We start from the raw sequence: 57,671 nt of genomic DNA on the forward strand, positions 1-57,671 counted from the left end.
CCGCGTCCTTCTCCTGCTGCTGCATCAACTCGGCTCCCGTGCGTACGATGTCCGAACTGTTGTGGGAGCCACGTGCCTTGCCCATGATGATCCTTCCCGGCACCAGTCACTCTGATGCCAACCGGTCATACCGGGCATACACAAACCACGCGACAGGCCCTCCCCTGGCGACGTGGCGCGATTCGTCACTTCTGGTGATGTGCTTGCGGAGGCCGGGACGCGACAACGGAGTTCCCGGTAGGACAGAAGATCGACCAAGATCCGACTGTCCGTGAGGAACTCCGTTGGATACTCAGTGTGCCATCGTCCGCATGCCGTCTGCCATCGCCAAGGTCAGCCGGCCCCCGTCGAACAGGCTGGTGGCGCCCTTGGACCGCCGCTTTGGCGAACGCATCCGCCTCGGCGTGTTGACCGAGGAGATCAGCCCTGAACTGATCGACGAGGTAGTGGAGTTGACCGGATGCGGCGAGCGTCGCCGCCGGTTGATGCCGGCTCGGGCAGTGGTCTACTTCGTCCTGGCGTTGTGCCTGTTCAGCAGCGCCGACAGTGCCGGACCGCCGGGATACCGATCGGTCCTACGCACCTTGACGGAGAAGCTGCGGCATCTGCCGGGCCTGTGCGTGCAGCGGCTGCCCACCAGTTCGGCCCTGACACGGGCCCGACAGCGACTGGGCGACAAACCGCTGCAGGCCTTGTTCGAGCGGCGGTGCGGCACGCTGGCCACACCCCTCACTCCAGGTACGTTCGCCTTCGGGCTGAGGCTGGTCGCCTGGGACGGCACCGCGCTGGATGTCCCCGACACCCCGGCAAACGCAGCCGAGTTCGGTTTCACGGGCAAGGATAGTGTCAACCAGAGCGGACACCCGCAGGTCCGCCTGATGGCATTGACGGAGTGCGGCACCCATGCCCTGGTCGATGCGGCCTTCGACGCTGTGGCGAAGTTCAGCGAGCACAAGCTCGCCCGTCGGCTGCTGGCCTCCCTGCGACCGGACATGCTGCTGCTGGCCGACCGCAACTTCGCCGGACACCAGCTGTGGGGCCTGGCCCGCGCCACCGGCGCCCACCTGGCCTGGCGGATCAAGAAGAACCTGGTCTTCGTGCCGCTGCGGGTGCTGTCCGACGGGTCCTACCTCTCCATCATGCGCACGCCCGCCGAGAACATTCGCCACGGTCAGGCCCGCGCGGCCGGACGCACCCTGGCCGAGCCGCCCCAGGGACACCTGGTGCGGATCATCGAGTACACCGTGACCGTCCGCCCGCAGGCCGGCCCGCCCCGCACCGAGACGTTCCGGCTGGTCACCAGCCTGCTTGACCACCGCCTCGCCCCGGCCCACCAGCTGGCAACGGCATATCACCAGCGGTGGGAGATCGAAAACGGATTCGCGGAACTGAAGAACCGCCTGCGCGGCGCCGGATTCATCCTGCGTTCCAAGGCGCCCGAACTGGTCTGCCAGGAGATCTACGCCCTTCTCACCGTCTACCAGGCACTGTGCGCACTGCAGACACGCACGGCAGAACACGGCGGGACCGATCCCGACCGGATTTCCTTCACCGTCACCGTGCAGGTCGCCCGGCTGGCCGTCGCTGCCCAGGCCGCGGCAGACGCCATCACACTGGCCGCCGCCCACCGCGAGATCACCACAGAGCTCTTGGCCGCCCTCCTCCCGCCCCGCCGCAACCGGCAGTGCCAACGCATCAAGAAGCCGTCCAAGAACACCTTCGAGGTCAGAAAGCGAGACCAGCCCCGCACTCCCAGTAACGTCCGCTACACACTCAAAGTCACCAAGCACCCCACCTGACCTGCACCGACGCACTAACTCACCGGCATTGCTGGTCAGGGGCACTTTCTGCCTACGCTATCACCAGTCGGACAGCCCGCCGCGTGAAAGCGCGAGGCTAAGATCTGAGCCGCAGCCCCCACCGCCACTGAGCCCGGTGTTACGGGTTGAGCGGGATGATTGCGCAAATGGTCAGTGCGCCCGTGCTGAGCTGTGGATTCTCTGGTTCCAATGGTCTGGGCTCCCTGCCGGGGGCACTCCGGATCAAGGCCCTGACCAGCAGAAATGCCGGTCGGGGTCTTTCTTGTGCATGCCAAAACAGCAACGGCTCACGTTGTCGTGTGCAGTTAGCTGTCAGCAGGGCGTTGAGCTGGGCTTTTCTCGGCCGACGGCGGTGGGTGCGGGGGTGAGTTGTCCCGGGAGTCTCTGTGTTGGGGGACGTTGTGGGACATGCGCGGGATCAACGCGGTGGTGCGTACCCGGGTGGTGTGGTCATGTGGCCTCTGAGCTGGTCTTTTCCTGCTTCGGCGTGGTGTGGGGCGACGGCCTGTGCAGCCGTTTCACTTTCTTGCGGTGGCCGAAGGTGGGGCGGTCCGTGGCTTTCCGGTCAGGCGGTGTCGGGTGCCGGGTTCCAGGTGGCCAGCAGGGTGGCGGCGGGGGCAGCCCAGTCGGTGGGGTCGGCCAGGAGGTCGATCGTGGTCATGGGGGTGGCCGGGGTGAGGAGTTGCGTCGCGATGCCGTGCGGGACCCAGAGGGCGGCGGTGGCGCGGTCCCAGTCGACGGCCGTCTGGTAGACGGCGATGACTGCCAGGTGCCAGGGGGTGAGTGGATCGCGTGCCTCGACGTCGTACACGGAGTCGCTGCGTGGCGGGATCTGGACGGCGATCAGCCGCCAGGGGCGGTGTGCCGATTCCTCGACGGCACGGTCTCGGGACTGCCGGGTCCATGATTCGGTGAGTCTGTTCAGACAGGCTTCGGCTGCGGCGCGGCCGTTGCGGCGGCGGCCGAGGGCCCGGTGGAGCTCCTCCTGGGCGTCCAGGGCCGCGTCGGTCGGCACGGCGGCGCTCCAGCGGGCGCCTTCGCGCCACGCCTCCCAGAGTCGGTGCAGTACCTGCGGGGCGTCCTGCCCGAAGACCTGCAGGCCGGTGTCGGGGGCGGGCTCGGGTTCGGGGAGTGCGGTGACGGCGGCTGCCTCGGCGAGGGCGCGAGGCTGGTAGAAGCGGGCCAGAAGGCGGCGTTGCTGTTCGCAGAGTTCGGCCTGGGCGGCCAGAGCGGGGGCGGCCCAGGTGCGCAGCCATGGGCAGGCGGCGAGTGCGGCGCCGGCAGTGCTGAGCCGGTGCTGGGTGGCCCGCCAGGCGTGCCGCAGATGGTGCCGGCAGGTTCTGGCTGTCTCGTGACGGCTCCCGGCGTCGGTGCCTTCCTCGTGGTCCGGGAAGTCTCCTGATGCCAGGATGCGTGCGGACTCGGCGACCTCAGCCTCCTGCGGCAGCTGTCTGGTGGGGTCGTTGTTGTCGGGGTGGAGGGCCGCGATGGCGTCCAGGGCGCGGAGGAAGTCCGGCCAGGGGTGGTTGCGGGGGAGGGGCCAGCGGCAGTGGTCGTGCGGGCACAGCCGGGTCAGGGTCTCCCCGTTCAGTGTGATTGTGACGGCGCGTACCTGGGTCGCTTTGCGCAGGTAGGGGCAGTCCTCGGTGGCGTGGAGGGCGGCGGTCTCGGACCGCTCAGGGACGGGGTGAGTCCGAGGGGGAGGCCGACGGTCTTGATGGGCGGCATGTGGTCACCGGGTGGGCTCCACCAGAGCGCGGCCGAGGGTGGGCGACGGGGACCCGCCGGCCCAGAACGTCCCCGTACAGTGGTGCGGTCGGCGGGACCTCGTCGGTGCGGTGGGTTCGGGAATTCCCGATCGCCTCCACCTCTTACGTGGCCCCGGCCGAAGGTTGCTTGTGCAGCTGTCCGACGTGCCCTCCGCGAGTTTCGAAGCCGAGTTAGGCGGGCGGCCACCGCCGTGTGGCGGTGTCGCCGATCTTGGTGCGGGCAGGGCGTGGTTACCCGTAGTTCTTGGCGAATTCGACGAGGCTGGTGAAGCTTTCGCGGGTGAGGGTCAGGTGGGGGCCGTTGGGGTCTTTGCTGTCGCGGATCAGGTAGTCGCCTGTGGCGCGGGCGTGGTCCGGGGCCCACTCGATGCAGTTGCCGCCTTCGCCGCCGCTGTACGTGCTCTTGACCCAACGCTGCAGTCGGGGGGTGTGCGTGCTGGTCATCTGGCGTACTCCTCCGCGATGTCTCGAAACAGGGCCAAGGATTCCTCGGGGTCGCGAGCGGATGCCCGCATGCGTTCGTACGTTGTGCGCGCGTCGGCAACCGCTGCGGCGGAGTCCGTGACGTGTCCTTGTCCCCTGCTCTCCGAGTACAGGACTGTAGCCCCGTCGGCGGGGGTCAGCAGGATGAATGGCAGGGACGATGCCGGGGCGCCCGCGCTGAAGCGCAGCACTTGTAGCGTGATGTGGGGGTTTCCTGCCTCCGAAGCAAGGTGTCGGAGTTGATCGGCCATGACGGCTCGGTTGCCCACCTCGGTTCGGAGTGCCGATTCGTGCAGGATGACCCACAGGAGCGGAGGGTCATCGTGCTCGAGGACTCCGCGACGGGCAAGCCGGGCTTCAACCCTGGCCTTGATCTGGTCGTCTGTCTCGCGGGGGTGCGTGGCCCGGAATGTGGCTTCGGCGTAGGCCGAAGTCTGCAACATGCCCATGATCAGGGCATTGGAGTAGTCCTCGATCTGGCTGGATTGCTTCTCCAGGTTGATGTACGGCACGAACCAGCCCGGGTGTCCGCGTTCGCTCACCCTGACCAGCAACCGCGTGAAGTAGCCCGACGTGTTGAAGAAGCGGTCGCAGCCCTTGGCGAAGTGCATGGACGGGAGGGCCTTGCCGGTCTTGGCCTTGGAGACGTACGGCTCCTTGTAGCCGGTGAACTCGGCCAGTTCTCGTTGCTTGGCGCCCTTGTGTTCGAGGGCGGCCTCCAGCTCGCGGCCGAACCATTCGAGGCCGTTCGCCGGCTCGGGTGAAGGTTCGTTCATGCGTGCAATTCGCCTGCTTTCCAGGGGTGTTGGAAATGGATTTCCCCTGGTGAGGGTATGCCGACGCCGCCATTCTGTGAGAGGAAAGTCACACAGAGTGGTGAGATGGGTGAACGGCAGTGTATGGAGCAGCGGCGGGTTTGGAGACGGTGGTCGGGGGTCGGGCGCGGGATGCCGAGTGGGTGCGGGACGAACTGCGGGAGGCGCTTGAAGGGGTGGGGGTTCGGTTGCCCTCCCTGGGGGTGGATGTTGTTTCGTATGCCGGGGCCGGGCCGCTCGTGCTGATCGAGTTGGGGCGCTGCAACATGGCTACGGCCCTGGTGTTGGCCTCCGTGCTTCGGTCCGGTTCCTGTGAGCGGCGGGGGGATGGCGTCGAGCGCGTCGAGCGGCAGAGTTTTGCGCTGGAGGCCGGGGCTGTTGGGGCCGCGCGGGGTTTTCTGCGGGGGGTGCTGAGGGCCTGGGGTGTGGGGGAGCGGGTGGACGACATGGTGCTGTGTCTGTCTGAGCTGGCGGCGAACGCCGTGTTGCACGCGGGCGGGGGTGGGGATGGGTTCGGTGTTGAGGTCTCGTACGGGCAGGGGTGTGTGCGGATCGCCGTCTCCGACGGGTGTCCGGTCGTGCCGGTGGATCGGTGTCCCTCGGTGGACGAGGGCAGTGGGCGTGGGCTGATGCTCGTGCGGGCGCTGGCCGATCGGCAGGGGACCTCGGTGGGCTTTCTCGGTAAGGCCGTGTGGGCTTCGTTCGATGTGGTGGTTTCTGGGGCCGACAGTGCCGACCGGACTGCTGCGGCAGGTGGAATTGCTCGGTGAGTCCGGCGTGGCCGGACGGTCACCCCGCCGCCTGCAGTGTTGTCTCCAACGGCGTTGCCGGGCGGCCCATCAGGTCGGCGAGAGTCGGGTCGACGACGTCGAACTCGCCGTGGCGGGCGGCGTGGAACATGCCCAGCAGCATCCTTGCCTGGTCGTCCGGGACGCCGTGCTTGATCAGGCCGGCGACCCACTCCTCGTCCTCGGTGAGGACTCGGCGGATCGTGCGCCCGGACGAGTGGCTGAGCAGTGCCGCGACGTCGGCGAGATCGAGTGCGGCCGGTCCGGTCAGAGGGGCGGTCGCGCCGGTGAGCTCCGGCTCGTCGAGCAGGATGCGGACCGCTGCCAGGGCCAGGTCGTCGTGGCTCGTCCAGGAGAACGGGCCGTCCGCCGGCGCTGTCAGCTCACCGGTCTGCAGGGCCGGTCCCAGCAGGCGCGGCACCGTGCCGGCGTAGAAGCCGTTGCGCAGGGCGACGAAGTCGACCGGCGACTCGGCCAGTAGCTGTTCCGTTGCCGCGTGGTCGGGCATCGGGGCGAAGAGGGAGGCCGGGGCGGCGGCCTGATGGCTTGTGTAGACGATTCGGCGTACTCCCGCCTCGGCTGCGGCGTGGATCGCGTGTGTGTGCTGGGCGATCGCCTCGGGTCCAGTGGTCCCGGCCGAGATCAGCAGTACCTGGTCGGCCCCGGTGAAGGCGGTGGTGAGGGCGTCGGGCCGGGTGTAGTCGCCGTGGCGGACCTGAATGCCGCGGTCGGCGAGGTCCTTCGCTCGTTCCGGTGTGCGCGCGCTCGCGGCGAATCGGTCGGTCGGGAGGCGGTCGAGAAGCTGCTGGACGATCCGGGATCCGAGCTGCCCGGTGGCGCCGGTGACGACGATCATCTGGACTCCTTGGTATCGATGGAAACATTTTGATGTTAGCGCTGGAATATCGCCGATATCAAGAGTCTGCTAACGTTGGAACCATGGTTGCCGCATCCGAACGTTCCCGAACCGCCGTGGTCGAGGCCGCGTCGCGGCTCCTGCGTGAGCAGGGTGTCGCCGCGGTCACCACCCGCGCGGTGGCACAGGAGGCCGGAGTCCAGCCGCCCGCGATCTACCGCTGGTTCGGGGACAAGGACGGTCTGCTCGACGGCGTCGCCGAGTACGAGATGGCGGCGTACGTGGCGACCAAGGCGCAGGCCCCGGCCGTCACGGATCCGATCGCGGGCCTCCGCGCCGGGTGGGAGGCGCACGTGGGTTTCGCGCTGGCCAATCCGGCGCTGTTCGCGCTCTTCAGCGATCCCGACCGGGCGCGTACGTCACCGGCGATGGACGCCGGGCGCGAGGTCCTCGGTGAGCGCGTCCGCCGGGTGGCGGAGCAGGGGCGGCTCGCGGTGAGCGAGCGTCGTGCGGTCGAGATGATCCAGGCCGCCGGCAGCGGTGCGGTGCTCACCCTGCTCGCGCTTGACCCGGCCGACCGCGATCCCCGCCTCGCCGACGCGATGTACGACGCGGTCGCCCGCGCGATCCTGACCGACGCGCCGACGCTGCCGGCTGATACGCCGGTGGGTGCCGCGGTCACTTTTCGCGCGCTCATACCCGAGCTCGACGCGTTGAGCGACGCCGAACGAGCGCTGATGCTCGAATGGCTTGAGCGCGCCATCGCCGCCGGCGACTGAGCGTCGGCTCTCAGGCTCTCCCGGCCGATCGCCCCGTGCCGTTCGGCCACAGGCGGGGTCTGCGCTTCGCCGCCAGGTCCTCCACCCAGCCCGTTGCCAGGATTGTCAGGCCGAGCAGGGGCCAGACCAGGGCGAACATCCAGACGTTCGACGTGATGTCCAGGGCGTGCGAGGCGCGGTCGCTCTGCATGAACGGGAGGTCGTAGCCGAAGTCGATGAGCGGCACCGTCGCCAGGAGCAGCAGGTTGTGCCAGAGGTAGATCGTCATCGCGCGGTTGTTGGAGAGGGTTACCAGCGGGTCCCACTTCGCCAGGCGGGGTGGGAGTTCGCGCCAGGACGGGGCGTAGTGGAGCAGGATGACCACGAAGCCGAAGGACCAGGTCGCCTGGGCCAGGGGGATGCCGTTCAGGTCCCAGCCGTCCGGGCCCAGGTGGCCCGAGGCCCACCAGAGGCCGAACGCCATCACCAGGGATGCGGTGGAGATCGCCACGTAGCGCGGGATCTCGTGGAGCAGGCCGTCGTGGTGGGCGAAGCCCAGGATCCAGCAGGCGCCGTACACCGCGAAGTCGGTGAGGGCGTCACCCGTTTCGCCGGGGATCGTCACCAGGCCCGTGCCGATGACCGCCGTCAGGGCGAGCGGGGCCAGCAGCGTCGGCCAGGGAGCCCGGCGGAATGCCCACAACAAAACCGGGGAGGCCAGGACGAACCAGAGGTACGCGCGGAGGTACCACAGGGGGCCCACCGCGTCGTCCGCCCAGGACGCGTCCAGCCAGTCCACCGGGGAGCCGGCTTCCAGGGGGTAGGTCGGGGCGCCGATCGGGATGAGGTAGTTCAGCAGCTTGACCAGGGCCCAGGTGCCGCCCTCGTCCGGGTCCTTCGACGGGTTCCAGCCATTCGTCAGCAGCAGCGTCAGCGCCACCGCCCCGAACGCCCACAGCGGGGGCAGCAGGCGGCGGATGCGGCCGCGGATCACGCCCGGCGCCGGGCGCTTCAGGGAGCGCGCCATCAGTGAGCCGGCCAGGGCGAACATCACGCCCATGGAGGGGAAGACCACCGTCACCCAGGCCCAGCCGAAGGCGTGGTAGACCACGACCCGGACCAGGGCGATCGAGCGCAGCAGGTCCAGGTACCGGTCACGCCCCGGCTTCGCGCGAGGGGGAGAGGCAGCGGGCGCGGGGACAGCCGGAGGCGGTGTCGCCGGCTGCCACGTCCCGGCGTACGGCCGCACCCCGTACGGGTCCACCGGCGCCCCGTAGGGCTCCGTACCCCCCGAATGTCTCCCGCTCATCCCACCGGCCTCCGATCATCGCTGTGCCGCCCCCGCTGCTGCGGCACCGTGCCGGCCGGTGCCCCCACCACACCCGTCCGCCGCAGCTTCTGCCAGCGCAGCCGGCCGCCGGTCAGGGCCGTGATCCAGGACTGGAGCAGCACGACGTACATCAGCTGGCGGTACAGGACCTGCTGCAGCGGCAGCGAGACCAGATGCCTCATCCGCTCGCGGTCCAGCCGGAACGCGAACGCCGCGCAGACCAGTTGGACGGCCAGGACGCCCAGCCAGGCCAGGATCGTCTTCCCGGTGTCGCCGAAGATGATCCCGTAGATCAGGAAGACGTCGATCAGCGGCGCCAGCAGCGGCGCCACGATCATGAACAGGGAGACGAACGGCAGCCCCACCCGGCCGAAGCGTCCCGAGGGGCCCTTGTCGATCACGGCGTGGCGGTGCTTCCAGATCGCCTGCATCGTGCCGTACGACCAGCGGTAACGCTGCGACCACAGCTGCTGGACGCTTTCCGGGGCCTCGGTCCAGGCGCGGGCGTTCTCCGCGTAGACCACGCGCCAGCCCGCCCGGTGCAGGGCCATGGTGACGTCGGTGTCCTCGGCGAGCGTGTCGTCGCTCATGCCGCCGATCGGCTCGAGCGCGGAGCGGCGGAACGCGCCGACCGCGCCCGGGATCGTCGGCATGCAGCCGAGGATGTCGTACATCCGGCGGTCCAGGTTGAAGCCCATCACGTACTCGATGTGCTGCCAGGCGCCGATGAGGCTGTCCTTGTTGCCGACCTTCGCGTTGCCCGCCACGGCGCCGACCTTCGGGTCGGCGAAGGGCTGGACGAGCTCGCGGACGGTGGACGGTTCGAAGACGGTGTCGCCGTCCATCATCACGACGATCTCGTGCCGGGCGTTCGCCAGGCCCCGGTTGAGCGCGGCCGGTTTGCCGCCGTTGAGCTGGCGGATCACCCGTACGTTCGGCAGGCCCATCGCCTGGACGATGCCGGCGGTGCCGTCGGTGGAGCCGTCGTCGATGACGAGGACCTCGATCGGGTGGTCGCTCTCCATCAGGGAACGGACGGTGTTCTCGATGCACTTGGCCTCGTTGTACGCGGGGACCAGCACCGTCACCGGTTCGGTGACCGGCGGGCCCCAGCTGAAGCCCTTGCGGCGGACGCGGCGGGAGTGGGCGCCGGCGAGGACGAGCATCATCACGAAACGGGCGATGACCAGGGAGCCGACGATCGCGAGGCCGACCGCCAGGATGCCGGTGATCCATTCCGAGGCCTGGACCACGAACACCCAGCCCCGGCCCACCCACAGGTCCGTACCGGTGACCTCGGTGAGCGCGCTGGGGGAGTCGAGGGCCTCGGTGAGGTTCCGGAATTCGTAGCCGTCCGCCTGCAGGCCGGGCAGGAAGCGTTCGAGGGCCGCGACGGTCTGGCTGCGGTCGCCGCCGGAGTCGTGCATCAGGACGATGGCGCCCTTGCCGCCCTTGGGCGTGGCGCGGCGGATGATCTCGTCGACGCCGGGGCGCTTCCAGTCCTCGCTGTCGGTGTTGTTGAGGACGGTGAGGTAGCCCTGGCGGCCGATGTACTCGGCGACCGGCCAGGTCGCGTTGTCCATGGCGTCGGCGAAGGAGGAGTACGGGGGGCGGAAGAGCGAGGTGCGGACGCCGGCCGCGCCGCTGATCGCCAGCTGGTTCTGGGACAGCTCCCAGTTGATGCGCTGATCGGTCTGCAGGGCCAGGTCGGGGTGGCCGAAGGTGTGCAGACCGATCTCGTGGCCCTCGTCGACCATGCGTTTCACGAGGCCGGGGTGGCGGGAGGCCATGGTGCCGGTGACAAAGAAGACCGCGTGGGCGTCGTACTTCTTCAGTACGTCGAGCACCTTCGGCGTCCAGGTGGGGTCCGGGCCGTCGTCGAAGGTGAGGACGAGCCGGTGGTCGGGGACGCTCATGCTGTGCAGCTCGTCGCCGCGGGCGTCGATCACCGGCCCGCCCTCGAGTATCTCCGCCGGCACCCGGTCGGTGGCGGTGGGCGGCTGGACCCGGTGGTCGGCGAGTATCTCGCTGTGTACGTAGCCCCGCAGCAGCAGCATCACGATCATGGCGGCCAGGACCAGCGAGGGCAGGACGAAACGCAGCGGCAGCATGGTGCCGCGCGGGCGGCGCCGGCGGCCTCGGGAGGCGCCGGGGCGGGGGATCGGTGAGCTCACAGGGTGTTGTTCTCTGGGGTGTCGGTGGCCCCGGGCCACAGGAAGCCGAGTCCGTCGACGACGGCGTTGCCGGCGGGGGAGGGCGGTGTCGTGGGGGTGGTGCTCGCGGGCGGGTCCGGTTCGTCCGTGGGGTCGGGGTCGTTCCCGGGTGTGGTCGGCGCCGCGCTCGGGGAGGTGGCCGGGTGCGACTGGCCGCCGCCGGAGGGGGTGGTGGGCTTCGGGGAGGTGCTCTGCCGCGGGAGCCCGGTGGGGCCGGGGTCGTCGCCCTGTGCGTTCGGCGGCGGGGTGGAGGGGGTCGCCGAGGCGGAGGGGTCGGCGGAGGGGCTCGCGGAGCCGGTGGGGGAGGCGTCGGGGGAGGGGGAGAGGTCGGCGTCCTCGGCCGGGGACTCCTGGGCCTGTTCCTGTTCCACGAGGGGGAGCAGGGGGGCGGTGGAGTTCCCCGACACCATCGTGGTCACGAGGACCACGGCGTAGACGGCGCAGGCGGCGCAGACGACGATGCCGAGGAGCCGGAAGCGGCGGCTGCGGCGGCCGGAGGAGTCCACGAAGACGGGACCGTCCTGCTGGGACGGCGCGTCGGGGGACGCGGTGTCCGGGCGGTCGGGGCGGCCGAGGAGCCGGCCGTTGATGGACACGGCCTCGAGCTGGATGGTGACGTCGTCGAGGAGGCGGGGGGAGTCCTTGGGTGCGGTGTCGGGATCCGGCCGTATGTCGACGGGCTCGGGGGCGTCGGATTCGTCCCCCGCCGCCTGCTGACCGGATGGGCTGTCGCCGAACCAGCTGTCCACTCGGACGCGCACCTCCCCATGGACCTCGGATCGGGCGCGAATACGATCCAGAGTCGGTCACGATGTGTGGCGAGGGCGAACACCCAGGGTCATCGGTCGCCGTTGTCGCCGCATCCGGTGGCCGCGAGAGGCAACACACCGGTGCGTCGGCATCGTATCCCTTTCGCCGATGCGATTTACATACAGATCTGGCGGGCGATACCGAAGCGTGTCGGGCGCGGAGTGCCGTACCCCGCAGGGGTGATCCGGTTCCGGTGCCGTGGTTCGCGGCTACTGTGAGCGCCGTGAAACGTTCCGGTTGCCTGCTTCTCGCGCTCGTCCCCGTCCTCGTGACCGCGGGGGCGTACCTCTTCGTGCCCGCGGACTCCGGCGGCGTGGGAGCGGCCCGGTCGGCCGCCTCCGCGGACCGGGGGTCGCGCGAGGAGGCGAAGAGCGCGGCCGAGGGCTCCGAGGACGACGAGGTGATCGACGGGCTGCCGGCCGGGCTCGCCGCGTCCGCCAAGAAGGAGCTGGCGCAGCAGATCGTGGCGAGTGCCGTGAACTCCACCACGGACTGGCGCGGTACGTACGGCTCGATCCGGGACACCGGCGACGGACGCGGCTATACGGCGGGCATCCTCGGCTACTGCACCGGCACCCACGACCTGCTCGAGCTCGTCGAGGGATACACCGAGGAGTACCCCGGCAACGGACTGGCCGAGTACCTCCCCGCCCTGCGCGAGGTGGACGGTACGGACTCCCACGAGGGCCTGGACCCCGGCTTCCCGGAAGCCTGGCGGACCGAGGCGAAGTCGGAGGACTTCCGCGCGGCGCAGGAGGCGGAGCGCGACCGCGTCTACTTCGACCCCGCGGTCCGGCTGGCCAAGCTCGACGGCCTCGGCGCCCTGGGGCAGCTCGCCTACTACGACGCGATGGTCCTGCACGGTCCGGGCACCGAGGCCAACGGCTTCTACGAGCTCCGCGAACGCGCCCTGGACAAGGCCGACACCCCCGCGGACGGCGGCTCCGAGGAGGAGTACCTGAACGCCTTCCTGGACGTGCACCGCGCGGCCATCGAGGCCACCAGGGGCGGCGACGACATCGGCCGCGTCGACACGACCCTGCGGCGGTTCCTGCGCGACGGCAACCTCGGGCTGAGCACCCCGCTGCGGTGGGAGGTCGACGGGGAGACGTTCACGGCGTCCTGACGTGCGAATCCGGCGGAATCCGCGGTGTCGTTGACCTGGATTTTGCCGAAACCAGACGTGCTCTCGATGGTGGGGTCCGCCCCGCCCCCCTACCGTGGCGACGGGTATCGAACGCACGTATGTCAGGGGGGCTGACGTGGGTCACGGGGATATCGACATCCGCGCCGACAAGGTGAAGCGAGTCGGTGCGGATCTGCAGGCCGAGGCCAGATACGCGCAGGGCCGGATCGCGCATTCCCTCGACGGGAGCGATGCCGTGCAATCCGGGTGGGAAAGCGCGCAGGTACTGGGGGAATGCGCGCGGGCCTGGGAGACGCATATGCAGGCGCTGGTCGGTGAAATGGCGGCGATCGGAACGAATCTGCAGTCGGCGGCGCAAGGGCATACCAACAACGACGTATTCGTGCAGGGGCTGCTGCGCGGAATCGACGGCGCCGACGGGCTCGGGGGTTCCTGAGCATGGTGACCTACGCGGGGCTCCTGAACGCGCGGCCCGAGCAGTGGACGAACGCCGCCGAGGAGTACGAGGTGCTCGCCAAGTACGCGTATCAGGCGGCGCGGGACATCCGCGACGACCACGCGGCGAAGGTGGACGAGCACTGGGCGGACGCGACCGGGCAGCTGGCGGCGGAGCGGTTACGTACCCTGGCGGATCAGCTGGATTCGGCCTACGACCTGCTGTTCTCGGTGAAGATGGTGCTGGTGGGGCTGGCCACCAATATGCGTACGGCCCAGGACACGCTGAACGGTGCCGTAACGCTGGCGCGGAATTACGGGATCGAGCTGGATCACGACGGCTATGTGATGTTCCCCGAGGTGGAGGAACACAAGGACATCGTCCACGAAGTGAGCGAATTGCGCTCGCAGGCCTTCAAGCAGGCGTACGACGCGGACCGGATGGCTCACGACGAGCTGGCGAAACTCCGGGACGCGGTCAGTATCGTCAATCCGGACGATGCGCTGGCGCTGCAGGAGGAGGCGTCCCACGTCGAGATGTCCGAGCTCGCGGCGACGATTCCGACCGGTGCCGACCCCGTGACCGTACGGGCCTGGTGGAATTCGCTGAGCGCGAAGGACCGGCATGACCTGATGCTGGCCGAGCCGGTGGCCCTGGTGAATCTCGAGGGAATCCCCGAGGACGTCAAACAGGAGATGCGCGGCGAGGACGGGAAATTCGACCGGACGAAGACCGTGGCGTTCGCCCTCGAACACTGGGACAAGGCCGACCGGATCGACACCGGCAACAACTGCACGAACTTCGTCTCCGAGGCGCTGCTGGCCGGCGGCATGGAGAAGAAGATGGGCTTCTGGACCGGCGTCAAGGGCGACGACGACTGGGGCATCGAGACCGGCACCGGCTGGAACTGGCTGGACCAGCATCTGTACGTCGGCGACAACCGGGACAACGCCGAGGCCAACCAGAACTTCATGCTCCGCCACGGCGGCGAGGAGCTGACCCGGGACCAGGTGCGGCCCGGCGACATCGTGTACTTCGAGCAGGCCGGCCCCAACGAGGGCATCGCCCGGGGCGACACCCACCACGCGGCCGTGGTGACCGCCGTCATGCCGGACGGGGAGATCAAGTACACCCAGCACTCCGACCCCCACCAGAACATCAGCCTGGACGGCCGCACCCCGCACGCGGTGGAGGCCGAGGGGCAGCAGAACCTGCGCTTCGTCCGCCCGCACCCCGACTGGTACTGAGCCCTCCGACCCCACCAGGACCCACCGTGACCCGATCCCCCGACGCCGACCCCCCGCTCTCCGGAGGCCGCCGGCTGGCCGCGCTGTCCGTGGGCCCGCTGGTCCTGCTGGCGTGGGCGCTGTTCGCCGTGTTCGTCGGCCTGTCCAACGCCCACACCCACCGCGAGTCCAGCGGCTGCGCCTGGCTGCCGATCCCGTGGACGATCTGGGCCGCGGCCTACGGCGGCCTGACCGCCGCCGTCGCCGCGGTGTCGGTCCCGCTCACCCTCCGGAGGCGGACACCGCGCTCGGCCGTCGCGTTCGCCGCGGTGGGGTGGTTCGCGGTGGTGGCGCTGGGGGTCGCGGTGGTGCTGACGCACCTGGAGGCGGGGTCGCACGAGGGGCCTGTGTGCGGGGGGTTGGTCTGGCACCCCGCCGTGACCTTCGTACCGGGCGCTCAATGAGAAACACCGGCCGCCCGAGTGGGCGGCCGGTGTTCCGGTGGGGCCAGGGGGCTCAGTGCATGACCGGCGGGGCCGTCGTCTTGGACAGCGGGTCCGTCTTCTCGAGCTTGCGGGGCATGAAGGCCGTGGCGATCAGGGTGATCACCAGGGCCGCCGCCGCCACCCAGTACGTCGTCACGAAGGCGTCCGCCAGGTCCGACAGGGCCGTGGGCTGGAACGCCTCGCCCAGCTTCTTCGCCGTTTCCGTCGCCCAGGCCGGGGGTGCGACCTTGGTGGCCTCGGCGTTCGCCAGGGCGCTCGCCGCCTTGAAGGCCTCCGAGGCGTTCTGCTGGTTCGTCAGGACCACCGACATCACCGCGACGCCGACCGAGGCGGCGACCTGCTGGATGACGTTGATCAGGGTCGAGCCGCGGGCGACCTGGTGGGCCTTCAGGGTCTTCAGCGCGGCCGTGAAGGTCGGCATCATCGCGAAGCCCATGCCCAGGCCCATGACGAAGAGGCAGAGGATCAGGCGCCAGTACGGGGTGTCCACGCCGGAGTTCAGCGCCATGCCCGTGATGCCCGCGATGATCAGCACCATGCCCAGCGGCACGATCCGGCCGACCGGCCACTTGTCGGCCAGGATGCCGGCGATCGGCATCGTGACCATCGCGCCGATGCCCTGCGGGGCGACCAGCAGACCGGCCGTGAGGACGTCCTCGCCGCGTACCTGCTGGAAGTACGTCGGGACCAGCAGCATCGCGCCGAAGAACGAGCCGGCGAAGAGGAACATCACCAGGGTGGAGACCGTCAGGTTGCGGTCCTGGAACAGCCGCAGGTCCAGCAGCGGATGCTGGGGCCGGAACGCCCAGAACACGAAGGACACGATCAGCGCCAGACCTATCAGCCCGGGTATCAGGACCTTCGCCGCCGTCACCGTGCCCTCACCGGGGATCGAGGAGACGCCGTACAGGAACAGCGCCAGACCCGGCGACATCAGGAGCATGCCGACCACGTCGAACGTCTCGCTCGGCTCCGGCGCGTCCTTCGGCAGGACGACGATCGCGTAGATGATCGCGACGATGCCCAGCGGGAGGTTGATCAGGAAGATCCAGTGCCACGAGACGGCGTCGATCAGCCAACCGCCCAGGATCGGGCCGCCGATCGGGCCGAGGAGCATCGGGATGCCCAGAACCGCCATCAGCCGGCCCATACGGTGCGGACCGGCTGCCTTCGTCATGATCGTCATACCCAGCGGGGCGAGCATGCCGCCGCCCAGACCCTGCAGCACGCGGAACGCGATCAGCGCCTCGATGCTCCAGGCGAACGCGCACAGGATCGAGCCGAGGGTGAACAGCGCCAGCGCCGCCACATACAGGCGTTTCGTACCGAACCGGTCCGCCGCCCAGCCGGTCACGGGGATCACGGCCGCCAGGGCCAGCGTGTAGCCGGTGATGGACCAGGCCACCGTCGAGTAGGCGTCGACCTCGAACTCGGTGAGGAACGTCGGAAGAGCGACGTTCACGACCGTCGTGTCCAGGATGGCCATGATCATGCCGAGTACGACGGCACCGGCGACCTTGAGTATGTCGGGCGTTATCTTGTCGTCGTCCTCGCCGGGCGGCCCGGCGGCGTTGCCCGTATCGGTGGCAGTGGTGGACATCGTTTTCCTTACGATCGGTCGGTCGGTCGCAGACGGTTTGTCACGTGGAATCGGTGCCCGGGGGCCGGCGCCGGGGCGGCGGGACCGGCAGGACGAGGCGACCTCTGGGGTCGACCGCGCACGGACGGGCAAAAATCGTACCGACGAAGTACAACATCGTGCCCGTCGGGGGCGCAATGTCGATTTGGCCGTTGTGCCGGGGCGGGGTCTCGTGTCATTGACAGGGACATTGTCTGGCTTCCATAGTGTGGGAGCGCTCCCATACCTCAACCCCCACAGTTTTCAGGAGGTTCTCGTGAGCGATTCGACGCGGCGGATTGCCGTCAGACCGTGGTTGTGGCCGGTCATGGCACTCGCCCTGGTGGTGTCGGCGCTCGTGTGGGTGCCCGCGCCGGGGGCGGCCGCCGCCGGCGGGTGTTCCATGACGTACACCCCGAATCAGTGGAACGGCGGGTTCACCGCCCAGGTCAAGCTCACCAATCTCGGCTCCGCGATCAACGGCTGGACCGCGACCTGGAGTTACGGGGGCGACCAGCACATCACCTCCGGCTGGAACGCCACGGTGACCCAGAGCGGCACGGCCGTCACCGCGCGGGACGCCGGGTACAACGCGTCGGTCCCCGCCAACGCGTCCGTCGAGTTCGGCGTGCAGGGCACGTGGAGCACGTCGAACCCGTCGCCGACCGTCGTCAGCCTCAACGGCGTCCCGTGCACCGCCGACGGAACGCCGCCGACGGACGACCCGACCGACGACCCCACGGACGATCCGACCGACGACCCGACGGACGACCCCACCCCCGTCGACTGCGGCACCGCCGTCTTCTGCTCCGGCTTCGAGGATCAGACCGGCACCACCCCCTCCGGCCAGTGGACGACCGTCTCCCCCGACTGCTCGGGCTCGGGCACGGCGACCGTCGACACGTCCGTCGCGCACAGCGGCGGCAAGTCGGTCCGCGTGGACGGCCGGGCCGGGTACTGCAACCACGTCTTCGTCGCCGCCAATCGCGACCTGTCGTCCGTCGGCCCGACGATGTACGTACGGATGTGGGTGCGGCACACGACCGCGCTCCCCGCGCAGCACACCACGTTCGTCTCGATGCCCGACTCCTCGCAGGGCGGCCGGGCCCTGCGCGTCGGCGGGCAGAACGGCGCGCTGCAGTGGAACCGGGAGACGGACGACGCGACGCTCCCCGCGCAGAGCCCGGCGGGCGTGGCGCTGAGCCGGCCGCTGCCGACGGGCGGCTGGCAGTGCCTGCGCTTCTCGGTCAGCACCTCGTCGCCGGGGATCCAGACCTGGCTGAACGACGTGGACGTGCCGGGTCTGCGGGTCGACGGCGTCCCGACGCAGGACGTCGACCAGCAGTGGCTGTCCCGGTCCACGGCGCCCCGTCCGACGGGGCTGCGGCTGGGATGGGAGAGCTACGGACAGGGTGACGACACCCTGTGGTACGACGACGTCGCGGTGGCGTCGGCGCCGATCGGCTGCTGACGCGCCCCGGGCCCCGTCCTCGGGCGGGGCCCTCCGGGGGTGAAGATGCCCTCTCCCGTCCCGAAGTATCTTGCTTTACCGTTTATCGCAGCTTCTGGGAGTCAGCGACGAACGGGGGACGGGGATGGAGCCGCAAGGGCCGGGGGCCGGGCTGGTGGTCAGCCCGGAGGTGTTACGGACCGAGGGCATGTGGCTGCGGGAGAGCCAGGCGCCGAACACCGCGACGTGCGGGAGCGGGGCGGACAAGGAGACGCGGGCGGCGGCGCACGGGCTGCGGGGGTACGGGACCGCGTCCGCGTTGGCCGGACTGCTGGAGGGGTGGGGTTCCTGGCCCGCCCGTCAGGTGAAGGCCGTACTTGCCGAGGCGGATGCGCTGCAGGGGACCGCCGACGCGCACGGGGCGAACGACAGGGCGAGCGGGGACCGGCTCGGGGCGATCGCCGTGGCGCCCGGTTCCGGACATCGGCGCAGCGCGCTCGACGGGTACTGAGGGGGCGCGGGGGATGAACCGGACCGTACAGGAAGCGATGGCCACCGACTTCACCGTGCTGGAGACGGCCGCGGCCGCGTGGCGGCGGATGGGTGAGGAGATGGGGCGGCTCGGTGCCGACTACTCGGGGCATCGGGCGCGTACCGAGCACTCCGGGTGGAGCGGGGAGTCCCACGAGGCGTGGGCGACCACCGCTGCCGGGATCCAGCGGACGTATCCGGACGCCGAGCAGTACGCGACGAACGTCTCGCGTCTGCTCCTCGCGGGGAGCCAGTCCCTGGCGGGGCGCCAGGAGGCGTTACGGGCGGTGGTGCACGACGCGGAGCGGAAGCATTTCCGGATCGGACCGAACGGGAAGGCGAAGTGCGACCTCGCCGCCATGGCGCGCGCCCTGGGGCCGCTCACGGGAACCGTGATCCTCGCGGAGATCGTGGGGGCGGAGGTGGCGTGGACGCAGATCGTCACGGAGCGAATGGCCGAACTCGCCCAGGCGGACGCGGAGCTCGCGTACGCGCTGCAGCAGATGTCGATGCCGGAGGAGGAGGCCGGCACCGACACCGGGAAGACCCCCGGCGGCAGCCCCGACACCGGCCCGGGGCCGGACCGGCAGCGCGGAGAGGGCGGTCCCACACCCGACGGCGGCGGTGGGCCGGATTCCCGGGACGGTTCGCGTTCGGAGCCCGACGGCTTGGGCGGGCAGGGTCCGGAGCCCGGTCCGGGGCCCGCGGTCGGGCAGCACGGCGGGGGGCCGACTGCCGGCTGGTGACGCGGTCACACGCCGGGCGTCGCTTCCGCACTACGCCGTCAAATGACCGTGGGTAGTCGAGTGAATTCAGTGCGCGATATTCCGGGCAGCGGGGCAAGATCCCCGCATCGCTCAACGGAATCCGGTCAGAACGGGCCAGAATGGCCCAGTCCTCGAACTCGCCGCATAGCCTTAAAAACGATCACACCGAGGGGCATCCACACAACCGCAACAAGCGTGACCTGTGTCACGGCTTTCGGGTGTTGTCGCTTCCTGCGATATGATCCCTGGCGCCCCCCAGGCGCGGGCAGGCCGAGGTGCCGTCGCGCGATGGCCCCACCGCTATGCCGATGCGGCGGATCACGGACCGAAGGATGATGATGGCACGTTGCTCAATAGCGGCGATTTCTTGGGAACGAATCCACCTTGCTCTTGATGTAGTCGTCTCGGACTATGCCGGAGACTCTAGTGCGCTTCGTTTCCGGATTGTTGACAACGAGCGTGAATTCCCGGTGAATTCTCGGCCAATCGGAGACGGCCGGCACCGCCTGGAGATCAACGTCACCAACTTCGAGAGCCGGCGTCAGGTGCCCAACGGGACCTGGCGTTTCGTGGCGTACGACGGTGACACGGAGCTCCCCCCGGCGGACTTCGACCTGCGGAACGCGGACCGGCTCGACTCGGACTCCCGGACGTTCCTCTACGACGGCAACCGCACGGTGTACGTCGTGCAGTTCGGCATCTCGGACGACGACGAGAACCCCGAGTTCCTGATGCGGGCCTATCAGCTCTTCCGGCCCGCCGGACCGAAGGTGAAGGCGCCGGCGGGCGCGAAGCCGGCCGCCTCCTCGCCCGGTGCGAGCACGCCGAAGGCCGTCGCCGCGGCGCCCGCGCCGAAGAAGAAGTCCCTCGGCAAGCGAATAGGCCTGAAGTTCATACCCCAGGCCCGCCGCCGCAAGCTCGCGAACAACCTGTACCACATCGCCCGCCGGCTCAACCCGCCGCGCGGCAACCGCATTCTCTTCGCCTCCGAAATGCGCACCGCGCTCGGCGGCAATCTGCTGCGGGTCCACGACCGTATGGTGGAGCGGGAGCTCGACAAGAAATTCTCGTTCCGTTATTCGTTCCGGATTCCCGACACCGCCAACAAATGGAGCACGCTGCGCGTGATCTATCTGCTGGCGACGTCCGACATCGTGCTGATGGACGACTATTTCGGGCTCCTCGCGAAGCTCGGTATCTCCCCGGACACCAAGCTGATCCAGCTCTGGCACGCGGGCAGTGGATTCAAGTCGGTCGGCTACAGCCGCTTCGGCCGTTACGGCTCCCCGAAGCTGACGAACGCCCACCGCAAGTACACGTACGTCATCACCGGGTCCGAGCACCTGCGGTCGGTGTACGCCGAGGCGTTCGGCATCGAGGAGGAGGCGGTCATCCCGACCGGCCTGCCCCGTATCGACACGTTCCTCGACAAGGAGCGCACCGCCAAGGTCGTCGACGACTTCTACGCCCAGAACCCGGCGTTCAAGGGCAAGAAGATCGTGCTGTTCGTGCCGACCTTCCGCGGCAAGAGCATCGGCGACGCCCACTACCCGTACGAGCGCATCGACTTCGAGAAGCTCTACGAGGCCTGCGGCGACAAGTACGTCTTCCTGTTCCGCATGCACCACTTCATCGACCAGGCCCCGCCGATCCCGGCGAAGTACTCCGACCGGCTCATCGACTTCGCGTCGTACCCGGACACCAACGACCTGCTCCACGTCACCGACGTGCTGATCACCGACTACTCGTCCGTGATCTACGAGTACACCCTGCTCGACAAGCCCATCCTGTTCTACGCGTACGACAAGGACACCTACTCGGTGATCCGCGGCTTCCACCGCGACTACGACGAGGTGGCCCCCGGCAAGATCGTCACGACGTTCGACGACCTGCTCAAGGCCCTCCAGGAGGAGGACTACGACCTGTCGAAGATCGAGACCTTCCGCCGGGAGAACTTCGACCACGTCGACGCCAACTCGGCGGACCGGGTCATCGACTGGCTGATACTCGGCGACCCCCAGGACCGGAAGACCGGCGGCAAGCGTGACTGGCTCGACCCCGCCGCGGACGACACAGCAGCGAGTGACGAGCCGCTCAGCGACCAGTCGGAGGTTTGAGTCATGAACGTAGCGTTGCTTTTCGCCGGTGGTATCGGCTCGCGGATGAACAGCCGGGCCCTGCCCAAGCAGTTCCTCGAGATCCACGGCAAGCCGATCATCATCCACACCCTCGAGCACTTCGAGTCGCACCCCGACATCGACGCCATCGCGATCGCGATACTCCCCGAGTACCGCCCGCACATGGAGAAGCTGCTCAAGCGCTACGAGATCGAGAAGGTCAAGTGGCTCGTCGACGGCGGCGCCACCGGCCAGGAGTCGCGGCACAAGGCGCTCGCCGCGGTCGCCGCGGAGTGCCCCGAGGACACCGTGGTGCTGCTGCACGACGGCGTGCGCCCGCTGATCGACGCGGCCCTGATCACCGCGAACATCGAGACCGTCCGCGAGCACGGCTCCGCCATCACGTGCACCAAGTTCAACGAGACCGTGGTCTCCAGCGAGCACGAGCACATCGACGACGTGATCCCGCGCGACCACATCTACGCCGCCCAGGCCCCGCAGAGCTTCCGGCTCGGCGAGATCCTCGGGCTGTACGACCGCGCGGTCGCCGAGGACGAGCACGACACCATCGACTCGTGCTCCCTGATGCACCGCTACGGCCGCAAGATCTACCGCGTCGTCGGCCCCCGCTCGAACATCAAGATCACGACGGCCGAGGACTTCTACCTCTGCCGGACGTTCTTCGAGATCATCGAGAACCAGCAGATCGCGGGTGTGTGAACCAGTGAGCACCGTTTCCAGCGAGGTCGTCGCCCGCGACCTCGACGAGATCCTCGGCCGCGACCTGCCGTGGCGTGACCTGGCCGGTACGACCGTGCTGGTCACCGGCGCGAGCGGCATGCTCCCGTCGTACGCCGTGTACACCCTGCTCGCCCTGAACGACAGGCATGACCTCGGCATCACCGTGCACGGCCTGGTGCGCAACGGGGACAAGGCCAGGCGGCTGCTCGCGGACATCCTCGACCGGCCGGACTTCCATCTGGTCGTCCAGGACGTGTCCGCGCCGCTCGAACTGCCCGGCGCGCTCGACTACGTCATCCACGGCGCCAGCGCCGCCCGGCCCGCGCTGCACGCCGGCCAGCCGGTCGCGACGATCAAGGCGAACCTGCTCGGCACCTTCAACCTCCTCGACCTGTGCGTCGAGAAGGAGAGCCGAGGCTTCGTGCTGATGTCGTCGGCCGAGGTGTACGGCGTGCAGCCGGAGGACACCGAGCTGATCGGCGAGCAGAGCTACGGCGGCTTCGACATCCTGAACCCCCGGGCCTGCTACGCCGAGGGCAAGCGCGCCGCGGAGACCATCTGCGCCACGTACCAGGCGCAGTACGGCATCACCTCCCGCGTCGTGCGCTTCGGCCACATCTACGGGCCGGGCATGGCGCTCGACGACGGCCGGGTGCAGGCGGACTTCGCGGCGAACGTGGTGGCCGGCAAGGACATCGTGCTCAACAGCGACGGCTCCGGCATGCGGACGTACACCTATGTCGCGGACGCGATCGCGGGCATGTTCTACGCGCTGCTGCGCGGCGACGAGACCGCGTACAACGTCGCGGACCCGGCCGGCATGGTGGCGATCCGGCGGCTGGCGGAGCTGTTCACGCAGGTCCGCCCGGAGCGCGGGCTGGAGCTGCGGTTCACCAACGAGGCGGACGCGCGGGCGTACAGCATGGCGAAGAAGCAGGGCCTGGACAGCGCGCGGCTGGCCGGGCTGGGCTGGCGGCCGGTGGTGGATCTGCCGACCGGGCTGGACCGGATGGTCACGCATCTGGAGTCGACGCTCGAGGGCTGACGGCTTCTTCCGGTGAACCCCCGGGCCGGGGGTTCACCGTCGAGCGGGTCAATGCAAGAGCCCGGCCGCGATCCGCGGCCGGGCTCTCGTACGGTGTCCGTCAGGCGGACAGCGCGGCCTTGATCTTGCGCCGCACGGACGCCGGGACGCACTTGCCGAGGATGCGGACCGGGGCCGGGTAGCGCTTGCCGGGCCGGCGGGCGGGGGCCGCGGAACGCGGCTTCGAGCGCACGACCGGCTTGACCGGGGCGTCCTCGTCGGTGAGGTTCCAGTACTTCGCGGACTTCTCGCCCTTGCGCGGGTACTCCTCGTTCGGCTTGCGCGGCACGACCTCGGGGCGCTCCCAGGCGATGTCCCGGCGGACGACGCGGGCGGGCGCGCCCACCGCGACGACGTTGTTCGGGATGTCCGAGGTGACGATGCTGCGGAAGCCGATCACCGAGCCGTTGCCGATGGTGACGCCGCCCATCACGACCGCGTGCTTGGCGATCCAGACGTGCTCGCCGACGACGATCGACTGCGAGGGGTTCGCGCGCTTCTCGGTGCGCACGTCGTAGATCGGGTGGGTGTCGTCGCCGCGCACCTCGATGTTCTTGGCGAACATCACGTCGTCGCCGATCGTCACCGACACGCCTTCGACGGCGGAGAGGAATGTGCGTCCCGCGCATCCCACGTTTTCGCCGATCCGGATCTGCGAGTCGTGTCCGCAGCGCAGTTCGAAGCGCAGACCGGCGCGCTTCTTGGTGGTGGGGCCGATCTCGATCTCGCCGTTGTCTCCGGTGAAGATGACGAGGAGGTCCCGGATATCCGCCTGCGGGCTGATCGTGAGTTTGTTGTTCGAGCCGCCCTTGATACGGATATCGATCTTGTCTTCGCGGATCTCGCCGTCGTAGACGATCTCGTTTCCCTGATCGTCCTTGTAACGCTCGAGCTTGTGCAGTTGCAGCATCGCGTCTGAGAGAGGTGCGTCACGACCGGATGGCGGTCGGACAAGCCTCTCGTACCTCCGTTCCAGCCTGCGTGTTCGGCACAACCTATCAGATGCTTGTGCTATCGAACATTGGTGTGATCGGGGCGATAGGCGATCCCGTGTCGGGCTGTTTACGGGGGGAATTCGGCGCGAACGGAGAAACATTCCCGTTGGGTTGACGGGGGATTACCTCGTCCGGCCCAATCCATGCATATGCGGACATTTGACCGGGTAGCGGAAGGGCGTTGCACCGGCACTCCTCGAAAGGACGGCGCGTATGCGCTTCCGTAACACCCTGGCCGCCGCCGCGGGCGCCCTGGCCCTCGTCGTTTCCCTGCCGACTTCGGCCGAGGCCGCGACGGGTGAGTTCTTCTATCGCTTCTCCGGGCCGACGGGGGAGGTCACGACCCGCATGCTGCTGGATCCGGGGAGCTTTGACTGCCTCACCCTGTGGGACGTGACGAGGCCCTTGGCGGAACCGGCCCACAGTCCGCTCAACCGGACGGACGAATGGGCGACGGTCTACACCGGGCTCAACTGCGACGGCGACTCCTTCACCCTGCGCCCCCACACCGGGCACGCCTCGGAGCGGCTCAAGATGCGCTCGGTGCGGTTCACGCCGTTCCGCCCCGAGTGACCCGCCCGTAGCGGGCTGACCTCCGCCGGCCCGGCGTGACCGGGCCGGCGGTCGTCAGCGCGGCTCGTCCGACGGGGGGATGATCCGGGCCGACAGGTCCGGGTCCGGCATGTCGGGGTCGAACGGGAACAGCGGGCGGTCGATACGGGTGTGGCCCAGGCGCGGGAGGCCCTGGTCGACGCCGCCCGGGGTGAGGGCCAGGCGCCAGTCCGCCGCCATCGCGTACAGCTCGGGCTCCAGGTAGCCGATTTTGACGATCACCAGGTCCGCCGTGCGCGGGTTCAGGTCCAGGCCGGTGAAGTCGTGCTCGTGGTGGTACGGCTTGCGCAGCTCCGTGAGGATCGCGTGCACGCCGCCGACCCGCAGCACCACCTCGGTGCGGGCGTCCCGGTCGCCGTGTCTGACCGCGTGCACCGTGCCCGTCAGCGTCAGCGGGCCCGCGTGCCGGGCGTCGACCGCGGCGCCCGCCGTCACCGTGACCGTGGCGCCCACGCCCGCCGCGACCGCCGCCGCCACCGCCTCGGGGGCGGGGACCGACGCGTACAGCACGGTGGGGCCGGCGGGGTCGCGGAACTCGGGGCGGGCCAGGAGCTGTGCCAGGCCCCAGGTGACGTCGCCGGCACCCCCCGCCGTGGGGTTGTCGCCGCTGTCGCTGATGTAGAACGGGCGCGCCGCCGACGCCAGGGCCTCGTCCAGGCAGGCGGCGAACGTGCCCGTCGGGGCGGCGAACGCGAAGTCCCGCCGCGCGGCCCAGAATCCGCGCGCCAGCCGCTCGGCGCCGGCCGTCACCGCGTCCGCCGAGTCGCCGGTGACCACGACGGCCGCCCGGTTGCGGGGCTCGTCCGCCCACGCGTAGCCGACCCAGAGGGCGGCGTCCAGGACACCGTCGGCGGACGCCACGTCGGCCACCGCCGCGTACAGGCTCTTCGCCGGCTCCATCCGGGTCGACGTCTGCTCGCCGGCCAGGAGTACGGGGACGGGGATCCACGCCTTCAGCGGGCGGGGGGCGCCGGAGGTGAGCGTCTCGACGAGGTTGCGGGCGGCGCGTTCCCTGGTCTCCACGTGGTCCTCGTGCGGGGCCGTGCGGTAGCAGGTGATCAGATCGCTGCCGTGGACCAGCTCGCGCGAGACGTTGCCGTGCAGGTCCATGGACGTCGAGATGATCACGTCCCGCCCGACCGCCTCGCGGACGCGGGCCAGCAGCACCGCCTCCGCGTCGTCCAGCCCCTCCACCGTCATCGCCCCGTGGATGTCGAACCACAGCCCGTCCAGCGGCGGCAACGCCCGCAGCCGCGCCAGGAGTTCCCCCGACAGCTCCGCGAACGCCCCCGCCGTCACCGTCCCGCCGGGCAGCGCCTTCCCGACCAGCGCCCCGTGCCACTCGGCGGCCTCACGCAGCGGCTCACCCGGCGCCAGGAACGGATAGCGGCCGAACACCCCCTCCCCGCGCAGCGGATGGAACGCGGGCGCCCCGGTGCGGGCGGGGGAGAAGGTGGACGACTCGATCCCCAGGCCCGCCACGGCGATGACGGGACGGGCGACGGGCGTACGGGGGCGGGGTGACGTCATACGGCGGCTCCTCGTCGGTTACGTACACCCTGCCCCGCCCGCCCCACCGGCACCAGCGCTCCCGGGTCGGGGGCCGGCCGGCCCCACACCGGGACCGTCAGGGGGCGATCGCCAGGGCGAAGACGTGGATGCCGCCGTTGCCCGGCAGCACCACCACCTCCGCCGTCTTCCCCGCCGTCAGCGGGACCGAGTGGGCGAAGACGCTGTACGCGATGCCCTCGTTGCCGTAACCGCCCGGCAGATTGCGCCCGTTCGCGGCGGCGATCTGCGTGGCGCCGAAGTCGGTCACGTTCTGGAACGACCAGTTGGGGAACCCGAACGTGCCCCGCGAGCTGCTGCCGTCGGTGTAGAACACCTCGGCCGTGCCCACCGCGCTGTTGCCGACCCCGGAGCCCAGGAACACCAGCCGGCTGCCCGACCCGGACAGCGCGATCGCCTGGCTGCCGCACGCCACGTTGTTCCGGCTCCCCGGCGCCACGTCCGGCCAGATCAGCCGCGCGCCGAGGGCGAGGACGGGGCCGCCGGGGACGATGCCGACGTCGGCGAGCTTCTGCGCGGAGAAGCTGTTGCCGTCGCCGTCGTAGTTGCCGGGCGCCGGATTGGACTCGTCGGTGACGCCGACGTTGTTGTACGCCGCCGCCAGATCGGGCAGCGGATCGCCGAGCCGTACGGTGCGGCTGCCGGTGGCCTGCCCGGCGCCGTCGCCGCCGGCGTAGGAGGCGGTGGCGGTGAACGTGATCAGCCGCAGGCCGGGGCGGGGTTCGGGGACCAGCAGCTCGAAGGACGCGGTGGCCGTGGCCCCGGCAGCCAGGGACCCCTTCAGCCGGACGAGCTCCGGCTCCACGACCCAGCCGACGGGGCCGGTGAACGTCACACTCAGGTCGCGCAGTTGACGTGCACCGCCGTTGCGGACGGTGATCGGGACGGTGGCGACACGGGGTCCGGCGAGGTCGATCTCGGGCACGGACACCGTGACGGTGCCGTCGGCGCGGGCCGGGGCGGCGAGCAGGGACTGGGCGGGCAGCACGGCGGCCGCGGCGCCCGCGAGCGTGAAGGATCTGCGGGACAGGGACACGGGGAACCTCCTTCTCGGAAGGGACGGGGACGTCAGCCGACCGGCGGCATCTCGCTCTCGCGGGAGTCCAGGCCAAGCCGCACCCCGGACCAGCGCCCGCGGGTGAAGTCGGGCATCTGCACCGGGCGCCCCTTGTCGGCCAGCGACATCACGCTCAGCGGCACGGGGGAGCACCAGGCGGCCGAGTCGTACACGTCGAAGTCCGGCACCTGCCCGGTCCGCATCAGCTGGATGATCCGCCACTGGAGCACCCAGTCCATGCCGCCGTGCCCGCCGTTGTGCTCGGCGTCGTCCCCGATCTTCTTCCACAGCCAGTGGTCGTACTCGTCGCGCAGCTGGGTGAAGTCCTGGAAGGCGTCACCGCTGTGCAGCGGCTCGACGTACACCCGCGCGCCGGTCGCGCCGCCGCCCGCGTAGTCCTCGAACAGCCCGCGGCTGCCGGCCAGGGAGTTGATCCTGCTGTACGGGCGCGCCGAGCTCACGTCGTGCTCGGCGCGGATGAGCCGCCCGTCGGCGGTCTCGATCATGCAGGTGATGCGGTCGCCGTTGATGTACGTCTCGCCCCACGACGGATGGTCGTCCGGCATGAACCGGGCCCGGTAGTCCGCCAGCCCCTTCGGCGCCGACGCGGTGGCGCTGAGGGTGACCATCCGGTCGCCGCGGTTGATGTCCATGGCGGCGGCGATCGGGGCCAGACCGTGCATCGGGTAGAAGGAGGCGGTGCTGCGGGTGTGCCACAGCCGGCGCCAGGAGTCGGTGTAGTAGTTGACGTCGAACAGCAGCGCGCGCAGGTCGTGCAGATAGCCGCCGTGGCCGTTGGTGATCTCGCCGAAGACGCCGTCGTGGGCCATCTTGAGCATCGCGAGCTCGTTGCGGCCGTACGAACAGTTCTCGGAGAGCATCAGATGGCGGCGATTGCGCTCCGAGGCGTCGACCAGGTCCCACAGCTGGCTCAGCTCGGTGGCGATGGGCAGCTCGACCAGCACGTGCTTGCCGGACAGCAGCGCCGTGTGGCCGTGCTCGAAATGGAACTCCCAGGGGGAGGCGATGTAGACGAGGTCGATGTCGTCGCGGCGCAGCATCTCCTGGTACGACTCGCGCGAACCGCCGAACTCCAGCGGCCGGGGCCGGCCCGCCCGCTCCAGCGCGTCCGCCTTGTTCTTGGCCCGGTCGGGCCGGATGTCGCACACGGCCCGTACGACGGCGCCGGGCACGGCGGCCCAGCTGTCGGTCATCCCGCTGCCCCGGTTGCCGAGCCCGATCACCCCGATCCGCACCGTCGGGTACACGTCGAAGGGCACGTTCACCATGGTCTGCTGCCCGGGGGCCCGGCCCGGCGCGGAGGTCCCGGCGGCCCGCGCGGTGCCGGCGGACGCGCCCAGCGCGGCCACCGCCCCCGTGGCCAGGGTCCCGCCCAGGACGGCCCGCCTCGAAACTCCAGGTGTTTCCGGCATGCGTTCGCTCCCTTGTGGAGAGGTCGACACTTTCGGCATGGCTGGCGGGACGACTCTCGCGGCATCCGCCCGGGGATGTCAATACGTGTTCATTCATGGGTTGTTACGAGCAGAATCCCGCACAGCGAGGGGCGCCGGGACATACCTGCGGAGATTTTTGACGAACGGCGGTCACAGCACGGCACATCCCTGTGTCCAACCCCGGTGAAAGCACCCCGACCGGGAGGAACACCGACCATGACCGAGACCACCGCCGTCCTGGACTCGTACCTCGCCCACCGCGAGGCCGGCTCCGGCACCCCCGTCGTGCTGCTGCACGGCAACCCCAACTCCTCGTACATGTGGCGCAACGTCATCCCGCATCTCGCCGGCCAGGGGCGGATCCTGGCGCCGGACCTGATCGGCATGGGGGAGTCGGGGAAGCCGGACACCGGCTACCGGTTCACCGACCATGCCGTCTATCTCGACGCCTGGTTCGAGGCCATGGGTCTCACCCGGAACGTCGTGCTCGTCGGGCACGACTGGGGCGGGGCGCTGGCGCTCGACCACGCCGCCCGGCATCCGGGGCGGGTGCGCGGGGTGGCGCTGATCGAGACGTTCCTGCGGCCGGGACGGTCCGCCGACCAGACGCCCGAGGGCCGGCAGATCTTCGAGAGGCTGCGCGGTCCCGAGGGCGAACGCATGGTGCTGGAGGAGAACAGCTTCGTCGAGTTCAACCTCCCGCGCGGCGTCCTCACCGGCCTGTCGAAGGAGGACCACGACGTCTACCGCGCCCCCTACCCCACCCCCGCGTCCCGGCTGCCGACGCTCGTCTGGCCGCGCGAGATCCCCATCGACGGCTCCCCGGCCGACGTGACCGAGCGCGTCGAGGCGTACGGCCGCTGGGCCGCCGCCAGCCCGGACGTGCCGAAGCTGCTCATGACCGTGGAGCCCGGCGCGGCGGTGCCGGCCGCGACGGTCGACTGGGCGCGGGAGACCTACGCGGCGCTGGAGGTGGAGTCCGTGGGCCGGGCGGGGCACAACGCGATGGAGGACCAGCCGGACGCCATCGGCGCCGCCGTGTCGCGGTGGCTGGAGCGGCACGGGCTGACGGGGCCGCGCGGCTGATCCGTACCGCCGCAGAATGGGGGGATGCCCCTTGAGACAGACGCCGCGCTGGTCGCCCGCGCCCTCGCCGGAGACCGCCGGGCCCTGGAGGACGTGGTGCTCGTCCTGCGGGACCCCCTGTACCGGCTCGCCCTGCGGATGGTGAACCAGCCCGCCGACGCCGAGGACGCCACGCAGGAGATCCTGCTGAAGGCCCTCGGCGCCCTCGGCACCTGGCGGGCCGAGGCCCGGCTGCTGACCTGGGCGTACCGGATCGGCGTCAACCATCTGCTGAACCTGCGCCGCACCAGCCCCCAGGAGAGCGCGGGCCTCGGCTTCGACGGGTTCCGCGAGGGGCTGGCGGACGGGCTCGCCGCCGCCGACCACACCGGTCCCGAGGCCGAGCTGCTGGCCACCGAGGTGCGGCTCACGTGCAGCCAGGCGCTGCTGCAGTGCCTGGTCCGCGAGGAGCGCGTCGCGTTCGTGCTGGGCGACGTCTTCGAGCTGAGCTCCGCCGACGCCGCCTGGGTGCTGGACGTCACCCCGGCCGCGTACCGCAAGCGGCTGCAGCGGGCGCGCGGGCGGATCCGCGCGTTCATGGAGTCGACGTGCGGGCTGGTGAACGCGGAGGCGTTCTGCCGCTGCTCCCGCCGCGTCGACCGGGCGCTCGCCCGCGGCCGGATCGACCCGCGGCGCCCCGCCCTCGCCCGGCATCCCGTGACGCCGGGCGGGCGGAGCGTGCGGGAGGCGGAGGAGCAGATGGTCCGGCTGCACACCGCCGCCGCCGTGCTGCGCGCGCACCCCGACTACGCGGCGCCCGGGGCGCGGGCGGCGGCGGTGCGGAAGGTGCTGGAGCGGTCGCCGCTCACGAACTGACCGCACCGGTGCACACACTCGGCGGTCACCTGCCATCCGGTCCCGGACGGGACACAGGTGTGTGGGGTCCCACGGAGTCCGCTGCCCGATCAACCGGTGTGACACCCGGCCGTGACGCTCCGGGGACGCCACCGGGAGCCGATCGGCCGACGCGCCTGTACGTACCGTGCTCCGTCAGTTGTCCGTGAGCGCACGGGCCCCGGCGGCGGGCCCGCCACCTGGGACACCCGCCGTTTAGGGTGGAACGACCGGGGTGAACGACCAACTGCCCGCAGCCTCTCGCAGCGAAGGTGACGCCATGTCCGCGACCGTGACGTTGCTCGGCCGTGAGCGCGAGCTGGCCGGGCTGGGCGCCCTCGTGGAGCGGGCGCGGGCCGGGCAGAGCGGGGCGCTGGTCGTCGTCGGCGAGGCCGGCATCGGCAAGACCGTGCTGCTGGACAGGGCCGCGGCGGACGCCGGGAGCCGCGTACGGATCGAGCGCATCGTCGCCTCCGAGTCCGAGATGGAGCTCGCGTACGCCGGGCTGCACCAGCTGTGCGCGCGCATGATGGACTCCGTCGTCCGGCTGCCCGTGCCGCAGCGCGAGGCGATCGAGACGGCGCTGGGCCTGCGCGAGGGCTCGGCCCCGAGTCCGTTCCTGGTGGGGCTGGCCCTGCTGGGGCTGCTGACCGAGGCCGCGGACGACCGGGCGCTGCTGTGTGTCGTGGACGACGCGCAGTGGCTGGACGAGGCGTCGGCGGGCGCGGTGGCGTTCGCCGCGCGGCGGCTCGGCGCGGAGGGGGTGGCCGTCGTGCTCGCGATGCGCACCGTCGGCCCGGCGTTCGCGGGGCTGCCGCGGCTGGTCGTCGAGGGGCTCGACCACGAGGACGCGCGTGCCCTGCTGCGGGTCGCCACGCCGGGCGGGCTGGACGCGCGGATCCGGGACCAGCTGATCGCGGAGGCCCGCGGCAACCCCCTCGCGCTGCGGGAGCTGCCGCGGGCGCTGAGCCCGGCCGAGATCGCCGGGGGGTTCGCCCTCACGGGGTCGATGCCGCTGGAGAGCCGGATCGAGCAGAGCCTCGTCGCCCAGCTGGAGCCGCTGCCCGCGTCCGTGCGGCTGTTGCTGCTGCTCGCGGCCGCCGACCCGACGGGCGACCCCGGGCTGCTGTGGCGGGCGAGCGCCGGGCTGGGGCTCACCCCGGCGGACTTCGACGCCGCCGCCCAGGCCGAGGCGCTGGTCGTCGGCACCCGGGTGGGCTTCCGCCACCCCCTCGTGCGCTCGGCCGTCTACCGCTCCGCGTCCCCCGCCGACCGCCGCCGCGTCCACGCCGCGCTGGCCGGCGTGACCAGCCCCGACCAGGACCCCGACCGCCGTGCCTGGCACCGGGCCAACGCCACCCTGCGCCCCGACGAGGACGTCGCCGCCGACCTCGAGCGGTCCGCCGCCCGCGCCCGCACCCGCGGCGGGGCCGCCGCCGCCGGCGCGTTCCTGGAGCGCGCCGCCGGGCTCACCCCGGAGCCGCACCGCCGGGTGGGACGGCTGATCGCCGCCGCGCAGGCCAAGCACGAGGCCGGCGCCCCGGAGGCGGCCCTGCGGCTGCTGGAGGACGCCCGCGCGCTGCCGCTCACCGCGCTGCAGCAGGCGCTGGTGGCCCGGCTGGACGCCCGGGCCGGCTACGCGCTGCGCCGCGACGGCGGCGGGGCCCGGCGGCTGCTTGCTGCCGCGCAGGGACTGGAGGGGCTGGACCCGGTGCTCGCCCGGGACACGTACATCGAGGCGCTGGCCGCGGCGGTGTACGGCGGGCGGCTGGGGGACCGGGAGCAGGCGGCGGCGGTGGCGCGCGCGATCCTCGAGGCGACGGAGGGGGCCCAGGAGTCGGGGCGGGCGCGGGATCTGATCCTGCGCGGCCAGGCGCTGCTCGCCGCGGAGGGGCAGGAGGCGGCGATCGGCACGCTGCGGCGGGCGCAGCGGGCGTTCCTGGAGCAGGTGCCGGACTCCCTGGAGATGCACTGGGTCTGGTTCGCCTCCCGCGCCTCCCAGGACCTGTGGGACCCCGACGGGCTGCGTGCCCTGGCCCGCCGGCAGGTCGAACTCGCCCGCGCCGAGGGCGTCGTGACGGTGCTGCCGATCGCCCTCAGCCTGCTCGTGCTGTCCCAGACCACCGACGGCGACCTGGACGCCGCCGACGCCTCCTGCGACGAGATCGACGCCCTCAAGGCGGCCACCGGCAACCCGCTGCCGCCGCTGGGCCGGCTCGTCCTCGCCGCGTACCGCGGACAGACCGCCGACGCCGAGAGCATGGCGGAGCAGATCCGCGCCGACGGACTCGCCCGCGGCGAGGGGCACGCGCTGAGCGTCGCCAACTTCACCCGGGCCGTGCTCTACAACGGCCTCGGCCGCTTCGAGGACGCGCTGGCCTGCGCCCGTCAGGAGCTCCCGTACACCCACGAGCTGAACCTGGCGATGCGCTCACTGCTCGAGGTGATCGAGGCCGCGACCCACACCGGCGACCGGGACCTCGCCGAGGAGGCGTGCCGGAAGTTCACCGAGGTCACCCGGCCGGTGCGGACCGACTACGCGTCGGCCGTACTGGCGATGGCCCAGGCCCAGGTGCGTACCGGCGAGGAGGCCGACCGGCTGTTCCGGGAGGCGCTGCGTCTGTTCGAGCAGGAGCGGATGCCGACCTGGATCGGGCGCTGCCGGCTCGTGTACGGCGAGGCGCTGAGCCGCGCGGGCCGCCCCGACGAGGCGCGCGAGCAACTGCGGGCGTCGTACGAGATCATGTCGGGCCTGGGCCTGGACGGCTTCGCCGAGCGCGCCGCCCGCGAGCTGAAGGCCGTCGGCGAGACGCCGCGCGTGTACGTACGGGTGTCGGAGGCGCGGCTCACCGACCAGGAGCTGAACGTGGCGCGGCTGGCGCGGGAGGGGCTGACGAACCGGGACATCGGGGCGCGGCTGTTCATCAGCGCGCGCACGGCCGAGTACCACCTGCGCAAGGTCTTCGCGAAGCTCGGCATCCGGGGCCGCGCCGAGCTGAAGACCGCCCTCGCCGACCTCGAGCGGACCGTGGCGGGCTGACTTCCGTACGGACCGTGCCCCGCGAGTTCTCCCTGAGCGCACGCGGGCTCTTCGGACCCGCCACCAGGGACATGCAGCTGTATAGGGTTCGAACACGATGCAGTCGTCTCCAGCGAGGGCCATCCTGTGACCGGAACAGTGACGTTACGAGGCCGCGACCGCGAACTGGCGGAGCTGGGCACGCTGGTGGAGCGGGCCCGCGCGGGACGCAGCGGCGCGCTGGTCGTGTCCGGCGAGGCCGGGGTCGGCAAGACCGTCCTCCTGGACCGGGTGGCGGGCGACACCGCCGGACTCGTACGGATCGAGCGCATCGTCGCCTCCGAGTCCGAGATGGAGCTCGCGTACGCCGGACTGCACCAGCTGTGCGGCCCCATGATGGGCTCCGCCGGCAGCCTTCCCGTACCGCAGCGCGAGGCGATCGAGGTGGCCCTCGGGCTGCGCGAGGGCCCGGCCCCGAGTCCGTTCCTGGTCGGGCTGGCGCTCCTCGGGCTGCTCACCGAGGACGCCGGTGACCGGTCCCTGCTGTGCGTGGTGGACGACGCGCAGTGGCTGGACGAGGCGTCGGGCCGCGCGGTGGCGTTCGCCGCGCGGCGGCTGGACGCCGAGGGCGTGGCCGTCGTCCTCGTCATGCGCGCCGTCGGCCCGGTGTTCGCCGGGCTGCCGCGGCTGGCCGTCGGGGGCCTCGACGACGCGGACTCCCGCGCCCTGCTGCGCCAGGCCACCCCCGGCGGCCTGGACGCGCGGATCCGGGACCAGCTGATCGCGGAGGCCCGCGGCAACCCCCTCGCCCTGCGCACCCTGCCCCGGACGCTGAGTCCCGCCGAGATAGCCGGAGGCTTCGCCCTCACGGGGTCGATGCCGCTGGAGAGCCGGATCGAGCAGAGCCTCGTCGCCCAGCTCGAACCGCTGCCCGCCACCGCCCGGCTGCTGTTGCTGCTCGCCGCCGCCGACCCCACGGGCGACCCGGGGCTGCTGTGGCGCGCCAGCGAGGTGCTCGGCCTGACGCCCGCGGACTTCGACGCCGCCGAGGCCGCCGGCGCCCTCCTCGTCGGCACCCGCGTCGGCTTCCACCACCCCCTCGTCCGCTCCGCCGTCTACCAGGCGGCGTCCCCGGCGGACCGCCGCCGCGTCCACGGCGCCCTCGCCGACGTCACGAGCGCCGAACACGACCCCGACCGCCGCGCCTGGCACCGCGCCAACGCCACCCTCCTCCCCGACGAGGACGTCGCCGCCGACCTCGAGCGCTCCGCCGCCCGCGCCCGCACCCGCGGCGGGGCCGCCGCCACCGGCGCGTTCCTGGAGCGCGCCGCGGAGCTCACCCCCGACTCCTCCCGCCGCGTCGGGCGCCTGCTCGCCGCCGCCGGGGCCAAGCACGACGCCGGCGCCCCCGACGCCGCGCTGCGCCTGCTCGAGGCCGCCCGCGCCCTGCCCCTCTCCGCGCTGCACGAGGCCCTCGTCGCCCGGCTCGGCGCCCGCGCCGGGTACGCCCTGCGCCGGGACGCCGGCAGCGCCCGGCGCCTGCTCGCCGCCGCGCGGGGGCTGGAGGGGCACGACCCCGTACTGGCCCAGGACACGTACATCGAGGCCCTCGCCGCCGCGGCCTACGGCGGCCGGCTCGGGGACCGCGAGCAGGTGGCCGCCGTCGCCCGCGCCATCCTCGACGCCACCCCCGCCGACAGCGACCGGGCGCGGGACCTGATCCTGCGCGGGCAGGCGCTGCTCGCCGTCGAGGGGCAGGAGGCGGCGCTCGGCACCCTGCGCCGGGCGCAGCGCGCGTTCCTGGAGCAGGCCACGCCCGACTCCCTCCAGCTGCACTGGATGTGGTTCGCCTCCCGCGCCGCCCAGGACCTCTGGGACCCCGGCATGCTCCGCGCCCTGGCCGACCGGCAGGTCCGGCTCGCCCGCGCCGAGGGCGTCGTGACGGTCCTGCCGATCGCGCTCAGCCTGCTGATGCTGGCGCAGACCGTCGACGGCGACCTGGACGCCGCCGAAGCCTCCTGCGACGAGATCGACGCCGTCAAGGACGTCACCGGCCACCGGCTCCCCGCGTACGGGCGGATGTTCCTCGCCGCCTACCGGGGACAGGCCGAGGAGACCGAGCGCTGGGCCGCGCGCATCCGCGCCGACGCCGGGAAACGCGGCGAGGGCTACGGGCTGAGCGCCGCCAACTTCTCCGAGGCCATCCTCTACAACGGCCTCGGCCGCTTCGCGGACTCCGTCGCCTCGGGCCGCCGCGAACTCCCGTACACCCACGAGCTGAACCACGCCATGCGCACCCTCCTCGAACTCGTCGAGGCCGCCGTCCACACCGGCGACCGGGAGCTCGCCGAGCAGGCCTTCGGGCAACTGGCGGGCGTCACCCGGCCGGTGGGGACCAGCTGGTCGATCGCCGTACTCGCGATGTCCGGGGCCCAGCTCGCGGACGGGGCGCAGGCGGAGGAGCTGTACCTCGACGCGATCAAGCGGTTCGAGCACGAGCGCATCCCGGTCATGACCGGCCGCTCCCGGCTGCTGTACGGGGAGTTCCTGCGCCACCAGGGGCGCGACGCCGACGCCCGCGAGCAGCTGACCACCGCGCACCGGGTGCTGCGCGGCCGCGGTCTGAACGGCTTCGCCGACCGCGCCGCCCGCGAACTGGAGGCGCTGGGCCAGGCCCCGCGTGCCCGCGCGCGGGGTCCGCGGGCGCCGCTCACCGACCAGGAGCTGAACGTGGCGCGGCTGGCGCGGGAGGGGCTGACGAACCGGGACATCGGGGCACGGCTGTTCATCAGCGCGCGGACGGCCGAGTACCACCTGCGGAAGGTGTTCGCGAAACTCGGCGTCAAGGGGCGCGCGGAGCTGAAGAACGCGCTCGACGGGAGCTGACGCCGGACGCTATTCGCCGAGCCGGCGGCGGGACGTGATGCCGAGCTTGGCGAAGACCTTCCGCAGATGCCACTCCACGGTGTGCGTGGAGAGGTAGAGCTGCGCGCCGATCTCCGCGTTCGTCAGCCCGTCGCCCGCCAGCCGCGCGATCTGCGCCTCCTGCGGGGTGAGCTCGGTGTGCGTCTCGACCGTCCGTTTGCGTACGGTCCTGCCCGTCGCCTCCAGCTCCCGCCGGGCCCGCTCCGCGAACGCCTCGGCGCCCATCCGGCCGAACTCCTCGTACGCGGCGCCCAGGTGCTCCCGGGCGTCCACCCGGCGGCCCTGCCGGCGCAGCCACTCCCCGTACCGCAGCCGGGTGCGTACGAGGGTCATCCCGGCGCCGCTCACCTCGAGGTGTCCGACGGCCTCGCGGTACAGGGCGTCCGCCGCCGGCCCCTCGGCGACCTGCGCACGGGCGCACGCCGCCGCGCCCAGCGCCCAGGGGGCGCCGCTCGCGCCGGCCATCTCCGTGAGCTCGCGGGCGGTGTCGGCGGCCCGCTCCGCGCGCCCGCTGCGGGCGGCGGCCTCGACGAGCTCGATGGTGGACGCCAGGGCCAGGCCCAGCTCCTGCGGGTTGGCGCAGCCCGCCTCCGCCGCCGTGTACGCCTCCTCGTAGCGGCCGAGGCCGTTGTAGAGCACCGCGCACGCCCACTGGCCGGCGGTGGCCACCTTGCCCTCGTCGGCCAGCGCCGCGTCCCTGGTCAGGGCCTCGACCACCCGCAGCGTCGACTCCTCCCGGCCGCGCCAGGGCTCGAGGACCAGGGCGCCGTAGCGGGCGATGAAGCGGCTGCCCGTCACCTCGGCGATCGTCGCCGCCTCCGCGACCAGCTTCCCGGCGGTGGCCAGATCACCGGCGTAGACCCGGTTCGACAGCCGCAGCAGCAGTGCCGACGGCAGCACGGACAGGGAACCCGTCTCGCGGGCCAGCCGCGTCAGCCGTTCGGAGAGCACCGACCAGGTGTCGAAGTCCCACGCGTTGTGCGCCATCCGGCAGGCGAACGGCAGCCAGCCCAGCGCCTCGTCCCCCGTGAGGTCCGCGTCGCGGTACGCGGCCAGCGCCCGCCGCATCATCGGCACGCCCGCCGCATAGCCCTCGGTCGTTACCGTCGCCAGCCCCGCCAGCAGCAGGTCGTCGCGCTCCGGCCGGGGCCCCGGCGGCGCGGCCAGCACCGCCTCGGCGACGTCCGTCAGCTGCACGCCGGCCGGCAGCCGGCCCGCCGTCAGCGCCGCGTACAGGGCGTCGCGGTAGGTCTCCCGGGCCAGGGCGGCGTCCAGCGGCTCCAGCCGGCGGCCGGCCGCGACCAGCAGCGGCAGCGCGGCGCCGGCGCTGCGGGACGCGAACGCGATCCGCCCGCGCAGCAGCTCGGACCGGGCGGCGGCGCCCTCGTCCAGCGGGCACAGGCCCGCCGCGTCCAGCAGCGTGAGGGCGCTGTCGTAGGCGCCGGCCTCGTACGTCGCCCCGGCCGCCGCCAGCGCCCGCAGGCCCCGGCGCGCCGGATCGGGGGTCAGCCCGGCCGCCCGCTCCAGCAGCGCCGCCGCCGCGGCCACCCCGCCGCGGGCCGCCGCCCGGCCGGCGGAACGCTCCAGCCCGGCGGCCACGTCCTCGTCCTGGCCGGTGGCCGCGTGGGACAGGTGCCAGGCCCGGCGGTCGGGATCCGTGCCGGCGTCGGTCGCCCCGGCCAGCGCCCGGTGCGCGCGCCGGCGGTCGGCGGGGTCCGCCGCCCGGTAGGCCGCCGAGCGGACCAGGGGGTGGCGGAAGCGGACCCGGGCGCCGAGGGTGATCAGGCCCGCGTCCTCGGCGGGCGCGGCGTCCGCCGCGACGCCGAGGAGTCCGGCGGCCAGGGCCAGCAGCTCCGGGTCGCCCGTCGGCTCGGCCGCCGCCGTGAGCAGCAGCAGCCGCGTCCCGGCGGGCAGTGCCCGGATCCTGCGTACGAAACTCTCCTCGACCCCGCCCGCCGGCCGCGCGTCCGGCCGTCCGAAGCCGCCCGCCATCGGCGTCAGCCCCTTCGGCAGCTCCAGCAGGGCCAGGGGGTTCCCCCCGGCCTCCGCGACGATCCGCTCCCGCACCCGTGCGTCGAGGAGGCCGGGGACCACCGAGTCCAGCAGCGCGCGGGAGTCGCTGTCGTCCAGCGGCTGGATGACGAGGTGCGGCAGGTGCTCCGGCCCGGGGCCGGGATGCGGCTCGCGCACCGTGAGCACCAGCCCGACCGGCTCCGCGTCCAGCCGCCGCGCCACGAACGCCAGGGTCTGCGCGGACACCTCGTCCAGCCACTGCGCGTCGTCGACGAGGCAGACCAGGGGCTCTTCTCCGGCGGCGTCGGCGAGGAGGTTCAGGACCGCGAGCCCGACGAGGAAACGATCCGGCACCGGGCCCGCGCTCAGCCCGAACGCCGTGGCGAGGGCGCCGCGCTGCGGCTCCGGCAGCCGGTCGAGGCGGTCCAGATACGGGGCGCACAGCTGATGCAGACCGCCGAACGCCAGCTCCGACTCGGCCTCGGTGCCCGCGGCCCACGCCGTACGCACGCCGGTGGCGGAGTCCCGTACGTACTCCAGCAGCGCCGTCTTGCCGATCCCGGCCTCGCCGCGCAGGACGAGCACGGAACTGCCGCCCGCCCGCACCGCGGCCACGAGCCGGTCCAGCGCCGCGCACTCGGTCCGCCGCCCGCGCAGCCGGGGCCCTCCGACCGCCATGGCACCCCCTTGTCCGGCCCCCATGCTACCGGTGCGGGGTCCGGTCACCTCTCCGAGCCGGGGACAAACTCCCAGGTCGGATGGGGCATAAGGGGGCGAAATGGCGGCTCGCCGAAAAGTGACATTCCCCTACCCGAGTTTTTTCGCCCAGTGAGCAGGCCAGGGGGTTCCAGGGGCGCGATGCGGAGGTTGGTGAAGGGAGCGTGAGCACATCCGGCCACAGGGGACGCCGGGGCTGAACGGAGTTAGGAACATGACAACGGACACGATGACGGACCGCTCGCAGGCCGACCACGGCGCGGAGGTGTTCACCGCGGCCGCACCCCGGCTGCTGGCCATCGGCACCCGGGTGCTGCGGGACCCGGGCGAGGCCGAGGACGTGGTGCAGGAGGCCTGGCTGCGCTGGGCCCGTACCGACCGCTCGGCCGTCCGCAACCCGTCGGCGTTCCTCGCGCTCACCACCTCCCGCCTCGCCCTCAACGTCGTCCAGTCCGCGCACCGGCGCCGCGAGACGCCCGCCGGTCCGTGGCTGCCCGAGCGGACCGACGACACCGCCGGTCCCGAGACGACGGCGGAACGGCGTGACGAGGTCGACGCCGCGCTCCGCATGCTGCTGGAGCGCCTCACGGCGACCGAGCAGGCGGTCTACCTGCTGCGGACGGCCTTCGGCCACCCGTACTCGCGGCTCGCCCGGCTGCTGGGCCTGAGCGAGGGCTACGCGCGCCAGGTCCTGCTCCGGGCCCGCGGTCATCTGGCCGGCCCCCGCCGCCACGCGGTGGACGCGCTCGCGCACCGGCGGCTCGTACGGGCCTTCCTGGCCGCCGCGCACACCGGCGACCTGGACGGGCTGGAGGAGCTGCTGGTCGCGGGGTGTCAGCGCACGTCGCTCGAGGCGGCCTGAGGCCCCTCGGGCGCCGAGGGGCACGCCCGGCCGCCCAGCGGACACGGCGCGCACCGCCGCACCGGTCCGGGTCCCGGCCACGGCGTACGGGTCCGCAGGTTCGCCCCCGCCGCCGCCCGCTCCCGGGCGGCGTCCAGCAGCACCAGGGGCAGGCCCGCGCCCGGCACCGCCCGGTGCAGCCGCGCCCACACCCCGGCCCGCGACCAGGCGAGGAACCGCCGGTGGGCGGTGGACTTCGACAGCCCGAAGCAGGGCGGCAGCGCCCGCCAGGCGCAGCCCGAGACGAGTACGTAGACGACGGCCGCGAACACCACGGCGTCGGGGGTGTTCGCCGTCCCCCCGCCCTGCGGCCGCGTCCTGGCCCGCGGCAGCAGCGGCCGGGCGGCCTCCCACAGCCCGGCCGGCACGATCCAGCCCCACTCCGGGCACTCGCTGTCGGACACCGGTCACTCCGATCGTCGGGGATTACCCCGCATCGACCGCGCGGGCCCGGCGATCTGTTACACCGCGCTCCGGTTTTTTTCGTGAGATGGCCCCCACCTCCCGGCCGTGGAAGGCGCCGCCCGCCGGTCACTGTCAGTGGGCACCCCTAGGGTGGCTGACACGTAAGCACGGGGCCGCGCGGTCCTGTTGGGTCGGGACGCAGGAGGAGGGGCTGTGCGGCGCTGGGAGTTGGTCGACGGCGATTCGGCGAAGTTCTGGGAGGCGGTGGCGGAGGACGCCACGGTCACCGTGCGCTACGGGCGGGTGGGGACGCAGGGGCGGACGCAGGCCAAGGAGCTGGGGTCGGCCCAGGCGGCGGCGGCCCATCTGGCGAAGCTGGTGGGGGAGAAGGAGCGGAAGGGGTACGTGGAGGTGTCCGCGGAGCCCGCTGCTTCTGCCGAGGACGGGCCCGGCGTCTTTGCACTGCCCGACGAGGACACCTTCGTGATGCCCGTGGCCTGGGCCCGGCAGGTGTATCCGCGACGGGGCGGGATACGGCGGGCCGTGTCCAAGCCCGATCCCGGGACGGATGAGCTGGTCCGTGCGGAGACGGCCGCGCAGGCGGAGTGGATCGAGCGCATGCTGTCCGCCCCGGAGAGCGACCCCGAGACCGTGGAGGCCACGCGCGCGCATCTGGCGGGAGACCCCAGGCCGCTGGGCGCCGCCGTCGTGGCCTGCCTCGCCGGGAACTACCAGCTGCCCGACGGCCTGTTCGTGGACTTCTGGGTAGCGGCCCACGGCCTGCCCTTCGCCGCGCGTGCCGTGGTGGAGTCCTTCTCTGTGCAGGCCCATTACCAGTCGTCCGGCACCCACCGCAGTGACCTGAGGCTCGTCCGCGACCCGCGGGTGGGTAACGCGAGCTCGGGGTGGCAGTTCGCCGACCGGATGCGGTCCCTGCTGTCGGTGGCCGACGAGGAGACGTACGGGCAGGTCGTCGCCGTGCTGGCGGAGTACCGGGACACCGCGGCCCGGCGCATGGTCGTGTCGTTCCTGGTGCCGGACCAGCGGGCGTGGGTGGACGACTGTCTGCCCGATGTGGACGTGGCCGGCGGGACGCTTCAGTACATGATGCTGTGCTCGGTGGGCTCCCCCGGGCAGCTGGCGTCGTTCGGGGACCTGCACTGGGGGATCGACTGGTCGATGCCGCTCATCGCCACTCTCGCGGAGGGGGTGGGCAAGGAGTTCGCCCCGCTGCTCGCGGGCCCGCTCGAGAAGGCGTACAACGCGGACCGGGTCAAGCGGCTGGCCGACGCGCTGGTGCTGCTGCCGACCGACGACGCCTTCCGGCTCCTCCTCACACGCGCGGGGGACAAGCCGGTCCGCCCGCTGGTGCTGGACGCGATGCGCCGCTACCCCGTCCGCGCCCTGCGACTGCTGGGCGAGGCCGCGCGCGGCGACGCCGAGTACGCCGCGCTGGCCGGCCAGCTGCTGACCGGGCACGTCCGGTCCCACCCCGAGGTGGTCGACGCCGTGCTGGCGGACCTCCCGCCGGAGGCCGCCGCCCAGGTGGAGGCCGCGCGTGGCGGCGACCGGGTGGCAGACGCCCCGGTGACGGCGCTGCCGCCGCTCCTCGTGACGCCCCCGTGGACGGGGCAGCGCTCGGTCCGCAAGCCCCGCGTGGCCACGCGCATTCCCGACGCCCCGGCCGCGGAGGCCGTGTGGCTGGACGGGGAGCGGGAGGAGTGGGCCGCGTACAGCTCGTGGCGCGAACGGCAGGGCTGGGACCAGGAGCTCGACGTCCTGCGTGCCGCCGGGACCCTCAAATACGTCAGCTATGCACAGCTTTTCGTCGACCTGCCCGAGGACACCGTCCGTCCGCTGCTCGCCACCGCCAGGGCCGACGACTACTGGGACGGCGAGGACGCGCTGCAGCCGGTCGCGGCGAAGTGGGGCGTGGCGGCCGTTCCGCTGCTGGTGCACGGCGCCCGGCGCCGGCCCACCTTCCTGAGCCCACTGCTGCTCCCGTTCCGGGACGTCGCCGTCGCGGGCGTCTTCGCCGACTGGCTGGCGCGGCTGAACAAGGCGGAGGCCACGGCCCGGGCCTGGCTGACCCGGCACGCGCTCGACGCGGTGCCGTTCCTCGTCCCGCACGCCGTGGGGCCACAGGGCCCGGTGCGGGTCGGGGCGGAGAAGGCGCTGCGGCTGCTGGCCGAGGCGCACGGGAACGATCCGGTGCTCGCGGCGGCGGCCGGCTGTGGTGAGGAGGCCGCCGGCATCGTCGCGGACCTGCTCGCCGTCGACCTGCTGGAGAGCGCCCTCCCTACGAAGATGCCCGAGGTCGGCGACTGGGCCGCGCCCGGGATGCTCCCGCAGATCCTGCTCACCGAGGGCGGCGCGCTGCCCGCCGGCGCGGTTCGGCACGTCCTGACCGTCCTCGCCATGTGCCGGCCCGGCGACACCTACCCGGGGCTGACGATCCTGCGCGAGCACTGCACCGCCGACTCCCTGACGGCCTTCGCCTGGGAGCTGTTCGAGCAGTGGCGGCTGGCCGGTATGCCCGCCAAGGACAGCTGGGCCCTGCACGCCCTCGGCCTCCTCGGCGACGACGAGACCGTGCGCCAGCTGACGCCCGTCATCCGCGCCTGGCCGGGCGAGAGCGCCCATCACCGGGCCGTGGAGGGGCTGGGCGTACTGGCGGAGATCGGCACCGAGCAGGCGCTGCTCCATCTGCACGGGATCGCGCAGCGCGTGCCGTTCAAGGCGCTCAAGCTGCGCGCCCAGGAGAAGATCGCCGAGGTCGCCGCCGAGCTCGGGCTCACCGGCGAGCAGCTCGGCGACCGGCTCGTCCCGGACTTCGGCCTGGACGCCGACGGCAGCACGGTCGTGGACTACGGCCCGCGGCAGTTCACCGTGGGTTTCGACGAGCAGCTGAAGCCGTACATACGCGACGACACGGGCAAGATCCGCAAGGCCCTGCCCGCGCCCGGAGTCAAGGACGACCCGCAGCTGGCTCCCGCCGAGCGCAAGCGGTTCGCCGCGCTGAAGAAGGACGTCCGCACGATCTCCTCCGACCTCGTGCGGCGGCTGGAGGCGGCGATGGTGTCCGGCAGGTCGTGGACGGCCGCCGAGTTCCGCGAGCTGTTCGTGTCCCATCCGCTGGTGTGGCATCTGGTCCGGCGGCTGGTCTGGCTGCGCGACGCCGGCGGGGAGACGGTCGCGTTCCGGGTGGCCGAGGACCGTACGTTCGCCGACGTCGACGACGACGAGCTGACCCTCCCGGACGACGCGACGGTCCGGCTCCCGCACCCGCTGCGCCTCGCCGGGCAGCTGGAGGCGTGGTCGGAGGTGTTCGCCGACTACGAGATACTCCAGCCGTTCCCGCAGCTGGGCCGCGCGGTGCACGCCTTCACCGAGGAGGAGGCCGCCGGCCACCGGCTGACCCGCTTCGAGGGCGCCGTCGTCCCCGTCGGCAAGCTGCTGGGCCTCACCAAGCGCGGCTGGGAGCGCGGCAACCCGGAGGACAACGGGGTGGAGCGCTGGTTCTCCCGCCCCATCGACGACGGCCACCACCTGGTCATCGGCCTGGACCACGGCATCGCCGTCGGCATGGTCGGCGATTGGGAGGACCAGACCTTCGAGTACGTCTGGCTCGGCGAGCGCCCCCGCGACTACTGGCGCCGCGACGACCACCCGCTGCGCTTCGGCGACCTCGACCCCGTCGTCGCCTCCGAGATCCTCGCCGACCTGACCGAGGTGACCGCGAAGTGAGCACCCCACAGGACCCGGTCCTCCAGCGCCCGCCCGCCGAGGTCCGGTACGCCGACGAGCTGGCCGCCCTGCGCGCCGCCGACGAGGACCCGCGCCCGCCGGGCTGGCGGCTCAGCCTGCGCGCCGCCCGCCGGTTCATCGTGGGCGACGAGGAGGCCGGCATCGGCCGCAAGTTCGTCGGCAACGTCTCCCTGGTCGAGCGGGCCCTGGTGACCCTGGCCACCAACCGCGGGCTGATGCTCGTCGGCGAGCCCGGCACCGCCAAGTCGCTGCTGTCCGAGCTGATCGCGGCGGCCGTCAGCGGCAGCTCCGCGCTCACCGTGCAGGGCGGTGCGGCCACCTCCGAGGACCAGATCAAGTACTCCTGGAACTACGCCCTGCTGGTCTCCGAGGGCCCCTCCACCCGCTCGCTCGTGCCCGCGCCGATGCTGCGCGGCATGGCGGAGGGCACGGTCGTGCGCTTCGAGGAGATCACCCGCTGCCCCCTGGAGGTGCAGGACTGCCTGCTGTCCCTGCTCTCGGAGCGGGTCATCGCCGTCCCCGAACTCGACGGCCCCGAGGGCCTGGTGTTCGCCCGCCAGGGTTTCAACGTCATCGCCACCGCCAACACCCGCGACCGGGGCGTCAACGAGATGAGCGCGGCCCTCAAACGCCGCTTCAACTTCGAGACGGTCTTCCCCATCCCCGACTTCGAGACCGAACTCGCCCTGGTCGAGGCCGAGGCCACGGCCCTGCTCCGCCAGTCCGGCGTCGGACCCGCCCCGCGCCGCGACGTCCTCGAGGTCCTGGTCGGCACGTTCCGCGAGCTGCGCGGCACCGGTGACGGCGGCGAGCGGATGGCGGCGGTGATGAGCACCGCCGAGGCCGTGGCCGTCGCCCACGCGGTGGGTGTGCGCGGCTGGTTCCTGCGCGGGGAGCCGGGCAGCGCCGCCGACGTGGTGGCCAGCCTCGCCGGGACGGCCGCCAAGGACAGCCCGGACGACCTCGCCCGGCTGCGCCGCTTCCTCGGCCAGGAGGTGCCCCGCCGCTCCGGCCCGCAGTGGCAGGCCCTGCACGACGCCCGCCATCTGCTGGCCGACTGATGCCGCCCGCCGCCCCCGTCCTCCTCGGCGTACGGCACCACTCGCCGGCGTGCGCCCGGCTGGTGCGCGACACCGTCCGGGCGCTGAAGCCCGCGTACGTGCTGGTGGAGGGCCCGGCCGACATGAACGCCCGGCTGGACGAGCTGCTGCTCGGACACCGGCTGCCCGTCGCCGTGTTCAGCCACTTCCGTGACGCGGAGCGGACCGCCACGTCCTGGGCGCCGCTGTGCGACTACTCGCCCGAGTGGATCGCCCTCACCCAGGGCCGCGCGGCGGGCGCGGACGTCCGCTTCATCGACCTGCCCGCCTGGCACCCGGCGTTCACCGGGGACGCCGACCGGCACGCCAACCGTTACGCCGACGCCGAGGCCCGGTACGCGGAGGCGACCGCCCGGCTGTGCGCCCGCTTCTCGGTGGACTCCGTGGACGCCCTGTGGGACGGCCTGTTCGAGGTCGCCGACAGCACCGGGCCGGACGATCTCCGGGCGCGCCTGGACGCGTACTTCGACCTCGTCCGCGGCGACACCCCGGCGGATCCCGGCGACAGCGCCCGCGAGGCGTACATGGCGTCCTGGATCCGGGCGGCGCTCGCCGAGGCCGGCGGACGCCCCGTCGTAGTCGTGACCGGCGGCTTCCACCAGCCCGCGCTGCGGACCCTGGTGGCTTCGGCGGACCCGCCCACCGGCTGGCCGGACGTCCCCGAGCCGCCCGACGGCGCCCTCGGCGGGAGCTTCCTCGTCCCGTACTCCTTCCGCCGGCTCGACGCCTTCGCCGGCTACCGCTCCGGCATGCCCTCGCCCGGCTACTACCAGCGGCTGTGGGAGACCGGCCCCCAGGAAGCCGCCCGGCACCTCCTGCGCGCCGTCACCGAACGCCTGCGGCGCCCCGGCGGCCCGCCGGTGTCCACGTCCGGGCTCATCGCCGCCCGCAGCCTGTCCCAGGGCCTGGCGGCGCTGCGCGGCCACCCGTACGAGACCCGCGTGGACGTCCTCGACGGCCTCGCCGGCGCCCTGATCGCCGACGACCTGGACCAGCCCCTCCCGTGGACCACCCGGGGCACGCTCGGCGCCGGCAGCCATCCGGTGGTCGTCGAGATGGTCGCCGCCTGCACCGGCGACGCCGAGGGCCGGCTCCACCCCGACACCCCCCTGCCCCCGCTGGTCCACGACGTGATGGAGCGCCTCGCCCGCCTCGGCCTGGCCGACGCGGACGCCCCGGTCACCCTCGACCTCACCGACCCCGACGCCCTGACCCGCAGCCGCGTCCTGCACGGCCTGCGGGTGCTCGGCATCCCCGGCTTCACCCGCGTCGCCGGCCCGGACCACGGCGCCGACCCGGAGTTCACCGAACGCTGGCAGCCCGGCCCCGGCGTGGGCCGGGAGGCGGCGCTCATCGAGGCCGGCGCCTACGGGGCGCGGCTGGACGAGGCCGCCGGGACGGTGCTCGGCGAGCGGGTGCGGGAGGCCGGGACCGACGTCGGGGAGCTGGCGGGGCTGCTGTTCGACGCCGTGCTGTGCGGCGTGGGACCGGTGTACGCCGATGTCCTCGACGCGCTCGCCCGCCGCGTGGGGCAGGTCCCGGAGCTCGGGCCGCTGGGCGGGGCGCTGGAGGCGGCGCTCGGCCTGTGGCGGCACGACCGGGTGTTCGGCGTCGCCGGTGACGCGCTGCTCGGCGGTGTCGTCGCGGGCGCCGTGGACCGGGTGCTGTGGCTCGCGGAGGGCCTGCACGGCGGCGCGGGCGCCGACCCCGCGAGGCTGCGGGCGCTGGCGGCTGCCCGCGACGCGCTGCTGCACGCCCCGGGGCTGCTGACGGTCACCGCGCGGGCGGCCGGGGAGGTCGCCGGACGGATCGCCCGCAACCCGCGTGCCCCCGCCGACGTGCGCGGCGCCGCGTTCGGCCTGCGCCGGGCGCTGGGCGACACCGAGGACCCCGCGCCGACGGTCCGGGCGCTCACCACCGACGTGCTGGGGGACTGGCTGGCGGGGCTGTTCGCGCTGGCCCGGGAGGAGGTCGTACGGGGCGCGGAGGGGGACGGGGAGTCCCTGACCGACGTACTGGACCAGATCGTGTCGGCGCTCACGGAGGACGCCTTCCTCGTGGCCCTGCCCGCGCTCCGCCAGGCGTTCGCCTGGTTCCCGCCCCGCGAACGCGAGAGCATCGCCCGGCGCCTGCTCGACCGGCGCGGCGTCCACGGCTCCGCCCGCTCCCTGCTCCGTACCACCGCCGACCCACTGCTGCTGGCCCGCGTCCGGGCCCTGGAGGACACCGTGACCCGACTGCTGGACCGGCACGGGCTGGGGACGGCCCGATGACGCCCGACCCCTCCCTGGAGCGCTGGCGCCTGATCCTCGGCGCCCCCGCCGAACGCTGCACCGGCGGCCTCGGCGGCGCGGGCGCGGCCCGGGACGCGGCGCTCGACTGGCTGTACGGGCGGGACGACGACCTGAGCCGGCGCGGCGTGCGAAGGGGCGGGGTGACCGGCGGGTCCGGGAAGGGCGGCGACCGTACGGGCGGCTCCGGACCCTCCGTACTCACCGCCGTCGACTGGCTCGACGACATCCACCAACTCTTCCCCAAGGAGACCGTGGAGCGGCTGGAGCGCGACGCCGTGGACCGGTACGAGATCCACGAGATCGTCACCGACCCCGACGTCCTGGCCCGCGTCGAGCCCAGCCCGACCCTCCTGCGCGCCGTGCTGCGCACCAAGCACCTGATGAGCCCCCGCGTCCTCGCCGCCGCCCGCCGCATCGTCGAGACGGTCGTACGACAGCTCACGGAACGCCTCAGGCCCCGGGTCCGCCGCTCCTTCACGGGCACCCGCTCCCGCCGCCCGAGCCGTATCCCGCTCGCCCGCGACTTCGACTTCAAGGGCACCATCCGCGCCAACCTCGCCCACTACCAGCCCGAGGAGCGCCGCGTCCTCATCGAGCGCCCGCGCTTCCACTCCCGCACCAGCCGCCGCCTCGACCAGTGGCAGCTCGTCCTGCTGGTCGACCAGTCGGGCTCGATGGCCGGCTCGGTGATCCACTCCGCCGTCACGGCCGCCTGTCTGTGGGGCCTGCCCGGCCTGAAGACCCACCTCGTCGCCTTCGACACCGAGGTCGTCGACCTCACGTCCGACGTGACCGACCCGGTGGAGCTGCTGATGCGCGTCCAGCTCGGCGGCGGCACGGACATCGCCCGGGCCGTGGACTACGGCGCCGGCCTGGTCGCCAACCCCCGCCGGGCAATCGTCGCGATCGTCTCCGACTTCTACGAGGGCGGCGACCCGTACCGCCTGGTCCGCACCGTCAAGGGGCTCGTCGAGGAGGGCGCCGTCGTGCTCTGTCTGGCCGCCCTGGACGAGGACGCCGACCCCGTCTACGACCGCGGCCTGGCCGGCCGGCTGGCCGCCGTCGGCGCCCATGTGGGCGCGATGACCCCCGGCGAACTCGCGGAGTTCGTCGCCGGGAAGCTCGGCGGCGCCGCATGACCCGTACGGACCTCCTCGCCCTCACCCCCGAGGTGCTCGCCTCCCTCGCCAACCGCGGCCTCGTCAAGCGCGCCGAGAAGGACCTCGCGGCGGGGACCGGCCCCGAGGTGACCGCGGACCCCGACGGCACCGTGCGCGGCGCGTTCCCCGACGGCACCGAGACCGTCCTCCTGCCCGGCAGCGGCCTGGAGAAGGCGACCTGCACCTGCGCGGCGCCGGGCGTGTGCCGGCACCGGATCGGCGTCGTGCTGGCGTACCGGCGGACCACCGACCGGCCCCCGGAGCAGGCCTGGACCGACTGGTCCCCGGGCGGGTTCGACGACGCCGCCCTGACCACGGCGTTCGGCCGCGCCGCCCTCACCGCCGCCCGCCGCACTGCCGACCGCGGCTTCACCGCCCGGCTGCGCCGCCCCACCGCCGAGCACCCGGCGCCCCGCGTCGAACTCCCCGCCTGCACGGTCAGCTTCCCCGTCCCGCACGACCTGACCCACGCCCTCACCGACGCGTCGGCCGCCGCCCGCGGCGAGGCCGTGGCGCTCGCGGTGTGGGCGTTTCGCGCGGGCGACGAGCAGGGGACGACTGAGGTCAGCGTCGGCGGGCGCACGACGTCGGAAGCCCCCGCCGGTAACGCCCTGACGGCGGCCGTCGCGCTCGCCGACGCGCTCCTGCTCGACGGCGTACGGACCGCGGGCCCGGTGTTCGCCGGCGCGCTGGAGCGGGCCCACGGGGCGCTGCGGGCCCGGGCGGCGCACTGGCCGGCCGGGGCGGTGGCCGAACTGCGCGAGCAGCTCGACGCGTACACCGCACGCTCCGCCCGCTACCGGGCCGAACGCCTGGCGTTCCTCCTCACCGAGCTCCACGCCCGCGCCCGCGCCGCCGCCCACGACCCGGTCGGCGTCCTCGGCACCCGCGAGGCGTCCCAGACCCCCCTGCGCCGGGTCCGCCTGGTGGCCCTCGGCGCACGGATCGGCGGCACCGCCCGCGACCGTACGGCCGAGGTCTACTTCGCCCACGCCGACGCCGGCCTCACCCTGGTCCTGCGCCGCCGCTGGGACCTGACGGAGGACGAGACCCCGACCGGCCACGAGCTGGGCGCCCGCCGGATCCTGCGCTCCCCCCTGCGCGCCCTGGCCACGGCGAACGTGGTCAGCGAGAACACCTCCCGCGCCCCGGACCGCACGGTCGTGCTCGCCCGGGGCCGGATCGCCGCGACCGACGTCACCCCCGTCGGCACGGCGTGGACGGAGCTCCCGGACCCCCTTCTGGTCCACGACGCGGCGGCCCACCTGAGCACCCACGCCGACCGCCCGCCACGCCTGATCCGCCCCCGCGTCGAGGCGGACGCGGTCCGGGTGCTGGCCGTCGACGGGATCACCTCGTACGGCTACGACCCCGCCGCCCAGACCCTGGAGGCCACCCTCCGCGACCCCGCCGGCAACGGCGTCCTGCTGCGCGCCGCGTACAACCCCCTGTCCCCGGGCGGCCTGGACGCCCTGGCCGCCGCGCTGGACGACGGCCGGATCTCCCACGTCAGCGGCCTGCTGACCCGAGCCGGCGGCCGCCCCGTCCTGGACCCCCTGGCCGTGCTGACCCCCACCGGCGTCATCGCCCTGGACCTGGCCCCGGGCGCCGGCGACGCCGGCCTCCCGACGGCTCCGCCCCGCCCGGCCGACCCGGTCACCGGGGCCCTGGACTCCGCCCTGACCACCCTGTCCGAGGCCGCCCACGCGGGCCTGCGCCACACCACCCCGGCCCACCTGACCCGGACGGCGACGCAGCTCCACCGCGTGGGCCTGCACACGGCGTCGGACCTGATCGGCACCCTGGCCCACACCCTCACGACCGAGGGCGCCCAGGCGGCGGTCCCGGCCTGGGTGACCGCCCAGATCCACCTGATCACGACGGCGGAACTCCACCAGGAAGGCCCGGAAACACGCCCCGTGTAAAACGGGTCGAGGGCCGATCTCGCTTTTCCGCGAAACCGGCCCTCGACCTGCGACTATCAAAAGTCGGGACGGCGGGATTCGAACCCACGACCCCTTGACCCCCAGTCAAGTGCGCTACCAAGCTGCGCCACGTCCCGTACCCGGCCGGATACGTACCGGCCGTGCGAGATCACCTTACCGTCCGCCGGAGGCGGTTCGCGCCCCGCCCTCCCGCGGCGCGCGGCACCGCGGAAACCGGAAGTAGTCAAAACCCGGACGGGATGGAGTTCCCCCGCATACCCTCTTCTATGTGCCTGGCTTGTCGGGCCGGGTCCTTGTCGTGGACGACAACAAGGTCATCCGGCAGCTGATCAGGGTCAATCTCGAGCTGGAGGGCTTCGAGGTCATGACCGCGGCCGACGGTGCCGAGTGCCTGGAGATCATCCACCGGGTCCGACCCGACGTGGTGACCCTCGATCTCGTGATGCCCCGCCTGGACGGCCTGCGCACCGCAGCCCGGCTGCGCGCCGATCCGCGCACGCGGGGGCTGCCGCTCGCGATGATCAGCGCCTGCACCCCGCTGGAGCACGAGCTGGCGCGGGCCGTGCGCATCGACGCCTTTCTGGCCAAGCCGTTCGAGCCGGTCGACCTGGTCCGCATGGTCCACGGCCTGGCCCGCCGCTTTGCCCCGCAGCAGCAGCCCGCGCCGCACGCCCGCCGCGAGGAGGCGGAGGACGGCGAGTGCGCCGCCGTCCACGGCCACTGACGTCCCCCGGATCCGTACGGCTTACGCTTGACCCGTGACACCCGAACGGCTCTCCGACACCGTCCTGCGCACGGTGCGCGAGGCCGTGGCGGACGGCGTGCTCGACGCCCCCGTCCCCGAGCGGATCGCCCTCGAACGCCCCCGCCCCGGCGGCCGCGGCGACTGGACCACCGCCGTCGCCCTGCAGCTGGCCGGCGCGGCCGGACGCCCCCCCGCGGACCTCGCCGCCGACCTCGCCCGGCGGCTGGAAACCGACCCCGCGATCGCCGAGGCCACGGTCACCGGCCCCGGCTTCCTCAACCTCACGCTCACCCCCGCCGCCCGCCCCGACCCCGTACGCGACGCCCTGACGGCACGGACGGCATACGGGCACACCACCGCCCTGCGCGGCGAGCGCTACCGCGTCCCGCAGCCCGCCGAGCCCCGCGCCGCCCGCTGGACCGCCGCCCTGGACCGCGTCCTGCGCGCCGCCGGCGCCGCCCCCGACCCGGCCGGCGACCCCGTCACCGTCCACGTCGTCCCGCTGCCCGCCCACGACCCCGCCGCCTGGGGCGAGGACGCCCTGGCCTGGGCGAGCCTGCGCCCCGCCGCCCAGGACCACCCCGTACTGGACCCGGGGCTGCTGGTGCAGCGCGAGTCCAACCCGCTGTTCCTCGTCCGCTACGCGCACGCCCGCGCCCGCGCGCTGGAACGGCAGGCGAAGGCGCTGGGTGTCACATACCGGGATACCGGGATGCCCGCCCCCGCCGGCGTCCCGTACCGTTCCTCCCGAGAGGGCCAGAAGCCCCTGACCGCGCGCATCGGAGAACTCCCCGCCGTCGTGGAGTCCGCTGCCCGCCACCGCGCCCCCGACCGGGTCGCCCGCTACGCCGAGACGCTCGCCGACGAGCTGCTGGCGTATCTGACCCGCACGCCCTGCCTGCCGCAGGGCGACGAGACCGCCACCGGTGTCCACCACACCCGGCTGCGGACGGCCGACGCGGCCGGCGTCGCCCTCGCCTCGGCCCTCACCCTGCTCGGCGTCACCGCCCCCGAGCACCTCTGAGCCCCCTCCCGCACCCACCGCCCGCACCCACCGCTCGCACCCCGAGGAGAACCACCGTGAGCCGCTCCGCCCACCCCGCCGGACCCCGGCACGGCGACGTGCTGCCCGAGGGCCACTACACCCCGCCGCCGACGGACCTCAACGAACTCGACCCCCGGGTGTGGGCCCGTACCGTCACCCGCGGCGAGGACGGCACCGCCACCGTCGCCGGCATCCCCGTGAGCCGGCTCCAGGAGGAGTTCGGGACCCCCGCGTACATCCTCGACGAGGACGACTTCCGCGCCCGCTGCCGCGCCTGGACCGACGCCTTCTCCGGCGCCGACGTGTTCTACGCGGGCAAGGCGTTCCTGTCCCGGGCCGTCGTGCGCTGGCTCAGGGAGGAGGGCCTGAACCTCGACGTGTGCTCCGGCACCGAGCTCGCCGTCGCCCTCGACGCCGGGATGCCCGCCGAGCGGATCGCCTTCCACGGCAACAACAAGACCTCCGCCGAGATCGAGCGGGCCGTCGGGGCGGGCGTCGGGCGGATCGTGCTCGACTCCTACCAGGAGATCGTCCGCGTCGCCCACGCCGCCCGCGAGGCGGGAAAGCGCCAGCGGGTGCAGATCCGGGTGACGGTCGGCGTCGAGGCGCACACCCACGAGTTCATCGCCACCGCCCACGAGGACCAGAAGTTCGGCCTCGCCCTCCAGGACGGGCAGGCCGCCGAGGCCGTACGCCGGGTGCTGGGCCTGGACTCCCTGGAGCTGACCGGGCTGCACAGCCACATCGGCTCGCAGATCTTCGACATGGCCGGCTTCGAGGTCTCCGCCCGCCGCGTCGTCGGACTGCTGCGCGACATCCGCGACGAGCACGGCGTGGAGCTCCCCGAGATCGACCTCGGCGGCGGCCTCGGCATCGCGTACACCTCCGACGACGACCCGCGCGAGCCGCACGAGATCGCCAAGGCCCTCGCCGACATCGTCACCCGCGAGTGCGCCGCCGCGGGCCTGACCGTGCCCCGGCTGTCCGTCGAGCCGGGCCGCGCCATCGTCGGCCCGACGGCGTTCACGCTGTACACGGTCGGCACCGTCAAGGAACTCCCCGGCCTGCGCACGTACGTCTCCGTGGACGGCGGGATGTCGGACAACATCCGCACCGCGCTGTACGACGCCGAGTACTCGGTGGCGCTGGTGTCGCGCGTCTCGGACGCCGAGCCGATGCTCACCCGGGTGGTCGGCAAGCACTGCGAGTCCGGCGACATCGTCGTACGCGACGCCTATCTGCCGTCCGACCTGGCCCCCGGCGACCTGATCGCCGTACCGGCGACCGGCGCGTACTGCCGCTCCATGGCCAACAACTACAACCACGCCCTGCGCCCGCCGGTCGTCGCCGTGAAGGACGGGGCCGCGCGGGTGATCGTCCGGCGTGAGACGGAGGAGGATCTTCTCCGCCTGGACGTAGGTTGAGGAGAAATTCCGGCGTGGGGTGAGAGATACGCACCATCTCAAAAACCACGCCGAAGATCTCACTATCCGGACAAAGGGCCGTGATCGGCCCCGGCTGCGTGACACTGGGACGTCCCCTGCCAACGGGACACCGGACGCAACGAATGAAGCGAGGGTCGTCATGAACACTGAGCGCAAGCTCAAGGTGGCGCTTTTGGGCTGTGGATCCGTCGGCTCCGAGGTCGCCCGCATCATGACGACGCACGCCGACGACCTGGCCGCCCGGATCGGCGCCCCGGTGGAACTGGTGGGGGTGGCCGTCCGGCGCACCGGGCGGCCCCGCCCCGGCATCCCCGGGGACCTGCTCACCACGGACGCGACGGCCCTGGTCAAACGGGGTGACATCGACGTCGTCATCGAGGTCATCGGCGGCGTCGAGCCCGCCCGCGGCCTCATCACCACCGCCTTCGAGCACGGCGCCTCCGTCGTCACCGCGAACAAGGCGCTCCTCGCCGAGGACGGCCCCGCCCTGTACGCCGCCGCCGAGCAGCACGGCGCCGACCTGTACTACGAGGCCGCCGTCGCCGGCGCCATCCCGCTGGTCCGGCCGCTGCGCGAGTCCCTCGCCGGCGACCGGGTGAACCGGGTGCTGGGCATCGTCAACGGCACCACCAACTTCATCCTCGACAAGATGGACACCTCCGGCGCCGGCTACGCCGAGGCGCTCGAGGAGGCCACGGCCCTGGGCTACGCCGAGGCCGACCCCACCGCCGACGTCGAGGGCTTCGACGCCGCCGCCAAGGCCGCGATCCTCGCCGGCCTCGCCTTCCACACCCGCGTCCGGCTGGACGACGTGCACCGCGAGGGCATCACCGAGGTCAGTGCCTCCGACATGGCCTCCGCCAGGGAGATGGGGTGCACGGTCAAGCTGCTCGCCATCTGCGAGCGCTCCGCCGACGGCACCTCGGTCACCGCCCGCGTCCACCCGGCGATGATCCCGCTGGCCCATCCCCTGGCGTCCGTGCACGGCGCGTACAACGCGGTGTTCGTCGAGGCCACCGCCGCCGGCCAGCTCATGTTCTACGGGCCCGGCGCGGGCGGCTCGCCCACCGCGAGCGCGGTGCTGGGCGACCTGGTGGCGGTGGGCCGGCACAAGCTGAACGGGACGCGGGGGCCTGGCGAGTCCGCGTACGCGCAGCTGCAGGTCGCGCCCATGGGCGACGCCGTCACCCGCTACCACATCAGCCTGGACGTCGCCGACAAACCGGGCGTGCTGGCCCAGGTGGCGACGATCTTCGCGGGGCACGACGTGTCGATCGACACCGTCCGCCAGCAGGGCAAAGATGGAGAAGCGTCCCTCGTCGTGGTCACGCACCGGGCCCCGGACTCCGCCCTGCGGGCGGTCGTCGGCGAGCTGCGGAAGCTGGACACCGTGCGTGATGTAGCGAGCATCATGCGCGTCGAAGGGGAATAAGGGGAACCGGAGAAATGAACGCAACAACCGACGCCCACCGAATGTCGGGCACCCGCCAGTGGCGCGGGATCATCGAGGAGTACCGCGACCGCCTCCCGGTCGGCCCGACGACCGAGGTGATCTCCCTCGGCGAGGGCGGGACCCCGCTGGTCAAGGCGCTCACGCTGTCCGAGCTGACCGGCTGCGACGTCTATCTCAAGGTCGAGGGCGCCAACCCGACGGGCTCCTTCAAGGACCGCGGGATGACCATGGCCATCACCAAGGCCAAGGAGGAGGGCGCGCAGGCCGTCATCTGCGCCTCCACCGGCAACACCTCCGCCTCCGCCGCCGCCTACGCCGGCCGCGCCGGCATGGTCTGCGCGGTGCTGGTCCCGCAGGGCAAGATCGCGCTGGGCAAGATGGGCCAGGCGCTGGTGCACGGCGCGAAGATCCTCGAGGTCGAGGGCAACTTCGACGACTGCCTGACGCTCGCCCGCGGCCTCTCCGAGAAGTACCCGGTGGCGCTGGTCAACTCCGTCAACCCGGTCCGTATCGAGGGCCAGAAGACCGCCGCCTTCGAGATCGTCGACGCGCTCGGCGACGCCCCCGACATCCACGTGCTGCCCGTCGGCAACGCCGGCAACATCACGGCGTACTGGAAGGGCTACCAGGAGTACGACGCCGACGGCCTCGCCACCCGCACCCCGCGGATGTGGGGCTACCAGGCGGCCGGCGCGGCCCCCATCGTGCGCGGCGAGCCGGTGCTGAACCCCTCCACCCTCGCCACCGCCATCCGGATCGGCAACCCGGCCTCGTGGAAGTTCGCCGAGTCCGCGCGCGACGCGTCCGGCGGCCACATCGAGTCCGTCACCGACCGCCAGATCCTGCGCGCGTACAAGCACCTCGCCGCCCGGGAGGGCGTCTTCGTCGAGCCGGCCTCCGCCGCCTCCGTCGCCGGTCTGCTGCAGGCTGCCGAGCAGGGCCGCGTCGATCCCGGTCAGCGCATCGTCTGCACGGTCACCGGCAACGGACTGAAGGACCCCGACTGGGCGGTCGCGGGCGCTCCGCCGCCGGTCACGGTGCAGATCGACGCGGACGCCGCGGCGGAGAAGCTCGGGCTCGCCTGAGCGATCCGCAGGGAAGGAGACGGCGTCGGGCGCACAATCAGCCAATCGCAACACACCGTGCGCCTCCCGTGCGCCCTATGTCGCCGCAGAACCTTCCTTCGATAAGCTGGCGTTGGGTCACCCCCCTGGGCACGCCCGACGCCGCCGGTGACGGCGGGCGTCCGCGTCTTCGCCGCGGCCACACCCCAGCACCTCTTGACACAGCTGCACAACGAGGAGAGTCACCCAACCGATGGCCGGTCCTGCGTTCCGCGCCGCTGCCGTACGCGTCCGCGTACCGGCGACCAGCGCCAATCTCGGCCCCGGCTTCGACGCCTTCGGCCTCGCCCTGGGCCTGTACGACGACGTGGTCGTCCGCGTCGCCGAGTCCGGGCTGCACATCGACATCGCGGGCGAGGGCGCCGAGACCCTGCCCCGCGACGAGTCCCATCTGCTGGTACGGGCCATGCGCGCCGCGTTCGAGCTGCTCGGCGGACAGCCGCGCGGCCTGGAGATCGTCTGCGCCAACCGGATCCCGCACGGCCGGGGCCTCGGCTCGTCCTCGGCCGCCATCTGCGCGGGCGTCCTCGCGGCCCGCGCGGTCACGATAGGCGGCCCGGAGCGGCTGACCGACGAGGCGGTGCTCGACCTCGCCAACGAGCTCGAGGGCCATCCGGACAACGTCGCGGCGTGTCTCCTGGGCGGGTTCACCATCGCCTGGACGGACGGCGGCGCCGCCCGTGCCGTACGGCTGGATCCG

Annotated in this window: 44 protein-coding genes, 1 tRNA gene and 1 pseudogene (1 of these 46 running past the window's edge); 31 read left to right on the plus strand and 15 right to left on the minus strand. The window is 72.5% G+C overall.

The annotated features are described in order from the left end of the window. Positions 1-311 precede the first annotated feature (311 nt). Positions 312-1,799: an IS4 family transposase gene (locus SRB5_RS10455; protein ID WP_228389949.1), complete on the plus strand. Its 1,488-nt coding sequence runs from the start codon at positions 312-314 to the stop codon at positions 1,797-1,799. A gap of 586 nt (positions 1,800-2,385) precedes the next feature. Here the strand turns inward: SRB5_RS10455 and SRB5_RS10460 are convergent. Further along, a complete protein-coding gene (locus tag SRB5_RS10460; protein WP_153451293.1) occupies positions 2,386-2,835 on the minus strand; it encodes a hypothetical protein in 450 nt (149 codons plus the stop codon). 45 nt (positions 2,836-2,880) lie between these two features. Between SRB5_RS10460 and SRB5_RS10465 the strand changes: the two genes are divergently transcribed. After that, positions 2,881-3,222, plus strand: a complete 342-nt coding sequence (locus SRB5_RS10465) for a hypothetical protein (RefSeq protein ID WP_153451295.1) — start codon at positions 2,881-2,883, stop codon at positions 3,220-3,222. A gap of 598 nt (positions 3,223-3,820) precedes the next feature. Here the strand turns inward: SRB5_RS10465 and SRB5_RS10470 are convergent. Beyond that, positions 3,821-4,033 carry a DUF397 domain-containing protein gene (locus SRB5_RS10470; RefSeq protein WP_153451296.1) on the minus strand — a complete coding sequence of 71 codons (213 nt, stop codon included), beginning with the start codon at positions 4,031-4,033 and terminating at the stop codon, positions 3,821-3,823. Continuing rightward, complete coding sequence (locus SRB5_RS10475) at positions 4,030-4,848, minus strand: helix-turn-helix domain-containing protein (RefSeq protein ID WP_153451298.1); 819 nt, start codon at positions 4,846-4,848, stop codon at positions 4,030-4,032. The genes SRB5_RS10470 and SRB5_RS10475 overlap by 4 nt, the downstream gene beginning before the upstream one ends. A 182-nt stretch (positions 4,849-5,030) precedes the next feature. Between SRB5_RS10475 and SRB5_RS35855 the strand changes: the two genes are divergently transcribed. Next, the gene (locus tag SRB5_RS35855) at positions 5,031-5,657 is read left to right on the plus strand and encodes an ATP-binding protein (RefSeq protein ID WP_194292893.1); all 627 of its coding nucleotides are present in this window, start codon (positions 5,031-5,033) and stop codon (positions 5,655-5,657) included. Between the two features lie 19 nt (positions 5,658-5,676). On the opposite strand, the gene SRB5_RS10485 is transcribed toward SRB5_RS35855, so the two are convergent. Next, a complete protein-coding gene (locus SRB5_RS10485; protein WP_153451299.1) occupies positions 5,677-6,531 on the minus strand; it encodes an SDR family oxidoreductase in 855 nt (284 codons plus the stop codon). 83 nt (positions 6,532-6,614) lie between these two features. Between SRB5_RS10485 and SRB5_RS10490 the strand changes: the two genes are divergently transcribed. Beyond that, positions 6,615-7,310 carry a TetR/AcrR family transcriptional regulator gene (locus SRB5_RS10490; RefSeq protein ID WP_153451301.1) on the plus strand — a complete coding sequence of 232 codons (696 nt, stop codon included), beginning with the start codon at positions 6,615-6,617 and terminating at the stop codon, positions 7,308-7,310. Positions 7,311-7,320: 10 nt separating this feature from the next. Here the strand turns inward: SRB5_RS10490 and SRB5_RS10495 are convergent, their stop codons facing one another. Genes SRB5_RS10495 through SRB5_RS10505 form a run of 3 tightly spaced genes read right to left on the minus strand, consistent with a single transcriptional unit; the run spans position 7,321 to position 11,581 of the window. Further along, positions 7,321-8,598, minus strand: a complete 1,278-nt coding sequence (locus tag SRB5_RS10495; protein WP_153451302.1) for an acyltransferase family protein — start codon at positions 8,596-8,598, stop codon at positions 7,321-7,323. Then, positions 8,595-10,793, minus strand: coding sequence for a glycosyltransferase (locus SRB5_RS10500; RefSeq protein WP_407703898.1), 2,199 nt, complete (start codon positions 10,791-10,793; stop codon positions 8,595-8,597). The genes SRB5_RS10495 and SRB5_RS10500 overlap by 4 nt, the downstream gene beginning before the upstream one ends. Beyond that, positions 10,790-11,581, minus strand: coding sequence for a hypothetical protein (locus tag SRB5_RS10505; protein ID WP_153451304.1), 792 nt, complete (start codon positions 11,579-11,581; stop codon positions 10,790-10,792). The genes SRB5_RS10500 and SRB5_RS10505 overlap by 4 nt, the downstream gene beginning before the upstream one ends. A gap of 284 nt (positions 11,582-11,865) precedes the next feature. Here SRB5_RS10505 and SRB5_RS10510 point away from each other — a divergent pair, with 284 nt between their 5' ends. From SRB5_RS10510 to SRB5_RS10525, 4 genes are all read left to right on the plus strand, one after another. Further along, positions 11,866-12,768: a chitosanase gene (locus SRB5_RS10510; RefSeq protein WP_323377670.1), complete on the plus strand. Its 903-nt coding sequence runs from the start codon at positions 11,866-11,868 to the stop codon at positions 12,766-12,768. A 136-nt stretch (positions 12,769-12,904) separates the two neighbouring features. Next, positions 12,905-13,225, plus strand: a complete 321-nt coding sequence (locus SRB5_RS10515; protein WP_153451307.1) for a hypothetical protein — start codon at positions 12,905-12,907, stop codon at positions 13,223-13,225. A gap of 2 nt (positions 13,226-13,227) precedes the next feature. Then, positions 13,228-14,472, plus strand: coding sequence for an amidase domain-containing protein (locus SRB5_RS10520; protein ID WP_153451309.1), 1,245 nt, complete (start codon positions 13,228-13,230; stop codon positions 14,470-14,472). A gap of 26 nt (positions 14,473-14,498) precedes the next feature. Next, positions 14,499-14,915, plus strand: a complete 417-nt coding sequence (locus SRB5_RS10525; protein ID WP_153451310.1) for a hypothetical protein — start codon at positions 14,499-14,501, stop codon at positions 14,913-14,915. Positions 14,916-14,967: 52 nt separating this feature from the next. Here SRB5_RS10525 and SRB5_RS10530 read toward each other — a convergent pair whose 3' ends face one another. Continuing rightward, the gene (locus tag SRB5_RS10530; RefSeq protein WP_153451312.1) at positions 14,968-16,557 is read right to left on the minus strand and encodes a DHA2 family efflux MFS transporter permease subunit; all 1,590 of its coding nucleotides are present in this window, start codon (positions 16,555-16,557) and stop codon (positions 14,968-14,970) included. Positions 16,558-16,903: 346 nt separating this feature from the next. Here SRB5_RS10530 and SRB5_RS10535 point away from each other — a divergent pair, with 346 nt between their 5' ends. From SRB5_RS10535 to SRB5_RS10560, 6 genes are all read left to right on the plus strand, one after another. Then, positions 16,904-18,046 carry a cellulose-binding domain-containing protein gene (locus SRB5_RS10535; RefSeq protein ID WP_153451618.1) on the plus strand — a complete coding sequence of 381 codons (1,143 nt, stop codon included), beginning with the start codon at positions 16,904-16,906 and terminating at the stop codon, positions 18,044-18,046. Positions 18,047-18,170: 124 nt separating this feature from the next. Next, positions 18,171-18,536 carry a hypothetical protein gene (locus SRB5_RS10540; RefSeq protein WP_153451313.1) on the plus strand — a complete coding sequence of 122 codons (366 nt, stop codon included), beginning with the start codon at positions 18,171-18,173 and terminating at the stop codon, positions 18,534-18,536. A gap of 13 nt (positions 18,537-18,549) precedes the next feature. Beyond that, the gene (locus SRB5_RS10545; protein WP_153451315.1) at positions 18,550-19,302 is read left to right on the plus strand and encodes a hypothetical protein; all 753 of its coding nucleotides are present in this window, start codon (positions 18,550-18,552) and stop codon (positions 19,300-19,302) included. 491 nt (positions 19,303-19,793) lie between these two features. Beyond that, positions 19,794-21,440, plus strand: a complete 1,647-nt coding sequence (locus tag SRB5_RS10550) for a CDP-glycerol glycerophosphotransferase family protein (protein ID WP_323377671.1) — start codon at positions 19,794-19,796, stop codon at positions 21,438-21,440. Between the two features lie 3 nt (positions 21,441-21,443). Beyond that, a complete protein-coding gene (locus SRB5_RS10555) occupies positions 21,444-22,160 on the plus strand; it encodes an IspD/TarI family cytidylyltransferase (RefSeq protein ID WP_153451316.1) in 717 nt (238 codons plus the stop codon). Positions 22,161-22,164: 4 nt separating this feature from the next. Next, a complete protein-coding gene (locus SRB5_RS10560) occupies positions 22,165-23,226 on the plus strand; it encodes an NAD-dependent epimerase/dehydratase family protein (protein WP_323377672.1) in 1,062 nt (353 codons plus the stop codon). A gap of 100 nt (positions 23,227-23,326) precedes the next feature. On the opposite strand, the gene SRB5_RS10565 is transcribed toward SRB5_RS10560, so the two are convergent. Continuing rightward, positions 23,327-24,175, minus strand: a complete 849-nt coding sequence (locus SRB5_RS10565) for an acyltransferase (RefSeq protein ID WP_153451318.1) — start codon at positions 24,173-24,175, stop codon at positions 23,327-23,329. A gap of 298 nt (positions 24,176-24,473) precedes the next feature. On the opposite strand from SRB5_RS10565, the gene SRB5_RS10570 reads away from it, so the two are divergent. Then, positions 24,474-24,833, plus strand: a complete 360-nt coding sequence (locus SRB5_RS10570) for a hypothetical protein (protein WP_153451319.1) — start codon at positions 24,474-24,476, stop codon at positions 24,831-24,833. 54 nt (positions 24,834-24,887) lie between these two features. On the opposite strand, the gene SRB5_RS10575 is transcribed toward SRB5_RS10570, so the two are convergent. The 3 genes from SRB5_RS10575 to SRB5_RS10585 form a co-directional block, all read right to left on the minus strand. Beyond that, positions 24,888-26,402 (minus strand): M81 family metallopeptidase, encoded by a 1,515-nt coding sequence (locus SRB5_RS10575; RefSeq protein WP_153451321.1) that lies wholly within the window; start codon positions 26,400-26,402, stop codon positions 24,888-24,890. 97 nt (positions 26,403-26,499) lie between these two features. After that, positions 26,500-27,477 carry an NEW3 domain-containing protein gene (locus SRB5_RS10580; RefSeq protein ID WP_323377674.1) on the minus strand — a complete coding sequence of 326 codons (978 nt, stop codon included), beginning with the start codon at positions 27,475-27,477 and terminating at the stop codon, positions 26,500-26,502. Positions 27,478-27,509: 32 nt separating this feature from the next. After that, on the minus strand, positions 27,510-28,931 hold the full coding sequence (locus SRB5_RS10585; RefSeq protein WP_153451322.1) for a Gfo/Idh/MocA family protein: 1,422 nt from the start codon (positions 28,929-28,931) through the stop codon (positions 27,510-27,512). A gap of 237 nt (positions 28,932-29,168) precedes the next feature. On the opposite strand from SRB5_RS10585, the gene SRB5_RS10590 reads away from it, so the two are divergent. The 4 genes from SRB5_RS10590 to SRB5_RS37460 all read left to right on the plus strand — a co-directional run bounded on the left by SRB5_RS10590 (position 29,169) and on the right by SRB5_RS37460 (position 36,816). Beyond that, positions 29,169-30,038 (plus strand): haloalkane dehalogenase, encoded by an 870-nt coding sequence (locus SRB5_RS10590; RefSeq protein ID WP_153451324.1) that lies wholly within the window; start codon positions 29,169-29,171, stop codon positions 30,036-30,038. A 24-nt stretch (positions 30,039-30,062) separates the two neighbouring features. Beyond that, complete coding sequence (locus SRB5_RS10595) at positions 30,063-30,893, plus strand: RNA polymerase sigma factor (RefSeq protein ID WP_153451325.1); 831 nt, start codon at positions 30,063-30,065, stop codon at positions 30,891-30,893. 298 nt (positions 30,894-31,191) lie between these two features. Next, positions 31,192-33,951 (plus strand): AAA family ATPase, encoded by a 2,760-nt coding sequence (locus tag SRB5_RS10600; RefSeq protein ID WP_153451327.1) that lies wholly within the window; start codon positions 31,192-31,194, stop codon positions 33,949-33,951. Positions 33,952-34,077: 126 nt separating this feature from the next. Then, on the plus strand, positions 34,078-36,816 hold the full coding sequence (locus SRB5_RS37460; protein WP_323377676.1) for an ATP-binding protein: 2,739 nt from the start codon (positions 34,078-34,080) through the stop codon (positions 36,814-36,816). A 9-nt stretch (positions 36,817-36,825) separates the two neighbouring features. On the opposite strand, the gene SRB5_RS10610 is transcribed toward SRB5_RS37460, so the two are convergent. Beyond that, a complete protein-coding gene (locus SRB5_RS10610) occupies positions 36,826-39,546 on the minus strand; it encodes an ATP-binding protein (protein WP_153451329.1) in 2,721 nt (906 codons plus the stop codon). A gap of 253 nt (positions 39,547-39,799) precedes the next feature. On the opposite strand from SRB5_RS10610, the gene SRB5_RS10615 reads away from it, so the two are divergent. Continuing rightward, positions 39,800-40,447, plus strand: coding sequence for a sigma-70 family RNA polymerase sigma factor (locus SRB5_RS10615; protein ID WP_153451331.1), 648 nt, complete (start codon positions 39,800-39,802; stop codon positions 40,445-40,447). A gap of 44 nt (positions 40,448-40,491) precedes the next feature. On the opposite strand, the pseudogene SRB5_RS10620 reads toward SRB5_RS10615, so the two are convergent. Further along, positions 40,492-40,890, minus strand: a pseudogene (locus SRB5_RS10620) (transposase); the annotation flags it as partial. A gap of 214 nt (positions 40,891-41,104) precedes the next feature. On the opposite strand from SRB5_RS10620, the gene SRB5_RS10625 reads away from it, so the two are divergent. Genes SRB5_RS10625 through SRB5_RS37080 form a run of 5 tightly spaced genes read left to right on the plus strand, consistent with a single transcriptional unit; the run spans position 41,105 to position 51,138 of the window. After that, entirely contained in the window at positions 41,105-44,638 is a 3,534-nt protein-coding gene (locus SRB5_RS10625; protein WP_153451332.1) for a DUF4132 domain-containing protein, read from the plus strand. Continuing rightward, the gene (locus SRB5_RS10630) at positions 44,635-45,720 is read left to right on the plus strand and encodes an ATP-binding protein (protein ID WP_323377677.1); all 1,086 of its coding nucleotides are present in this window, start codon (positions 44,635-44,637) and stop codon (positions 45,718-45,720) included. The genes SRB5_RS10625 and SRB5_RS10630 overlap by 4 nt, the downstream gene beginning before the upstream one ends. Then, positions 45,720-48,032: a DUF5682 family protein gene (locus SRB5_RS10635; RefSeq protein ID WP_153451334.1), complete on the plus strand. Its 2,313-nt coding sequence runs from the start codon at positions 45,720-45,722 to the stop codon at positions 48,030-48,032. The genes SRB5_RS10630 and SRB5_RS10635 overlap by 1 nt, the downstream gene beginning before the upstream one ends. Then, positions 48,029-49,192 (plus strand): VWA domain-containing protein, encoded by a 1,164-nt coding sequence (locus SRB5_RS10640; RefSeq protein WP_153451335.1) that lies wholly within the window; start codon positions 48,029-48,031, stop codon positions 49,190-49,192. Before SRB5_RS10635 ends, SRB5_RS10640 begins: the two co-directional genes overlap by 4 nt. Continuing rightward, positions 49,189-51,138 (plus strand): hypothetical protein, encoded by a 1,950-nt coding sequence (locus SRB5_RS37080; protein ID WP_153451337.1) that lies wholly within the window; start codon positions 49,189-49,191, stop codon positions 51,136-51,138. The genes SRB5_RS10640 and SRB5_RS37080 overlap by 4 nt, the downstream gene beginning before the upstream one ends. Before the next feature lie 63 nt (positions 51,139-51,201). On the opposite strand, the gene SRB5_RS10650 is transcribed toward SRB5_RS37080, so the two are convergent. After that, positions 51,202-51,275: transfer RNA gene (locus SRB5_RS10650), tRNA-Pro, on the minus strand. 152 nt (positions 51,276-51,427) lie between these two features. Here SRB5_RS10650 and SRB5_RS10655 point away from each other — a divergent pair. The 6 genes from SRB5_RS10655 to thrB form a co-directional block, all read left to right on the plus strand. After that, positions 51,428-51,883 (plus strand): response regulator, encoded by a 456-nt coding sequence (locus SRB5_RS10655; protein ID WP_323377678.1) that lies wholly within the window; start codon positions 51,428-51,430, stop codon positions 51,881-51,883. A 34-nt stretch (positions 51,884-51,917) separates the two neighbouring features. After that, entirely contained in the window at positions 51,918-52,928 is a 1,011-nt protein-coding gene (locus SRB5_RS10660) for a DALR anticodon-binding domain-containing protein (protein WP_323377679.1), read from the plus strand. 56 nt (positions 52,929-52,984) lie between these two features. Then, positions 52,985-54,373: a diaminopimelate decarboxylase gene (lysA, locus tag SRB5_RS10665; RefSeq protein ID WP_323377680.1), complete on the plus strand. Its 1,389-nt coding sequence runs from the start codon at positions 52,985-52,987 to the stop codon at positions 54,371-54,373. A 160-nt stretch (positions 54,374-54,533) separates the two neighbouring features. Continuing rightward, a complete protein-coding gene (locus SRB5_RS10670; RefSeq protein ID WP_153451339.1) occupies positions 54,534-55,826 on the plus strand; it encodes a homoserine dehydrogenase in 1,293 nt (430 codons plus the stop codon). Between the two features lie 41 nt (positions 55,827-55,867). Then, positions 55,868-56,932, plus strand: coding sequence for a threonine synthase (gene thrC / locus SRB5_RS10675; protein WP_153451633.1), 1,065 nt, complete (start codon positions 55,868-55,870; stop codon positions 56,930-56,932). A gap of 232 nt (positions 56,933-57,164) precedes the next feature. Further along, a protein-coding gene (thrB, locus tag SRB5_RS10680) for a homoserine kinase (RefSeq protein ID WP_153451340.1) crosses the window boundary here: on the plus strand, positions 57,165-57,671 show its 5' portion. Its footprint extends 408 nt past the window's final position; 507 of the gene's 915 nt are visible here — the first part of the coding sequence; the start codon lies at positions 57,165-57,167; the stop codon falls past the right edge of the window.

The sequence above is a fragment of the Streptomyces smaragdinus genome (assembly GCF_009604385.1).
In the GTDB taxonomy this organism is placed as follows: Bacteria; Actinomycetota; Actinomycetes; order Streptomycetales; family Streptomycetaceae; genus Streptomyces; species Streptomyces smaragdinus.

Bases quoted from the DNA above. Each gene is read 5' to 3' on its own strand.
- SRB5_RS10455 (WP_228389949.1), top strand. From the start codon at position 312: ATGCCGTCTGCCATCGCCAAGGTCAGCCGGCCCCCGTCGAACAGGCTG.
- SRB5_RS10640 (WP_153451335.1), top strand. From the start codon at position 48,029: ATGACGCCCGACCCCTCCCTGGAGCGCTGGCGCCTGATCCTCGGCGCC.
- SRB5_RS10555 (WP_153451316.1), top strand. From the start codon at position 21,444: ATGAACGTAGCGTTGCTTTTCGCCGGTGGTATCGGCTCGCGGATGAAC.
- SRB5_RS10470 (WP_153451296.1), bottom strand. From the start codon at position 4,033: ATGACCAGCACGCACACCCCCCGACTGCAGCGTTGGGTCAAGAGCACG.
- SRB5_RS10610 (WP_153451329.1), bottom strand. From the start codon at position 39,546: ATGGCGGTCGGAGGGCCCCGGCTGCGCGGGCGGCGGACCGAGTGCGCG.
- SRB5_RS10490 (WP_153451301.1), top strand. From the start codon at position 6,615: ATGGTTGCCGCATCCGAACGTTCCCGAACCGCCGTGGTCGAGGCCGCG.
- SRB5_RS10520 (WP_153451309.1), top strand. From the start codon at position 13,228: ATGGTGACCTACGCGGGGCTCCTGAACGCGCGGCCCGAGCAGTGGACG.
- SRB5_RS10565 (WP_153451318.1), bottom strand. From the start codon at position 24,175: ATGCTGCAACTGCACAAGCTCGAGCGTTACAAGGACGATCAGGGAAAC.
- SRB5_RS10635 (WP_153451334.1), top strand. From the start codon at position 45,720: ATGCCGCCCGCCGCCCCCGTCCTCCTCGGCGTACGGCACCACTCGCCG.
- SRB5_RS10545 (WP_153451315.1), top strand. From the start codon at position 18,550: ATGAACCGGACCGTACAGGAAGCGATGGCCACCGACTTCACCGTGCTG.
- SRB5_RS10600 (WP_153451327.1), top strand. From the start codon at position 31,192: ATGTCCGCGACCGTGACGTTGCTCGGCCGTGAGCGCGAGCTGGCCGGG.
- SRB5_RS10475 (WP_153451298.1), bottom strand. From the start codon at position 4,848: ATGAACGAACCTTCACCCGAGCCGGCGAACGGCCTCGAATGGTTCGGC.
- SRB5_RS10590 (WP_153451324.1), top strand. From the start codon at position 29,169: ATGACCGAGACCACCGCCGTCCTGGACTCGTACCTCGCCCACCGCGAG.
- SRB5_RS10575 (WP_153451321.1), bottom strand. From the start codon at position 26,402: ATGACGTCACCCCGCCCCCGTACGCCCGTCGCCCGTCCCGTCATCGCC.
- SRB5_RS37080 (WP_153451337.1), top strand. From the start codon at position 49,189: ATGACCCGTACGGACCTCCTCGCCCTCACCCCCGAGGTGCTCGCCTCC.
- SRB5_RS10615 (WP_153451331.1), top strand. From the start codon at position 39,800: ATGACAACGGACACGATGACGGACCGCTCGCAGGCCGACCACGGCGCG.
- SRB5_RS10670 (WP_153451339.1), top strand. From the start codon at position 54,534: ATGAACACTGAGCGCAAGCTCAAGGTGGCGCTTTTGGGCTGTGGATCC.
- SRB5_RS10530 (WP_153451312.1), bottom strand. From the start codon at position 16,557: ATGTCCACCACTGCCACCGATACGGGCAACGCCGCCGGGCCGCCCGGC.
- SRB5_RS10585 (WP_153451322.1), bottom strand. From the start codon at position 28,931: ATGCCGGAAACACCTGGAGTTTCGAGGCGGGCCGTCCTGGGCGGGACC.
- SRB5_RS10570 (WP_153451319.1), top strand. From the start codon at position 24,474: ATGCGCTTCCGTAACACCCTGGCCGCCGCCGCGGGCGCCCTGGCCCTC.
- SRB5_RS10540 (WP_153451313.1), top strand. From the start codon at position 18,171: ATGGAGCCGCAAGGGCCGGGGGCCGGGCTGGTGGTCAGCCCGGAGGTG.
- SRB5_RS10535 (WP_153451618.1), top strand. From the start codon at position 16,904: ATGGCACTCGCCCTGGTGGTGTCGGCGCTCGTGTGGGTGCCCGCGCCG.
- thrC (WP_153451633.1), top strand. From the start codon at position 55,868: ATGTCGGGCACCCGCCAGTGGCGCGGGATCATCGAGGAGTACCGCGAC.
- SRB5_RS10595 (WP_153451325.1), top strand. From the start codon at position 30,063: ATGCCCCTTGAGACAGACGCCGCGCTGGTCGCCCGCGCCCTCGCCGGA.
- SRB5_RS10485 (WP_153451299.1), bottom strand. From the start codon at position 6,531: ATGATCGTCGTCACCGGCGCCACCGGGCAGCTCGGATCCCGGATCGTC.
- SRB5_RS10495 (WP_153451302.1), bottom strand. From the start codon at position 8,598: ATGAGCGGGAGACATTCGGGGGGTACGGAGCCCTACGGGGCGCCGGTG.